General features: G+C 68.3%; 46 protein-coding genes and 2 pseudogenes (2 of these 48 only partly in view). 14 read left to right on the top strand and 34 right to left on the bottom strand.

Features of this window, described 5'->3' with window-relative positions:
- Positions 1–1,033 carry the 3' portion of a cation:proton antiporter family protein gene (locus tag OCT48_RS04265; protein ID WP_263591490.1) on the top strand. 566 nt of this gene lie to the left of the window's left edge, so only the last 1,033 of its 1,599 coding nucleotides appear in the window; its start codon lies off the left edge, out of view; its stop codon occupies positions 1,031–1,033.
- Positions 1,034–1,141: 108 nt separating this feature from the next.
- Positions 1,142–1,429, top strand: a complete 288-nt coding sequence (locus OCT48_RS04260) for a hypothetical protein (RefSeq protein WP_263591489.1) — start codon at positions 1,142–1,144, stop codon at positions 1,427–1,429.
- Between the two features lie 68 nt (positions 1,430–1,497).
- Here OCT48_RS04260 and pepN read toward each other — a convergent pair whose 3' ends face one another.
- The 5 genes from pepN to OCT48_RS04235 all read right to left on the bottom strand — a co-directional run bounded on the left by pepN (position 1,498) and on the right by OCT48_RS04235 (position 6,463).
- A complete protein-coding gene (gene pepN, locus OCT48_RS04255; protein WP_263591488.1) occupies positions 1,498–4,128 on the bottom strand; it encodes an aminopeptidase N in 2,631 nt (876 codons plus the stop codon).
- An 82-nt stretch (positions 4,129–4,210) separates the two neighbouring features.
- Positions 4,211–4,588 carry a YbaN family protein gene (locus OCT48_RS04250; protein WP_263591487.1) on the bottom strand — a complete coding sequence of 126 codons (378 nt, stop codon included), beginning with the start codon at positions 4,586–4,588 and terminating at the stop codon, positions 4,211–4,213.
- 153 nt (positions 4,589–4,741) lie between these two features.
- A complete protein-coding gene (locus tag OCT48_RS04245) occupies positions 4,742–5,269 on the bottom strand; it encodes an Hsp20/alpha crystallin family protein (protein ID WP_263591486.1) in 528 nt (175 codons plus the stop codon).
- Between the two features lie 133 nt (positions 5,270–5,402).
- The gene (locus tag OCT48_RS04240; RefSeq protein WP_263591485.1) at positions 5,403–5,888 is read right to left on the bottom strand and encodes a YajQ family cyclic di-GMP-binding protein; all 486 of its coding nucleotides are present in this window, start codon (positions 5,886–5,888) and stop codon (positions 5,403–5,405) included.
- 113 nt (positions 5,889–6,001) lie between these two features.
- Positions 6,002–6,463 carry a GNAT family N-acetyltransferase gene (locus tag OCT48_RS04235; RefSeq protein WP_263591484.1) on the bottom strand — a complete coding sequence of 154 codons (462 nt, stop codon included), beginning with the start codon at positions 6,461–6,463 and terminating at the stop codon, positions 6,002–6,004.
- Between the two features lie 160 nt (positions 6,464–6,623).
- Between OCT48_RS04235 and OCT48_RS04230 the strand changes: the two genes are divergently transcribed.
- Together OCT48_RS04230 and cobO are read left to right on the top strand one after the other, a co-directional pair.
- The gene (locus tag OCT48_RS04230) at positions 6,624–8,123 is read left to right on the top strand and encodes a RimK family protein (protein ID WP_263591483.1); all 1,500 of its coding nucleotides are present in this window, start codon (positions 6,624–6,626) and stop codon (positions 8,121–8,123) included.
- Between the two features lie 56 nt (positions 8,124–8,179).
- Positions 8,180–8,779 (top strand): cob(I)yrinic acid a,c-diamide adenosyltransferase, encoded by a 600-nt coding sequence (cobO, locus tag OCT48_RS04225; RefSeq protein WP_263591482.1) that lies wholly within the window; start codon positions 8,180–8,182, stop codon positions 8,777–8,779.
- On the opposite strand, the gene OCT48_RS04220 is transcribed toward cobO, so the two are convergent.
- Together OCT48_RS04220 and OCT48_RS04215 are read right to left on the bottom strand one after the other, a co-directional pair.
- Positions 8,780–9,499, bottom strand: coding sequence for a 3'-5' exonuclease (locus tag OCT48_RS04220; protein ID WP_263591481.1), 720 nt, complete (start codon positions 9,497–9,499; stop codon positions 8,780–8,782). It abuts the gene before it with no gap.
- 14 nt (positions 9,500–9,513) lie between these two features.
- Positions 9,514–11,418: a DUF294 nucleotidyltransferase-like domain-containing protein gene (locus OCT48_RS04215; RefSeq protein ID WP_263591480.1), complete on the bottom strand. Its 1,905-nt coding sequence runs from the start codon at positions 11,416–11,418 to the stop codon at positions 9,514–9,516.
- Positions 11,419–11,637: 219 nt separating this feature from the next.
- Between OCT48_RS04215 and OCT48_RS04210 the strand changes: the two genes are divergently transcribed.
- Both OCT48_RS04210 and OCT48_RS04205 read left to right on the top strand, forming a co-directional pair.
- Positions 11,638–12,204 carry a TetR/AcrR family transcriptional regulator gene (locus OCT48_RS04210; RefSeq protein WP_263591479.1) on the top strand — a complete coding sequence of 189 codons (567 nt, stop codon included), beginning with the start codon at positions 11,638–11,640 and terminating at the stop codon, positions 12,202–12,204.
- The gene (locus OCT48_RS04205; RefSeq protein ID WP_263591478.1) at positions 12,201–13,379 is read left to right on the top strand and encodes an MFS transporter; all 1,179 of its coding nucleotides are present in this window, start codon (positions 12,201–12,203) and stop codon (positions 13,377–13,379) included. Before OCT48_RS04210 ends, OCT48_RS04205 begins: the two co-directional genes overlap by 4 nt.
- 118 nt (positions 13,380–13,497) lie before the next feature.
- Here the strand turns inward: OCT48_RS04205 and OCT48_RS04200 are convergent, their stop codons facing one another.
- Positions 13,498–13,902, bottom strand: coding sequence for a DUF4168 domain-containing protein (locus OCT48_RS04200; RefSeq protein ID WP_263591477.1), 405 nt, complete (start codon positions 13,900–13,902; stop codon positions 13,498–13,500).
- A gap of 177 nt (positions 13,903–14,079) precedes the next feature.
- Here OCT48_RS04200 and OCT48_RS04195 point away from each other — a divergent pair, with 177 nt between their 5' ends.
- Complete coding sequence (locus OCT48_RS04195; protein WP_263591476.1) at positions 14,080–14,979, top strand: DMT family transporter; 900 nt, start codon at positions 14,080–14,082, stop codon at positions 14,977–14,979.
- Positions 14,980–15,235: 256 nt separating this feature from the next.
- Here OCT48_RS04195 and purU read toward each other — a convergent pair whose 3' ends face one another.
- From purU to OCT48_RS04160, 7 genes are all read right to left on the bottom strand, one after another.
- Positions 15,236–16,102: a formyltetrahydrofolate deformylase gene (gene purU / locus OCT48_RS04190; RefSeq protein ID WP_263591475.1), complete on the bottom strand. Its 867-nt coding sequence runs from the start codon at positions 16,100–16,102 to the stop codon at positions 15,236–15,238.
- Between the two features lie 71 nt (positions 16,103–16,173).
- A complete protein-coding gene (locus tag OCT48_RS04185; RefSeq protein WP_263591474.1) occupies positions 16,174–16,809 on the bottom strand; it encodes a sarcosine oxidase subunit gamma in 636 nt (211 codons plus the stop codon).
- Positions 16,802–19,840: a sarcosine oxidase subunit alpha gene (locus tag OCT48_RS04180; RefSeq protein WP_263591473.1), complete on the bottom strand. Its 3,039-nt coding sequence runs from the start codon at positions 19,838–19,840 to the stop codon at positions 16,802–16,804. Before OCT48_RS04180 ends, OCT48_RS04185 begins: the two co-directional genes overlap by 8 nt.
- Positions 19,837–20,187, bottom strand: coding sequence for a sarcosine oxidase subunit delta (locus OCT48_RS04175; protein WP_263591472.1), 351 nt, complete (start codon positions 20,185–20,187; stop codon positions 19,837–19,839). The genes OCT48_RS04180 and OCT48_RS04175 overlap by 4 nt, the downstream gene beginning before the upstream one ends.
- A 12-nt stretch (positions 20,188–20,199) precedes the next feature.
- Positions 20,200–21,450: a sarcosine oxidase subunit beta family protein gene (locus OCT48_RS04170; protein ID WP_263591471.1), complete on the bottom strand. Its 1,251-nt coding sequence runs from the start codon at positions 21,448–21,450 to the stop codon at positions 20,200–20,202.
- Positions 21,451–21,494: 44 nt separating this feature from the next.
- Positions 21,495–22,793, bottom strand: a complete 1,299-nt coding sequence (glyA, locus tag OCT48_RS04165; RefSeq protein ID WP_263591470.1) for a serine hydroxymethyltransferase — start codon at positions 22,791–22,793, stop codon at positions 21,495–21,497.
- Positions 22,794–23,116: 323 nt separating this feature from the next.
- Complete coding sequence (locus tag OCT48_RS04160) at positions 23,117–24,157, bottom strand: GlxA family transcriptional regulator (protein WP_263591469.1); 1,041 nt, start codon at positions 24,155–24,157, stop codon at positions 23,117–23,119.
- A gap of 176 nt (positions 24,158–24,333) precedes the next feature.
- Between OCT48_RS04160 and OCT48_RS04155 the strand changes: the two genes are divergently transcribed.
- Positions 24,334–25,515, top strand: a complete 1,182-nt coding sequence (locus OCT48_RS04155) for a PQQ-dependent sugar dehydrogenase (RefSeq protein ID WP_263591468.1) — start codon at positions 24,334–24,336, stop codon at positions 25,513–25,515.
- Between the two features lie 24 nt (positions 25,516–25,539).
- Here OCT48_RS04155 and OCT48_RS04150 read toward each other — a convergent pair whose 3' ends face one another.
- Positions 25,540–26,646 (bottom strand): hybrid-cluster NAD(P)-dependent oxidoreductase, encoded by a 1,107-nt coding sequence (locus tag OCT48_RS04150; RefSeq protein ID WP_263591467.1) that lies wholly within the window; start codon positions 26,644–26,646, stop codon positions 25,540–25,542.
- 329 nt (positions 26,647–26,975) lie between these two features.
- Here OCT48_RS04150 and OCT48_RS04145 point away from each other — a divergent pair, with 329 nt between their 5' ends.
- Positions 26,976–28,256, top strand: a complete 1,281-nt coding sequence (locus tag OCT48_RS04145; protein WP_263591466.1) for an aromatic ring-hydroxylating oxygenase subunit alpha — start codon at positions 26,976–26,978, stop codon at positions 28,254–28,256.
- 131 nt (positions 28,257–28,387) lie between these two features.
- On the opposite strand, the gene OCT48_RS04140 is transcribed toward OCT48_RS04145, so the two are convergent.
- The 4 genes from OCT48_RS04140 to fdhA form a co-directional block, all read right to left on the bottom strand.
- Positions 28,388–28,627, bottom strand: coding sequence for a hypothetical protein (locus OCT48_RS04140; RefSeq protein WP_263591465.1), 240 nt, complete (start codon positions 28,625–28,627; stop codon positions 28,388–28,390).
- A 29-nt stretch (positions 28,628–28,656) separates the two neighbouring features.
- Positions 28,657–31,488, bottom strand: coding sequence for a formate dehydrogenase subunit alpha (gene fdhF, locus OCT48_RS04135; RefSeq protein WP_263591464.1), 2,832 nt, complete (start codon positions 31,486–31,488; stop codon positions 28,657–28,659).
- An 11-nt stretch (positions 31,489–31,499) separates the two neighbouring features.
- Complete coding sequence (locus OCT48_RS04130) at positions 31,500–33,218, bottom strand: NADH-ubiquinone oxidoreductase-F iron-sulfur binding region domain-containing protein (RefSeq protein WP_263591463.1); 1,719 nt, start codon at positions 33,216–33,218, stop codon at positions 31,500–31,502.
- A 336-nt stretch (positions 33,219–33,554) separates the two neighbouring features.
- Positions 33,555–34,748 (bottom strand): formaldehyde dehydrogenase, glutathione-independent, encoded by a 1,194-nt coding sequence (gene fdhA / locus OCT48_RS04125; protein ID WP_263591462.1) that lies wholly within the window; start codon positions 34,746–34,748, stop codon positions 33,555–33,557.
- Between the two features lie 241 nt (positions 34,749–34,989).
- Between fdhA and OCT48_RS04120 the strand changes: the two genes are divergently transcribed.
- Together OCT48_RS04120 and OCT48_RS04115 are read left to right on the top strand one after the other, a co-directional pair.
- Complete coding sequence (locus OCT48_RS04120) at positions 34,990–36,564, top strand: BCCT family transporter (protein WP_263591461.1); 1,575 nt, start codon at positions 34,990–34,992, stop codon at positions 36,562–36,564.
- Positions 36,565–37,086: 522 nt separating this feature from the next.
- Positions 37,087–37,620, top strand: a complete 534-nt coding sequence (locus OCT48_RS04115) for an invasion associated locus B family protein (protein ID WP_263591460.1) — start codon at positions 37,087–37,089, stop codon at positions 37,618–37,620.
- 85 nt (positions 37,621–37,705) lie between these two features.
- Here the strand turns inward: OCT48_RS04115 and OCT48_RS04110 are convergent, their stop codons facing one another.
- The 10 genes from OCT48_RS04110 to OCT48_RS04065 form a co-directional block, all read right to left on the bottom strand.
- Positions 37,706–38,509 (bottom strand): electron transfer flavoprotein subunit beta, encoded by an 804-nt coding sequence (locus tag OCT48_RS04110; RefSeq protein WP_263591459.1) that lies wholly within the window; start codon positions 38,507–38,509, stop codon positions 37,706–37,708.
- Positions 38,499–39,767, bottom strand: coding sequence for an electron transfer flavoprotein subunit alpha/FixB family protein (locus OCT48_RS04105; protein WP_263591458.1), 1,269 nt, complete (start codon positions 39,765–39,767; stop codon positions 38,499–38,501). The genes OCT48_RS04110 and OCT48_RS04105 overlap by 11 nt, the downstream gene beginning before the upstream one ends.
- Entirely contained in the window at positions 39,767–41,743 is a 1,977-nt protein-coding gene (locus tag OCT48_RS04100) for a (Fe-S)-binding protein (RefSeq protein ID WP_263591457.1), read from the bottom strand. Before OCT48_RS04100 ends, OCT48_RS04105 begins: the two co-directional genes overlap by 1 nt.
- Before the next feature lie 100 nt (positions 41,744–41,843).
- Positions 41,844–43,916, bottom strand: a complete 2,073-nt coding sequence (dgcA, locus tag OCT48_RS04095) for a dimethylglycine demethylation protein DgcA (protein WP_263591456.1) — start codon at positions 43,914–43,916, stop codon at positions 41,844–41,846.
- 12 nt (positions 43,917–43,928) lie between these two features.
- Complete coding sequence (locus tag OCT48_RS04090) at positions 43,929–44,474, bottom strand: DUF5943 domain-containing protein (protein ID WP_263591455.1); 546 nt, start codon at positions 44,472–44,474, stop codon at positions 43,929–43,931.
- A 145-nt stretch (positions 44,475–44,619) separates the two neighbouring features.
- Positions 44,620–45,597 (bottom strand): dipeptidase, encoded by a 978-nt coding sequence (locus OCT48_RS04085; RefSeq protein WP_263591454.1) that lies wholly within the window; start codon positions 45,595–45,597, stop codon positions 44,620–44,622.
- 141 nt (positions 45,598–45,738) lie between these two features.
- On the bottom strand, positions 45,739–46,440 hold the full coding sequence (gene mtgA / locus OCT48_RS04080; protein ID WP_263591453.1) for a monofunctional biosynthetic peptidoglycan transglycosylase: 702 nt from the start codon (positions 46,438–46,440) through the stop codon (positions 45,739–45,741).
- A 10-nt stretch (positions 46,441–46,450) separates the two neighbouring features.
- On the bottom strand, positions 46,451–47,590 hold the full coding sequence (locus OCT48_RS04075; RefSeq protein ID WP_263591452.1) for a GlxA family transcriptional regulator: 1,140 nt from the start codon (positions 47,588–47,590) through the stop codon (positions 46,451–46,453).
- A gap of 283 nt (positions 47,591–47,873) precedes the next feature.
- Positions 47,874–48,731: an S-formylglutathione hydrolase gene (fghA, locus tag OCT48_RS04070; RefSeq protein ID WP_263591451.1), complete on the bottom strand. Its 858-nt coding sequence runs from the start codon at positions 48,729–48,731 to the stop codon at positions 47,874–47,876.
- A gap of 22 nt (positions 48,732–48,753) precedes the next feature.
- On the bottom strand, positions 48,754–49,863 hold the full coding sequence (locus OCT48_RS04065; RefSeq protein WP_263591450.1) for an S-(hydroxymethyl)glutathione dehydrogenase/class III alcohol dehydrogenase: 1,110 nt from the start codon (positions 49,861–49,863) through the stop codon (positions 48,754–48,756).
- A 129-nt stretch (positions 49,864–49,992) separates the two neighbouring features.
- Between OCT48_RS04065 and OCT48_RS04060 the strand changes: the two genes are divergently transcribed.
- Positions 49,993–50,907, top strand: coding sequence for a LysR family transcriptional regulator (locus OCT48_RS04060; protein ID WP_263591449.1), 915 nt, complete (start codon positions 49,993–49,995; stop codon positions 50,905–50,907).
- Positions 50,908–50,938: 31 nt separating this feature from the next.
- On the opposite strand, the pseudogene OCT48_RS04055 reads toward OCT48_RS04060, so the two are convergent.
- The 3 genes and pseudogenes from OCT48_RS04055 to OCT48_RS04045 form a co-directional block, all read right to left on the bottom strand.
- A pseudogene (locus OCT48_RS04055) lies at positions 50,939–51,337 on the bottom strand (branched-chain amino acid ABC transporter permease); the annotation flags it as partial.
- An 11-nt stretch (positions 51,338–51,348) separates the two neighbouring features.
- A pseudogene (locus tag OCT48_RS04050) lies at positions 51,349–51,982 on the bottom strand (ABC transporter ATP-binding protein); the annotation flags it as partial.
- A gap of 283 nt (positions 51,983–52,265) precedes the next feature.
- Positions 52,266–53,645: an L-serine ammonia-lyase gene (locus OCT48_RS04045; RefSeq protein WP_263591448.1), complete on the bottom strand. Its 1,380-nt coding sequence runs from the start codon at positions 53,643–53,645 to the stop codon at positions 52,266–52,268.
- Positions 53,646–53,819: 174 nt separating this feature from the next.
- On the opposite strand from OCT48_RS04045, the gene OCT48_RS04040 reads away from it, so the two are divergent.
- Positions 53,820–54,779: a LysR substrate-binding domain-containing protein gene (locus tag OCT48_RS04040; RefSeq protein WP_263591447.1), complete on the top strand. Its 960-nt coding sequence runs from the start codon at positions 53,820–53,822 to the stop codon at positions 54,777–54,779.
- A gap of 75 nt (positions 54,780–54,854) precedes the next feature.
- Positions 54,855–55,514, top strand: a complete 660-nt coding sequence (locus OCT48_RS04035) for a hypothetical protein (RefSeq protein WP_263591446.1) — start codon at positions 54,855–54,857, stop codon at positions 55,512–55,514.
- A gap of 60 nt (positions 55,515–55,574) precedes the next feature.
- On the opposite strand, the gene rpoD is transcribed toward OCT48_RS04035, so the two are convergent.
- Positions 55,575–56,979, bottom strand: the 3' portion of a protein-coding gene (rpoD, locus tag OCT48_RS04030; protein ID WP_263591445.1) for an RNA polymerase sigma factor RpoD. It continues 437 nt past the right edge of the window; the window shows 1,405 of its 1,842 coding nt (coding positions 438–1,842); its start codon lies off the right edge, out of view; the stop codon is at positions 55,575–55,577.

Genomic DNA, 56,979 nt, shown 5'->3' with positions numbered 1-56,979 from the left:
GCTCGACCGCCTGGGACACGGCGAGATGCAGATGCTGTTCGGCATGCTGCTGGCCCTGGTGCTGGGCTACGCGCTGTTCGAGTCGCTGGGCGTCAAGGGCGATCTTGGCGCCCTGATCATCGGCATGCTGCTGGCCCCCCACCCCGCCGCCCAGACCCTGGCCCGCTCGATGTTCAGCCTCAAGGAGCTGCTGCTGGTGGGCTTCTTCCTGAGCCTCGGCCTCACCGCGATGCCCGACTGGGAACTGCTCGGCATCGCCCTGCTGCTGATGCTCCTGCTGCCGCTCAAGAGCCTGCTCTATCAGTGGGTCTTCCTGCGCTTTCGCATGCGCCACCGGACCTCGGTGCTGTCGACGCTGAGCCTGACCAACTATTCGGAATTCGGCCTGATCGTGGGCGCCATCGCCGCCAGCAACGGCTGGCTGCCAGCCAGCTGGCTGGTGGTGCTGTCGCTGGCGGTGGCCCTGAGCTTCGGCGCCTCGGCGATCCTCAACGGCTTCAGCGAGCGGATCTACCGCTGGGTGGAACCGCGCCTGCCGCCCATCGACATCAGCGAACTCTCGCCCAGCGATCGGCCCATCGAGGTCGGCGATGCCGAGGCGGTGGTACTGGGCATGGGCCGCATCGGGCGCAGCGTCTATCGCCGCCTGCAGAAGGAATACGGGCTGCAGGTGCTGGGCATCGACAGCAACCCCAAGAGCGTCAAGCGCCTCACCGCCCGCGGCTTCAACGTGCTGGAGGGGGATGCCGTGGATTCCGACTTCTGGGACAAGCTGCTGATGTCGCCGGACGTGCGCATGGTGGTGTTGGCCATGCCCCACCATTCCGGCAACCTCTTCGCCCTCAAGCAGCTGCGCTCGCGCCGCTTCCAAGGGCGGATCACCGCGGTGGTGGAGTTCCCCGAGGAGATCGAGCCGATCCGCGAGCTCGGCGCCCACGCCGTCTTCCACGTCTACGACGAGGCGGGCCGGGCGCTCGCCGACAGCGCCGCGGAAGAGGCCGGCATCGCCTCGCGAACCAGCCAACTGGGCTGAGCCCCCGCCTTGCCTTGCGGGAAGCCTTGTCGCGATACTTGAACCTTGATCCCGGGACCGGCGGCCAGCCTGCCACCGCCCCCCTGCTGCCACAGGACCCCAGACGCCATGCAAGACGCCTTCGACTTCATCGGCCAGGCCTTCGGCCAGTTCATCCGCTACCTCGTCGACGCCCTGCTCGGCTTCTTCGACGGCCTCGACGATGCCGTGAGCGGCTTCATCCAGGGCACCTCCGACACCCTCGGCATCGCCCCTACGCTGCTCAGCCTGCTGGTGCTGGCCTTCGGCCTCTGGCTGCTGTGGAAGGCCCTGCGCGCGATCATGCGCCAGGCGATCATCGTCGCGTTGATCTGGGCCTTCCTGGGGGCGACCGTGCTGAGCTGGCTGATTCACTAGGCGGCCGGGCCGACACGACGACGCCGCCCCGTGGGGCGGCGTCGTCGTGTCCGGGGAGGGCCGACGGGTCAGGCCAGCGCCTTCTCGATCACTTCATAGACATTGGGCGAGAGCGCCTCGCCGCGGATACGCTCGAGCTCGGCCTTCATCAGGGCCTGGCGCGCCTCGTCGAAGCGCTGCCAGCGGGTCAGCGGCGTGACCAGCCGCGCGGCGATCTCCGGGTTCAGGCGGTTGAGTTCGATGACCACGTCGGCCAGCAGCTTGTAGCCCTCGCCGTCGAGGCGGTGGAAATTGACCCGGTTCTGGGCGAAGGCGCCGATCAAGGCCCGCACCTTGTTGGGGTTGGTCAGCGAGAACGCCGGGTGGTCCATCAGGAACTTGACCCGATCCAGGGCATCCGACTGCGGGCGCGTCACCTGGATGCTGAACCACTGGTCCATGACCAGCGGGTCGTGAGCCCACTTCTCGCCGAAGGCCCGCAGCGCCGGGTCCGCGAGGTCGCCGCGGCTGCTGTGGGTCAGCAGGGTCAGGGCCTGGCGCACGTCGGTCATGTTGTGGTCCGCCTCGAACTGGCGACGGGTCAGCTCGATGCCCTCCTCGTCCTCGATGCTCATCAGGTAGGACAGGGCGACGTTCTTCAGGCTGCGCGCGCCGATCTGCTCGGGCTCGGGCGCGTAGGGCACGTCGAGACGGTTTGCCTCGTAGACCCGCAGGAAGTCGTCGCGCAGCGCCAGCGCCAGGGACTGCTTGACGAAGTGACGGGCCGCGTGGATGGCATCGACGTCGACCAGCGGCTGCTGCTCGGCGATACAGGCCTCGGAGGGCAGGGTCAGCATCTCGGCGAGCACCGCCTTGTCGTCGGTGTCGGTATAGAGCAGGGCCCGGAAGGCCTCCACCACCCGCGGGTCCATGACCTTCTCCACGCCGTTGCGATGGGCGGCGATGAGGTCGTCGAGGGCCAGCAGCGCCAGGCGCTGGCCGGCGTCCCAGCGGTTGAAGCCATCGCTGTCGTTGGCCAGCAGGAAGGCCAGGTCCTCCCGGGAATAGGGGAAGTGCAGCTTGACCGGCGCCGAGAAGCCGCGCAGCAGCGACGGCACCGGGGCCTCCTCCACGTCGGTGAAGACGAACTCCTGCTCATCCTCGCGCAGGTGGATCACCGCATCGCGCCCCAGCGCCTCGCCGTCCAGGGTCAGCGCCAGGTCGCGCCCGGTCTTGGTACCGACCAGACCCAGGCGGACCGGGATGTGCAGCGCCTGCTTGTCGGGCTGGCCCGGCGTGGCCGGGGTGCGCTGGCGCAGCACCAGGCGATAGACCCCATTGGCGTAGTCATAGTCGCCGTGGGCATCGATCTCCGGGGTGCCGGCCTGGGAGTACCAGCGCATGAACTGGTCGAGGTCCTGGCCGGAGGCCTCCGCCATGCAGCCCACGAAGTCCTCGATGGTCACCGCCTGGCCGTCGAAGCGCGCGAAGTAGCGGTCGGCGCCGCGGCGGAAGGCCTCCCAGCCCACCAGGTTGCGCAGCATGCGCACGATCTCGGCGCCCTTCTCGTAGATGGTCAGGGTGTAGAAGTTGCCGATCTCGATGTAATGATCCGGCCGCACCGGATGGGCGGTGGGCCCGGCATCCTCGGCGAACTGGGCGGTGCGGAAGAAGGAGACCTCCTCGATGCGCTTGACCGGCGCCGAGTTGGTATCCGCCGAGAAACACTGGTCGCGGAAGACGGTGAAGCCTTCCTTGAGCGACAGCTGGAACCAGTCGCGGCAGGTCACCCGGTTGCCCGACCAGTTATGGAAGTACTCGTGGGCGACGATGCCCTCGACCCGCTGGAAGGCGGCATCGGTGGCGGTCCGGGGATGGGTCAGCACCGCCGCCGAGTTGAAGATGTTGAGCCCCTTGTTCTCCATGGCGCCCATGTTGAAGTCGTTGACCGCCACGATCATGAACAGGTCGAGGTCGTATTCCCGGCCGTAGGTCTCCTCGTCCCAGCGCATGGCGCGCTTGAGGGAGGCCATGGCATGGTCGGTCTTGCCTAGGTTCTCTTCCTCGACCCAGATCTGCAGGGTGACCTCACGGCCGCTCAGGGTGGTGAAGCGGTCCTCGACCTTCTTCAGGTCGCCGGCCACCAGGGCGAACAGATAGCTGGGCTTGGGGTGGGGATCCTCCCAGGTCACGAAGTGACGCTCGCCCGGCAGGCTGCCTCGTTCCACCGGGTTGCCGTTGGAGAGCAGCACCGGCAGGCTCGCGGCATCGCCGATCACCGTGGTCGAGAAGGTGGCCATGACGTCCGGGCGGTCGGGGTAGAAGGTGATGCGCCGGAAGCCCTCGGCCTCGCATTGAGTGCAGAACATGCCGCTCGACTGGTAGAGCCCCTCGAGGGCGGTGTTGTCCTCGGGGGCGACCTCCACCTCGGTATCCAGCAGGAAGCGCTCCGGCACGCGTTCCACCCGCAGGCCACGCTCGGTGAGCGCATACTCGTCCGCCCCCAGGGGCTGGCCGTCGATGGCGATGGCCTTGAGGTCGAGCTGCTCACCGTCGAGCTCCAGCGGCTCGCCGGCCTGCCGCTCGGGGTGACGCTCGAGGTGCAGGCGGGCCTTGACGCGGGTGGCGGCGGGGTCGAGGTCGAAGGTCAGCTCGGCGTGGCTGACCCGGTAGGCGGGAGCACGGTAGTCGCTCAGGTAGATCGGTTGCGGTTCGGACATCGAGGATGGCTCCTGTCGAGAATTGCCGGCCATTGTACGGCGCTCCCAGCCCGAACCTCAAAGTGGTGACGGCGGCAGCCCCTCAGGACTCGGCGACAGGCTCCGGCCGGGTGACGATCCACAGGCCCACCAGCGTGAGTCCGGCGATCAACCCCAGCTTCAGCCACAGCTGGCCGACGGTGAGGGCCAGCACCAGCATCGAGACGACCAGCATGGCGCCGGCCAGCCACTTGGCATGGCGAGGAATCGCCCGCTCCCCTTCCCAGGCCGTCACCGCCGGCCCGAAGCGCGGATGGCGACGGATCCAGCCGGCGAAGCGTGGCGAGCCCCTGGAGGCCGACCAGACCGCCAGCAGCATGAAGCAGGTGGTGGGCAGCAGGGGCAGGAAGGCGCCGATCACGCCCAGCAGGAAGCTGATTCCGGCCAGGGTCATGAAAGCGGCACGGCGTGCGTGGGACATCGGGCGCTCACTCCCTGTGGCGACGAAGGCGCGTCACCCTCATTGAAGCGCATCGCCCCACCGCCTGCCAATGACCTTCGTCAATGACCACGGCAAGTCGGGCCTATGGCGGGCGACGCCGCGGCGGGCGTCGAGGGGCGCCCGCCGCGGGCCTCAGCCGTTGATGGGGATCTCCCGGCGAGAGCCCCTGGCCTCGCCGCTGCGCGGGACGGTGACCTTGAGCACGCCCTTGTCGAAGGCGGCCTCGATGCCGTCGAGCCGGGCATCCGCGGGCAGGTCGAGCAGGCGACGGAAGCTGCCGTAGGAGCGCTCCACCCGCTGGTAACGATCCTCCTGGCTGGTGGTCTCCTGGCGCTTCTCGCCCTCGATGACCAGGCGATTGTCATCCAGGCTCAGCTTGATGTCCTTCTCCTCGACGCCGGGCACCTCGACGGTGATCAGGTAGTCCTGGTCGCGCTCGGCGATATCCAGTCGCGGGCGCAGCAGTTCCGGCATCTCGCCGAACCGCGTGGCCAGGGGGGGCATGCCGAACTGGCGCATCATGCCGTCCATCCAGCGGTCGAGTTCCTGGTGCATGTTGGTGAGCGGTGCCAGCTCACCGCCACGGGCCTCGCCGGCGGCCGGCGCATCATGGCCCTCGCTGCGGAACCAGTTCCAGGGAGAGAATTTCTGCAGGTCCATACGCCACCTCCTCGTTCAACGTGACGCAGAGCACAAGCGATGATTGCCTTGCGGCACTAACAGAATTGGTGGCGCCGGCGAGGTTTTCAAGGCCACCCGCCGCGGCCTTGACCGAGGTCAACTGCCGCCCGGGTCAGTCGCGGAAGTTGTTGAACTGCAGGGGCAGGTCGGGGCCTTCCTCGCCCTTGAGCAGGGCCATGACGCGCTGCAGGTCGTCGCGCTTCTTGCCGGTGACCCGCACCTGCTCGCCCTGGATCTGGGCCTGGACCTTGAGCTTGGTGTCCTTGATGCGCTTGACGATGTCCTTGGCTTCCTTCTGCTCCAGGCCCTGCTTGAGCACCACCGTCTGGCGGGCGCGGACCCCGGAGAGCTCCGGCTCCTGGACATCCATGCAGCGCGGGTCGATCCCCCGGGCGATCAACTTGTTGCGCAGCACGTCGAGCATCTGGCGCAGCTGGAAGTCCACCTCGGCCTCCAGGGAAACGCTCTCGCCGCTGAGTTCGAAGCTCGCGGTGACGCCCTTGAAGTCGAAGCGGCCCTGCAGCTCGCGGTTGGCCTGGTCGACGGCGTTGCTGGCTTCATGCTTGTCGAATTCGGAGACGATGTCGAAGGAGGGCATGGGGGCTTCCCGGTGGTAGAGTTGTCGCCATTCTAATGGCCCGGGACGCCGTCGCCTAGGAACCTGCCGGGCTGACGCTCGACCGCCCCTCCCCGGCGACCGGCGGGATCCCGCTAGCCCGCCTGGGCCAGGCCCAGCGGCTTGACCATGCGCCAGCCGGCACAGCCATCCTCGTAGTAGTCCCCCAGCCAGTCCGAGGGGGCGAAGCCCATGCCGTGGTACAGCGCCAGGGCGGGCGTGTTGTCGGCCCGTACCTCCAGTACCAGCCAGTCGCAGCCACGCCGGCCGGCGGCGTCCTCGAGCCACTGCAGCATGCGGCGCCCCAGGCCGCCGCCGCGGGCCTCGGGGTGCACGCAGAAGGAGTACAGCCGCGCCCGGCCGCTGCCGTGGCGGAACAGCAGGGTCCCGTAACCCAGCAGCCGGCCGTCGGCCGCCTCGGCCACCAGGGTCAGGGCATTGGCACGATTGAGCAGGTGCCAGAGCTGGCGCCGGCTGAAGCGGTCGCCGCTGAAGGCGACCTGCTCGAGACGGTAGAGCGCGGCGAGGTCGCGGGTCTTCGCGGGGCGCAGGATCATCAAGGGGTCGACTCGATTCGGTAGGCCTGTCCGGATTCTGGCGAGCCCATGGGCGCCTGTCAGTGGCTCTTTGCATGAAATATTTTCACTTATGTAGCGTCTTGCCTGCCAATTGCCTCAGGCGCATGCTGAGGCCGTTTCCCTGCCAGGTCACGTCCCCATGTGTTCTCTGCGTATCGTCGTCGACCGCCTCGACGACTGGCTGCCCTACCATCCCAGCGACGACCTGATGGCCGCCGACGCCTTCCTCGCCCTGGACGCCCGGCCAGGCCTGCCGGGGGAGGCCCTCCGCGACCGCGGCGGCCATGTCATCAACCTGTGCAGCGAGCTCGATTACCTGGGCACCGGCTATTACGTCTCGCTGCTGGCCCAGGCCCGGGGGCTGCGGGTCCGGCCCGGCGTCGACACCCTCAACGCCCTGTCACGCAAGGCCACGACCGACCTGCAGCTGGCGCCCCTGGCCCCCCTGCTGGACGAGCTGTCACGCCAGGATGCCCTGGCCGGCGATGTCCATACCCTGCGGGTGCTGTTCGGCGAATGCCGGGTCCCGGCGCTCGAGCGGCTCGCCCGGCGGCTCTTCGAGCGCCTGCCCTGCCCGCTGCTCGAGGTGCGCCTGGAGCGCCGCCGGGGGCACTGGCGGGTGGCGCGGGTCAAGCCGTGCCGGCTGCGCGACCTCGAGGGGGAGGAACAGGATCTCTTCGCCCGGGCCCTCAATCGTCACTCCCGCCAGGTCTGGCGCACGCCGCGAGCACGACGCCGCTATCGCTTCGACCTGGCGATCCTGGTCAACCCGGAGGAGGTGCTGCCGCCCAGCAATCGCGGCGCCCTCAAGGCCTTCATCCGGGCCGGTCGCCGCCAGGGCATCGACGTCTCCCTGATCACCCGCCGCGACGCGGGCCGGCTGGCCGAGTTCGATGGCCTGTTCATCCGCGAGACGACGGCCCTGGACCACCACACCTGGCGCCTGGCCCGCCAGGCCGAGCACGAGGGCCTGGTGGTCATCGATGCCTCGGAGGACATCCTGCGCTGTACCAACAAGGTCTACCTGCACGCCCTGCTTCGGGCCCGGGGCGTGCCCGCCCCGCAGGGCATCCTGCTGCGGCGCGGCGACCGCAACGGCCTGCCGGCACTGGCCGCGTCGCTGCGCTTCCCCCAGGTGCTCAAGGTGCCCGACGGCTCGTTCTCGCGGGGCGTGGTCAAGATCGCCTCCGGCGAGGCCCTCGTCCAGGAGGCCTCACGGCTGTTCGCCGACTCGGCGCTGCTGCTGCTCCAGGAATGGCTGCCTACCGAGTTCGACTGGCGCATCGGCGTGCTGGACGGGCAGGTGCTGTTCGCCAGCCGCTACTACATGGCTCGGGGCCACTGGCAGATCTACGATCATTCCGCGAAGGGGGTGAGGAGCGGCGGCTTCACCACTCATGCCCCCGAGGAGGTCCCCGCGGCGGTGGTCCGGACGGCGCTTCGCGCCACGCGGCTGATCGGCCGGGGCTTCTATGGCGTCGACCTCAAGCAGGTCGGTGACCGGGTGCTGGTGATCGAGGTCAACGACAACCCCAACGTGGACGCCGGCATCGAGGATGCGGTGCTGGGGCCCGCCCTCTACGAGCGCATCATGGCGGTCTTTCTGTCACGCATGGAGGCGCGGCGCCGGGGTGGCTGACGACGGGGGACAGCTGGCGTAAGCTGCCCCTTTCAGGTACCGCACCGGGAGTCGAGATGAGCGACCGCGAGACCCGCCACCGCCAGGCCATGCAGAAACTCAAGTCCCACGTCGACGACAGGGTGGCCCGGGCCACCGAGCAGCGCGGCCAGCTGCTGGTGTTCACCGGCAACGGCAAGGGCAAGACCACCGCCGCCTGGGGCACCGTGACCCGCGCCCTGGGCTACGGCTACCGGGTGGGGGTGGTGCAGTTCATCAAGGGCGTCTGGGAGTGCGGCGAGCGCGAGCGCCTGGCCGAGGACCCCCGCCTGGAGGTGGTGATCATGGCCACCGGCTTCACCTGGGAGACCCAGAACCGCGAGGCCGACACCCAGGCCTGCCGGGCGGTCTGGGCCGAGGCCGAACGCCTGCTCGCCGACCCCGAGGTCTACCTGGTGGTGCTCGACGAGATCACCTACATGCTCAAGTTCGGCTACCTGGATATCGCCACGGTCAAGCGCGCACTGGAGCAGCGGCCGGCCGAGCAGACGGTGATCGTCACCGGGCGCAACGCCCACCGGGACCTGCTGACCATGGCCGACACCGTCACCGAGATGCAGGAGCTGCGACACGGCTTCAATGCCGGCCTCGAGGCGCGCCGCGGCATCGATTACTGATCAGCTCCAGATCGTGCCCACCGGCGTCTCGGGACTGTACTGGTGGGCGATCTGGGCCTGCAGCAGTTCCGCGGTGGCCAGCGCATCGGTCAGCGCATGGTGTCCCTGGTAGGGCGGCAGGCCATAGCGGGCCCGGCTGTCGTAGAGACGGATGGAGGCCGGAGGGTGTCCGATCCAGCGCTTGAAGCGGGCCAGCAGCGACTGGCGATGGATGCGCGCCTCCAGGGACATGGTGTCGATCACCGGGAACTTCACCCCCTCGCCGAGCCGAGCCTTGATGGCCACGTTGAGGAAGGGCCGCTCGATATGCCGGTAATGCACCACCACGAGACGGCCGGCCAGGGCATCGAGCAGGTCCTCCAGGATATCGTCGAACTCCGGCGCCCCGGCGATATCGGCGTGGGTGATGTGATGAAAGGTCACGGACTTGGCATTCAAGGTTCGCCTCGGCCGCACGATCCAGTAGCGGCGCTCACGGAGGAAGCTACGTTCCAGCGTGAAGGGCACCAGCCCGATGCTGACGATGGAGTTGCGCCGGGGGTCGAGGCCCGTGGTCTCCATGTCCAGCGCCACCAGCGGTGCCTCGGCGATGGGCGTCTCCGGCGCCGGGGCGCCGGCGGCGAAGAACCGCGCCAGACGCCTGTCCCGGGCGACACCGGCCCGGCTCGCCAGATAGCTCGTCCAGTCAGGGATCTGCGTCCTGCGGGGGCGTATCAGCATCCAGAAGGCCTCGTTCACTTGGCCCGTGAGGGCATCGGGTAGCGGAACTTGAGGAACTTCTGGGCATGACTCAGGACCTGGAAGGCATCCTTGAGGTTGTGGCGCTCGGAGCTGGTGACGTTCTCGGGCTCGATATTGTTGTCCGGCGTCTGATCATGCTGGATGTCGAACACCTGATGGTGGATGCGCGACATCGACAGGAACTCCAGGGCATAGCGCAGCCGGTCGCTGACCCCGGGGGCGAGCAGCTGGGTGCGGTCGATGTCGTCGAGACGGTCGAAGCTGTTCTGGGCGCTGGAGCCACAGGCCAGCGCATGCACCCGGATCAGGTCGACCATGGGGGCGGTGCCACGACGCTTGAGGTTGATCGAGTTGTTGTGCTTGCCATCCTTCTCCATCACGAAGGTGCGGAAGAAGCCCAGCGGCGGCGTCCGATTGAGGGCATTGCGGGCCATGGCCGCCAGGAACAGCGGATGGGTCGCGGCCTTCTGCGCCACCAGGTCCTGCAGTTGCTCGACCAGGACGTTCTCGCCATGGACCGAGTCCAGGTCGAAGAAGATCGAGCTGTGCAGCAGCCGCTCGGGGCTGGGTTGCTCGATCCACTCGGTGAAGTAGCGCTTCCACACCGACAGCGGCTGACGCCATTGCTCGTTGGTGGCCATGATGTCGCCCTTGCAGTACGGGTAGCCACAGGCGTCGAGGCCATCGCTGACGATCTTCGCCATCTCGCGGAAGTAGCCATCGTGCTGCTCCGGGACGAAGTCATCGGATAGTACCAGGGCATTGTCCTGATCGGTAACGATGGACTGCTCGTTGCGCGCCATGGACCCCAGGGCCATGAAGCAGTAGGGCACCGGAGGGGGCCCCAGGCGGTCCTCGGCCAGCTCCAGCAGGCGGCGGGTGAAGCTGCGCCCGATGGTCGACAGGGCGCTGCCCACCATCCGCGAGTCGGCCCCCTCCTCGACCATCCGCACGAAGGCCCCGCTGACGTCCGGCGCCAGCCGGGCAAGCCCCTCCACGCTGGGTTGGTGGAAGATATTGCTGACCAGATAGAGGCTGCTCTGGGTCTCGTAGCGGATGATGTCGGAGAGGTGCACGATGCCCACCGGCCGGCGACGATACATGACCGGCAGGTGATGGATGTTGTTGCGCAGCATGCACAGCATGGCCTCGTGCACCGACTCGTCGGACTGGATGGCGATGACGCTGCCGCCGATCACCTCGCCGACCGGGGTGTCCGGCGAGCGCCCTTCGGCCACCACCCGTTTCCGGAAGTCGCTGTCGGTGAGGATGCCGCGCAGCTGCCAGGCGCGGTTCTCGCTGTCACGGAAGGTATAGCGGGGATTGTCGCCCGGGGCATCCAGCACCAGCACCGCCGAGGCCTGGTAGTCGGTGATCTGGCGGGCCGCCTCCTGCACCGTGGTGGAGGCTTCCACCATCACCGGGTAGCGCGTGACCAGCTTGCGTACCCGGGTGATCATCATGTCGTTGTTCTTCTTCTGCTGCTCCACCGCACTCTCGAGCCGGGGACGCAGCAGCTCGACGAATTCGGCGAAGTTCTCGTCCGCCTGGCAGAGATGATGGAAGACCGCCTCGGGAATGAAATAGATGAGGGTGTCTTCCATCGCCCGAACGGGATAATGGACCCGATGGTTCCGTAACAGACTGAACTGGCCGAAGATGTCGCCCTCGCCACGGCGGTTGTAGAGCTCGCCGCCGCGCCGGAAGACCTCCACGGCGCCGCTGCGGATATAGCACAGCTCGTGCAGCTCCTGCCCCAGGGTGAGGATATCCGTGCCCGCCTTGAAATAGGCCACCTCGACCTGGCTGGCCACCTCGTCCAGCAGCTCGTCGGAGAGCCCCTCGAAGGGCGGGAAGCGCCCCAGGTGTTGGCGGATCTCCAGCAGTTCCACGTCCATGCCCTTGCTCCCGCGCGTTGAGGATGTGCCCAGTCTGTAATGCCCCACCCCCGCTGTAAAGCCGGACGTGGGCCACGCCTGGACAACGCCGCTGGCCTTGACCACCCCATCGTCGACTTGGCCTCGCGTCACAGCGCCAACCCTGTCTGATTCATGAAAGCACTTGACGCGACCGAGCGAGGCGTATTTAGATAGAACGGTCTACATAGGAGCACGACGATGCCAGCATCCAAGCGCGACCAACTGCTCGCCACGGCCGAGCAACTCTTCTATGAGCATGGTTTCCATGCCACCGGCATCGACCGCATCGTGGCCGCGGCCGGAGTGGTGCGCATGACCCTCTACAACCACTTTGCCTCCAAGGAGGCCTTGGTGGCAGCCGTCCTTCAGGCGCGACATGCGCGCTTCATCGCCAGCCTCGAGGCGGCGACGGCGAAGGCTCCCCCGGGCAGCGCGACGGAGGCCCTGGTCGATGCCCATGGCCGCTGGCTCGAGCTTCACAGCCAGCATGGCTGCATCATGGCCAAGGCCATGGGCGAGTTCGCCGAGCACAATGCCGAGCTGCATGCCCTGGCGGCCGCCGCCAAGGCCGACCTGCTGGCCCACATCGAGGCGGCCGTGGCACGCGACGGGCTGGGCCATGAGGACGGACTGGCGCGACGGCTCTTCGTGGTGCTGGAGGGCAGCAACACGACGGTGGCCCTGCTGGGGCCGCAGACGGCCCTACCCGATACCCGGAGAGTGATCGATGCCCTGCTCGCCGTCGCCCGGAGCCACCACCCATGAGGCCCCTGACTCCGCTTGGCATGGCGACCCTCGGCAGCGGGCTCATCGCCATCACCTACGGGCTGGCCCGCTTCGTGTTCGGGCTCTTCCTGCCCGCGATTCGCGAGGAGCTGGTGATCTCGCCGAGCATGGCCGGGGTGATTGGCGCCCTGCCCTTCCTGAGCTTCGTCGTTGCGATCCTGGCCGCTCCCCGACTCACGCGTCACCTCGGCGTTCGGGCCACCGCGGTGACCGCCGCCGGCCTCGCCACGACCGGACTGCTGACCATCGCCTATGCGCCAGTGCCGCTGATCCTCGCCGCCGGCGTGCTGACGTGCGGGATCAGTACCGGACTGTCCTCGCCGGTCATGGCCGAGACGGTGCATCGGGTCGTCCCACCCGCTCTGCGCGGCCGGGTCAACGCCACCATCAATGCGGGCACCAGCCTGGGGATCGCGCTGGCCATGCCCGCCGTGCTGGTCTGGGCGGACGCCTGGCGAAGCGCCTATATCGGGTTCGCGGCCCTGGCGGCGCCGGGCGCCCTGGCCGCCCTGTTATATCTGCCTCGAGGCAACCGCCTTGCCACGGCCTCGCGGTCCCGATCAGAGGTCCCACAGGCGAGCCGGACGCAATGGCGGGGGGTCATCCGGCTGAGTGGCCTGGCCGGGCTCATGGGCTGCGTCAGCGCTGCCTACTGGGTGTTCGCCCCCGACGCGGTGATCACCGCCGGGGGACTGCTGCCACGCCAGACCGCCTGGATGTGGCTGGCGGTCGGCATCGGGGGGCTGACGGGCGCTGGCGCCGGCGACCTCATCTCGCGCCTTGGGCCGGCCCTCAGCCATGCCGCCGGCCTGATGGTCATGGCCGCCGCGATCGCGCTGCTGGCCGTCGCCCCCGGACACTTTCCCCTGGCCCTGGCCTCCGCGGCGCTGTTCGGCGCCGGCTACATGACGCTGACCGGCTTCTACCTGGTCCGGAGCATCCAGATCATGGTCGATGCTCCCTCATTGGGGCCGGTGTGGCCCCTGCTCGCCACCTCGGTCGGGCAGGTCGCCGGTTCCCCGCTGGCCGGCTGGTTGATCGGGAAAGGGGGCCATGGCACCACCTTCCTGCTCTTCGCCGGCCTGGGGCTTGCCGTCGCCCTGCTGTCGGGGTGGTTGCGCGAGGATCGGGAAGCGTCACCCCGCCTGACCTAAGGCCAGGCTTGAAAGGCATCGCCCCCAGCCAGTCGTCCGGCCCAGACACGAGAAGGCCACCCCGTGGGGTGGCCTTCTCGATGGTTACCGTCGGCCCGGGCATGGCCGGGCACTCGCCTCAGGAACCCTGGCCTTCGGCGCTACCCTGGGCCATCTTCTGCACGCGCTGCATCAGCTCGGGGTCCTGCTGGATCGCCTGTCCGATGGCATTGAAGGTATCCACCTCGAGACCGCTGTTTTCCACCGCCTCGACCATCTTCTCGTTGGCCTCCTGGCGCACCTCTTGCTGTGCCTCGTCGCCCTCGGCTTCCTGCAGTTGCGTGGTGTAGTCCTGGGAGATCACGGCGATTTCCTTGGAGGCATCGGCGAACTTCTGCAGCTGGGCATCGGAGAAGTTCTGCGCCTGGGCCTCGGCCGGCGCCTGCTCGGCGGTGCCGGCGGTGTCCTCCTGTGCATGGGCCAGGGAGCCCATCAGGCCGGCACTGAGCAGGGCCGCGGAGAACAGGGCGGTGAATCGTTGCATGAATACCTCCAAAATTACGTTGGGATGCGTCGGTGAATGCCTCCCTGTGACGGGCATTCCCCCCAAGGGTTCACCACGAAGATGTTACGGTTTGTAAGACTTGCACCATTGGTGGACTGGCCAGCTGTGCCCATTCCCGCGATGATGCCTCCTCGTCCCTCGCGCCAAGTGCCTCTCATGACAATGGAACGTCACCGGCGAGCCTGGCTGGCCGCCATGCCCCTGCTGTTCGTCGCCCTGTGGAGCACCGGCTTCATCGGGGCCAAGTTCGGCCTGCCCTACGCCGAACCCTTCACCTTCCTGTCCGTTCGCTTCGTCCTGACCCTGTTGCTGCTGGTGCCACTGGTGATCCTGCTGGGCGGCGACTGGCCGCGCAGTCCCGCGCTCTGGGGGCATGCCGCCGTCTCCGGCCTGCTGGTGCATGGCGCCTACCTGGGCGGGGTCTTCTACGGCATCGAGCTGGGCATGCCGGCCGGCCTGGCCTCGCTGCTGGTGGGGCTACAGCCCTTGCTCACGGCGGCCCTCTCGGGCCCGCTGCTGGGCGAGCGGCTGGTGCCTCGGCAGTGGCTGGGGCTAGTGGTCGGGCTGGTCGGGGTCGCCCTGGTGCTGGGCGGCAAGCGGGACCCGGGCACGGCCCTCTTCGCGGGGTTCGGCGTGGCGGCCCTGGGCGCCGTGGTGGTGGCACTGGTGGGGATCTCGCTGGGCACGCTCTACCAGAAGCACTTCTGCGCCGGCATGCCGCTGCTGGGCGGTACCGTGGCGCAGTATCTGGGCGCCGGCGCACTGCTGGGACTGGGTGCCCTGACCTTCGAGACCCGGGCGATCGACTGGACGCCGACCTTCCTGCTGACGCTGGGCTGGCTGGTGCTGGTGCTGTCGATCAGCGCCATCCTGCTGCTGATGACCCTGATCGAGCGCGGCGAGGCCTCCCGGGTGGCGAGCCTCTTCTACCTGGTGCCGCCGGCCACCGCCCTGGAGGCCTGGTGGCTGTTCGATGAGCGGCTCCCGGCACTCTCGCTGATCGGCATGGCCGTGGCCATCACCGGGGTGGTGATGGCGGTGCGGGGCCGCCCCTAATGGCGGACGGCCCGGCGGCCTGCCCGCCGCCCGACCGAGGAACATCGCCGTGCGGCGCTTGTGCAGGAAGGCCCGCCGCTCCACGTGGTGGGCCACCGCCCGGGCGACAGGGGCCAGCGGCACTCCCGCCGTCTCGCGACCGGCTAGCGGGTGAACACCACCGTGCGGCGCTTGTGCAGGAAGGCCCGCCGCTCCACGTGGTAGGCCACCGCCCGGGCGGCAGGGGCCAGCGGCACTCCCGCCGTCTCGCGACCGGCTAGCGGGTGAACACCACCGTGCGGCGCTTGTGCAGGAAGGCCCGCCGCTCCACGTGGTAGGCCACCGCCCGGGCCAGGGTCAGGCACTCCACGTCCCGCCCCTTGGCCACCAGGTCCTCCGGGTAGTCGGCATGGCTGACGGGTTCCACGCCCTGGGTGATGATCGGTCCCTCGTCGAGGTCGTCATTGATGTAGTGGGCGGTGGCCCCGACCAGCTTGACGCCCTTCTCGTAGGCCTGGTGATAGGGCTTGGCGCCCTTGAAGCCGGGCAGCAGCGAATGGTGGATATTGATGGCGCGGCCGGCGAGTTTCTCGCACATCCCGCTGGACAGCACCTGCATGTAGCGGGCCAGGATCACCAGCTCGGCGCCGGTCTCCTCGATCACGCTCCAGACCCGGGCCTCCTGCTCGGCCTTGGTGTCCGCGGTGATCGGGAAGTGGTAATAGGGCAGGCCATGCCAGCTGGCCAAGGCCTCGAGGTCCGGATGGTTGGAGACCACCGCGCGGATGTCGATGGGCAGCTGACCGGTGCGGTAGCGATACAGCAGGTCGTTCAGACAGTGATCCGCCTTGGAGACCATGATCACCACCGGCATCCGCGCGTCCGGGGCGGTCAGCTCGAAGACCATCTCGAACTCCCCGGCCCGGGCGGCGAAGGCAGCCTGGAAGGCCTCGGCGTCGAAGTCGGCGTCCTGGGGGTAAAACTCGGTGCGGATGAAGAAGCGCTCGGCGTGGCGGTCGTCGAAGGACTGCTGCTCGGTGATGTAGCAGCGGCGCTCCTTGAGGAAGCGGGTGACCACGTCCACGGTGCCCAACCGGCTGGGACACTGGGCCGTGAGGATCCAGGTATCGGCATTACGGCTCATGGGATGTCTCCTGACGAAGCAGGCCGGGGCGAGCCCCGGCCTGAAAACGCACGTGAGGGAAGAGGCCGGAATCAGCGCTCCACGCCGATACCGTACTCCTCACCGGCGTCGAGCAGCCAGCGATAGGTGTAGTCGGCGAAGCTGCGGCGCACCACCAGCTCCCAGCGGTCCTCGGCGGGCCGGCGCAGGATCACCGTGGTCTTGGCGAACACGGTGGTCACGCCCTTGCCCACCGGGAAGTGGCTGGGATGGACGTCGTAGATCACCGACTTCATCAACAGCTCGCGGGCGGCCTCGCCCTCGAGCTCGACCAGGGTCTGGCCGCCGCTGGCGTTGCTGATGGCGAAGTGGGCATCGCCCAGGGCCTCGCGCAGCCGGTTCTCGAGCGTGAACTCCTCGCCACCGGGCACGATGACCAGCCACTCGTCCGGCGACAGCCACTGGACGCTGCGCTCGCCGTCGGCGTCATGGACCAGGCCCTGGGGCTCGCCCGGCAGCGAGACACCGAGCACCTCGCGCACCGCCTCGTCGAGGACGATGGCGCCACCGCGCAGGATCAGGTGGCCGAGGAAGGGCCGCTCGCGCAGCACCACCCGGCTCTTGCCGGTGGGGGCCGGGGCCCCCGAGCGGCGGTAGGAATAGGCCAGCGGCGACTCCACCGGGATCTTGGCCTCGGTGCGGGTATCGAAGGTTGCGACGTTAGACATTCTGACGCTCTCCCTTGGGATCGAGGAAGATGGGGCTGACGATCTCGGCCTCATGGACCTGGCCGTCGGCCATGGGCAGATAGACGGTCTCGCCCATCTTCTGCTGACCGCCCTTGACCACCGCCAGGGCGAAGCCCGAGTCGAGGGTCGGGCTGTAGTAGCTCGAGGTCACGTGCCCCACCATGGGCATGGGGATGGCGTGTTTCGGGTCGAAGACGATCTGCGCACCCTCCTCCAGCACCACCTTGGCGTCCCTGGGCTTGAGGCCCACCAGCTGCTTGCGGTCGGTGCGCGCGGTATCCGGCCGGGTCAGTGCCCGCTGGCCGATCCAGGAGAACGGCTTGTCGTAGCCGACCGCCCAGTGCATGCCGAGGTCCTCCGGGGTCACCGAGCCGTCGGTGTCCTGACCGGCGATGATGAAACCCTTCTCGGCGCGCAGCACGTGCATGGTCTCGGTGCCGTAGGGCGTCAGGCCGTACTTCTCGCCATGCGCGAACAGCGTCTCCCAGACATGCAGGGCATAGTTGGCCTGGACGTTGATCTCGTAGGCCAGCTCGCCGGTGAAGGAGATGCGGAACACCCGCGCCGGCACGCCGGCCACGCTGCCCTCGCGCCAGTCCATGAACTTGAACGCTTCCTTGTCCAGGTCGATGTCGGTGAGTTCCGACATCAGCTTGCGTGCCTCCGGCCCGGTGACGGTCATGGTCGCCCAGTGATCGGTCACCGAGGTGAAGTAGACGTCGAGCTCCGGCCACTCGGTCTGGTGCCACAGTTCCAGCCACTCCAGCACGCCGGCGGCACCGCCGGTGGTGGTGGTCATCAGGAAGTGGTTCTCGCCCAGGCAGCTGGTGGTGCCGTCGTCGAACACCATGCCGTCGTCCTTGCACATCAGCCCGTAGCGCACGCGCCCCGGGGCCAGCTTGGCCCACTTGTTGGTGTAGACCCGACCCAGGAACTCGCGGGCATCCGGGCCCTGGATGTCGATCTTGCCCAGGGTGGAGGCATCCAGGATACCCACCGCCTCGCGCACCGCCCGGCACTCCCGGGCCACCGCCTCGTGCATGGTCTCGGTCTTGCCGTTGACCTTGCGCGGGAAGTACCAGGGACGCTTCCACTGACCCACCTCCTCGAACTCGGCGCCGTGCTCCACGTGCCACTGGTGCATCGCGGTGTAGCGCTCGGGATCGAACAGCTCGCGGCAGTGACGGCCGACGATGGCGCCGAAGGTCACCGGCGTGTAGTTGGGACGGAACACCGTGGTGCCGACCTCGGGGATCGAGCGACCCAACAGGCGGGCGGCGATGGCCATGCCATTGATGTTGCCGAGCTTGCCCTGGTCGGTACCGAAGCCCATGGCGGTGTAGCGCTTGACGTGCTCGATGGACTCGAAGCCCTCGCGAGTGGCCACCTCGATGCCCGCCGCGGTGACGTCGTTCTGCAGGTCGACGAACTGCTTGGGCCCGCGCAGGGTCGGCTTCTCGTGGGGCACCTGGTAGAGGCCCACGGCCGCGCCGTCGCGACGTACGGCAACCCGGGGCAGGCTCACCGAGGCCGCCGAGAAGCCGGTTTCCGTGGCTGCCTGGCGGCCCGCTTCGACGCCGTCGGCCAGCACCTCGCCGGTGGCATAGATACCCTGGGCACCGCCGGCCGCGCTCACGCCCTTCACCAGGGTGGGCACGAAGCCGAGGATGTCATCCCGCCAGGTCGGCCGGCCGCCGGTGTGGGAGGCCAGGTGGATGACCGGGCTGTAACCGCCGGAGCTGGCGATGGTGTCGCAGTCCAGGGTCTCGGCGGCGCCGGCGACCCGGAAGCCGTCCAGGTCGACCTTCGCCACCCGCGCCCCGTTGACCCGGCTCTCGCCCTTGGCCTCGATCACCGCGCTGCCGGTGATGATGCGGATCCCCAGGGCCCGGGCCTGCTCGACCAGCTCGCCGTCGGGGTTGGCGCGGGCGTCGGCGATGGCCACCACCTCGCAACCGCTCTCCAGCCAGTCCAGGGCGGCGCGATAGGCATGGTCGTTGCTGGTGGAGAGCACCAGCCGCTTGCCCGGCACGACGCCATAGCGACGGACATAGGTCGAGACCGCCCCGGCCAGCAGGTTGCCCGGCACGTCGTTGTTGCCATAGACCAGCGGGCGCTCGTGGGCGCCGGTGGCCAGCACGACGCGGCCGGCGCGCACGCGGTGCATGCGCGAGCGCACCTGGCGACGACCGTCCTTGAGCGGGGCGGTCTCGGCGAGATGCTCGGTACGCCGCTCGTGGAGGGTCACGAAGTGGTGGTCGTGATAGCCGTTGGCGGTGGTGCGCGGCAGCAGGGTGACGTTGTCCAGGCCGGCCAGTTCCTTCAGGGCCTCGGTGACCCACTGATCCGCCGGCTTGTCGTCGAGCAGCTCGCGGGTATCCAGCAGCGAGCCGCCCATCTCCTCCTGCTCATCGACCAGGATCACCCGCGCACCGCTGCGCGCCGCGGCCAGGGCCGCGGTGAGGCCCGCCGGACCGGCGCCGATCACCAGCACGTCGCAGTGCTGGTGCAGGTGGTCGTAGATGTCCGGGTCGTTCTCCATGGGGCTGCGCCCCAGGCCCGCGCTCTTGCGGATGTACTTCTCGTAGGTCATCCACAGGGAGGCCGGGGCCATGAAGGTCTTGTAGTAGAACCCCGGCGGCATGAACTGGCCGCCCAGCTTGCCGACCAGGCTCATCAGGTCGCGCTGGACGTTCGGCCAGCCGTTGGTGCTGCGCGCCTCCAGGCCGTCGAACAGCGCTTGCTGGGTGGCCCGCACGTTGGGCACCTGGCCCGCCTCGGTCTTGCCGAGCTGGACCACCGCATTGGGCTCCTCGGCGCCGGCGGCGACGATGCCGCGGGGGCGCGAGTACTTGAAGCTGCGGTTGACAATATCGACACCATTGGCGAGCAGCGCCGATGCCAGGGTATCGCCGGCATGGCCCTGATAGCGCTTGCCGTTGAAGGTGAAGTTCAGCTTGCGGGAGCGGTCGATGCGCCCGCCCCGGGCGAGACGATTGAGCTGACTCATGCGCGGACTCCTTCACGAAGCGATGCCGGTTCGATGCCGTCCTGGGACAGGCGCCCCTCGGGATCCTCGGCGGTGAACCTCGGCTGCTCGCCCATCTTGTAGGTCTCGAGGATCTCGTAGGTCACGGTGTGACGGGTGATATTGAAGAACTTGCGGCAGCCCACGGCGTGCACCCACAGCTCGTGATGGATGCCGCGGGGGTTGTCGCGGAAGAACAGGTAGTCGCCCCATTCCTCGTCGCTGCAGGCCGCGGGGTCCGCGGGGCGGGCGATATGCGCCTGGCCCTTGGGATGAAATTCCTCCTCCTCCCGGAGCTCGCCGCAATAGGGGCAATGGATATAGAACATGGCGGAATCTCCTTAGTGGGCCACGCCGGCGGCGCCGTGCTCGTCGACCAGCGCTCCGGTGTTGAAGCGATCGATGGAGAACGGCTCGGCGATCGGGTGCATCTCGCCCTTGGCGAGGCTGGCGGCGAACACATGGGCCGATCCCGGGGTGGCCTTGAAGCCGCCGGTGCCCCAGCCACAGTTGAAGTACAGCCCCTTGACCTTGGTCTTGGAGAGGATCGGGCAGGCGTCCGGGCAGGTGTCGACGATGCCGCCCCACTGGCGGTTCATGCGCACCCGGGAGAAGATCGGGAACATCTCCACGATGGCCTGCAGGGTGTGCTCCACGGTGGGGTAGCTGCCGCGCTGCCCGTAGCCGTTGTAGCCGTCGATGCCCGCGCCGATGACCAGGTCGCCCTTGTCGGACTGGCTGATGTAGCCGTGCACGTGGTTGGACATCACCACGGTGTCGAGCACCGGCTTGAGGGGCTCGGAGACCAGCGCCTGCAGCGGATGCGACTCCAGCGGCAGCTTGATGCCCGCCATGCCGGCCAGCACGCCGGAGTTGCCGGCGGTCACGCAGCCGACGGTCTTGGCCTCGATGTCGCCGCGGTTGGTGTGCACCCCGTAGACCTGGCCGTCACGGATCTTGAAGCCGGTGACCTCGGTCTGCTGCAGGATGTCCACGCCATGGGCGTCGGCGGCACGGGCGAAGCCCCAGGCCACGGCATCGTGGCGGGCCACGCCAGCCCGTGGCTGCCAGGAGGCGCCGAGCACCGGATAGCGGGCGTTCTTCGAGCAGTCCATGATCGGCACCAGCTCCTGGACGCCCTTGGCGTCGAGCACCTCGCCGTCGATGCCGTTCAGGCGGTTGGCGTTGACCCGGCGCTGGATGTCACGCATGTCCTGCAGGGTATGGCCCAGGTTGAGCACGCCGCGCTGGGAGAACATGACGTTGTAGTTGAGGTCCTGGGACAGCCCCTCCCACAGCTTCATGGAGTGCTCGTAGAGGGCCGCCGCCTCGTCCCACAGGTAGTTGGAACGGACGATGGTGGTGTTGCGGGCGGTATTGCCGCCGCCCAGCCAGCCCTTCTCGATCACGGCGACATTCTTGATGCCGAATTCCTTGGCCAGGTAATAGGCGGTCCCCAGGCCATGGCCGCCACCACCGATGATGATGACGTCGTACGCCTTCTTGGGCGTGGGGTTGCGCCACTGGCGCTGCCAGTTCTCGTGGTGGCTGAGTGCGTGCTTGACCAGCCCGAAGCCTGAATAACGTTGCATAGATATCTCCTCGAGGGTCCCGCCGGGGGCCGGCGGGAACGGGCTCACGCGGTGGCAGTACCGGTCTGCTCGGCGACGGCCTTGGCATAGACGGCGTGGCGGTCGCACAGCTCGGCGACCTTGCCACGCACCTCGGACTCGACCTCGGTGGTGTCGGTCTCGGCGGCCAGGGTGTCGAGGATGTCGCAGATCCAGCCGGCCAGGGCCTCGCAGTCGGCCTGGCCGAAGCCGCGGGTGGTCACCGCCGGGGTGCCGATGCGCAGGCCCGAGGTCACGAAGGGGCTCTGGGGGTCATTGGGCACGGCGTTCTTGTTGACGGTGATATGCGCCCGGCCCAGGGCGGCATCGGCGTCCTTGCCGGTCACGCCCTGCTTGATCAGCGAGACCAGGAAGAGGTGATCGTCGGTGCCGCCGGAGACCACGTCGAAGCCGCGCTCGACGAAGACCTGCGCCATGGCCCGGGCGTTGTCGATGACCTGGGCCTGGTAGCGCACGAAGTCCTGGCTCATGGCCTCGCGGAAGGCCACCGCCTTGGCGGCGATGACGTGCATCAGCGGGCCGCCCTGCTGGCCCGGGAAGACTGCGCCGTTGAGCTTCTTGTAGAGGGCCTCGTCGCCGCTGGCGGAGAGGATCAGGCCGCCGCGGGGACCGCGCAGGGTCTTGTGGGTGGTGGTGGTCACCACATGGGCGTGGGGCAGCGGGCTCGGGTAGTGGCCGGCCGCGACCAGGCCGGCGACATGCGCCATGTCGACCATCAGCCAGGCGCCCACGGCGTCGGCGATGTCGCGGAAACGCCGCCAGTTGATGACCCGGGAGTAGGCCGAGAAGCCGGCGATGATCAGCTTGGGCTGGTGCTCGTGAGCCAGGCGCTCGACCTCGTCATAGTCGATCTCGCCGGTGTCCGGGTTCAGGCCGTACTGCACGGCGTTGTAGTACTTGCCGGAGAAGTTCGGCGCGGCGCCGTGGGTCAGGTGGCCGCCGTGGGCCAGGCTCATGCCCAGCACGGTGTCGCCGGGCGAGACCAGGGCCATGAAGGCCGCGGCATTGGCCTGGGCGCCGGAATGCGGCTGGACGTTGGCGTAGTCGGCGCCGAACAGCGCGCAGGCGCGCTCGATGGCCAGTTGCTCGACCACGTCAACGTGCTCGCAACCGCCATAGTAGCGCTTGCCGGGATAGCCCTCGGCGTACTTGTTGGTCAGCTGGCTCCCCTGGGCTTCCATGACCTGGGGACTGGCGTAGTTCTCGGAGGCGATCAGCTCGATGTGGGCTTCCTGACGCGCCACCTCGTCGGCGATGGCGGCGGCGATCTGGGGATCGGCTGTTGTAAGGTTGTTGGCGTTCATGGCATCACCCTGGGGATTGGCTTCACAACGTTAAGAAAAAGTGGAACGCGCGGTATCCTGGAAACGACACCGACATCCTCGCGGAAGACAGCCGGCCGATCCTGGCCGCCGCGTTCTCACCCTGGCCGTCATTGATAGCCAATTCCGCCCCGGGAAGATTGAACGTTTGCGACATCTTTCCCATAACGTTCGCGACATACCGACCTAACAATCTGTTTATAAAGGACTTTCATTTTTACCGACTTTTGTATTTTTCCCGACTCTTGCGTAGAAAAGGGCCGATGCCCCGGCGCCGGCCCCCTGCCACGTCGATCGCCCGCCGTCTAGCCGCTCGCCGGCCGGGCCTCGATATGCAGGAAGAAGGGATCCACCGCGGCGCCATCGCCCTCCCCCGCCGACTTGCGCACCGCCGAGGGGGTGGCACCGAAGGCGTCACGGAAGTGCCGCGAGAAGTGCGCGGTATCGGCGAACCCGCAGCGCTCGCCGATCTCGGTGACGCTCTTGGCGGTGTAGTGCAGCAGCCACAGGCCATAGCGCAGGCGCAGGTCGCGGGCGAACTTGCGGGGCCCGACCCCCAGCGCCTCGCGGAAGCGCCGTTCCAGGTTGCGCCGCGAGGTGCCGAGTCGGTCGGCGAGGGCATCCACGCCGAGCGGCTCGCCGAGATGCTGCTCGAGGATGGCGATGGCGCGACGCACCAGCCGGTCCTCGACCTTGTCGAAGACCACCGGCTGGGGCTGGGGATGCTCGCCGCGACGGGCCTCGTCGATGAGCATGATATGCAGGCTCTTCATGGCCCAGGCCTTACCCAGGTGGCGCTCCACCAGGTGCGCGGCCAGGTCGGCGGAGGCGATGCCCCCCGCGCAGGTCAGCAGGTGGCCGTCATCGATGAACAGGCGGTCGGCCACCGGCTCGATCTCGGGAAAGCGGCGGGTGAGGTCGCCATGGTGGTACCAGCTGACGCAGCAGCGCCGGCCGTTCATCAACCCGGCCTGGATCAGCGCGAAGACACCGGTGCAGACCCCCACCAGCGGAACACCCGCGTCGGCCGTCCGGCGCAGGTAGGCGATCGCCGTCTCGTCGACGGCGTCATGCTCGTCCTGGACCCCGCCGATGACCACGATGTAGTCGAAGTCCGCCGGCTCGCGGAAGGCCGTGCAGGGGGTGACGGCCGCCCCGCAGCTGGAGATGGCGTCCTGGCCGGCGCTGGTCATGAACACCCAGTGGCAGCGCAGCTGGCGGCTGCGATCGCCCTCGTCCGCCGCCAGGCGCAAGCAGTCGACGAAGGCCGCGAAGGGCAGCATGGTGAACCGACGCAACAGGACGAAGCCGATGGACAACGGCTCGCCCTCGTGGGGATGACTCATGGGATCGGTGCTCTTCACTCCCGCTCGGTGACGTAGGGGACCAGTGTCCGGCAGCCCGGGCCGGAAAGCAAAGCCCCGGGCGGCGACGGGATCGACACCCGGCTCCCCGTCCACGTCGCGCCCGGACTGCTAGAGTGAACGAGACCGGTGACCAAGCCGCGACAGGGAGACGCCTCATGATGCCCGCCGCCCCGCTTCGCCCACGCCCCGACACCCTCGTGCCCCCTCGTCATCGCGGCGCCTGGTGGCTCGCCGCCCTGCTGCTGGTCGCCGGCGGCCATGCCCCGGCCGCCACGGTGATCGCCGAGCGGATCGACGGCGCGGCCCATGACGTCCGCCTGGTGCGCCTGGCCGAGGGCCTCGAGCACCCCTGGTCGGTCGCCTTCCTGCCCGACGGCCGCTTCCTGGTCAGCGAGCGACCCGGCCGGCTGGCGTTGATCGATGGCCAGGGCCATACCCGCCGCATCGACGGCGTGCCCCGGGTGGCAGCCCGGAGCCAGGGCGGGCTGCTCGACCTGGCGCTGCACCCCGAATACGGCGATGGCGAGCATGACTGGCTCTACGTCAGCTACGCGCGGCCCGGCCGCGGCGGCACGGGCACGGCGGTGAGCCGGGCGCGGCTGTCCGGCACCCGGCTCACCGAGGTCGAGGAGATCTTCGCCCAGGCGCACTTCTCGCCCCCCACCCATCATTACGGCGGGCGCCTCGTCTGGCGGCAGGACGGTACCCTGTTGCTGACCATCGGTGATCGTGGCGAAGGGCGTCGGGCCCAGGACGGTGGCGACCATGCCGGCAGCGTGATTCGCCTGACCGAGACCGGCGGCATCCCCGCCGACAACCCCTTCGTCGACGACCCGCAGATGGCCGATGCGGTCTACACCCTGGGCAACCGCAATATCCAGGGCCTGAGCGTGGCGACCGACGGCACCGTCTGGGCCAGCGAGCATGGGCCACGCACCGGCGACGAGATCAACCGCATCGAGGCGGGGGTCAACTATGGCTGGCCGGAGGTGACCCTCGGCAGGGACTACGCCACCAACCAGCCGATCGGCCGCGACAGCGCGCCGGGCATGCGCGATCCCCTGTTCGTGTTCGAGGGGCGTTATGCGCCATCGGGACTGGCCCATGTCGGCAGTCGGCACTTTCCCCGCTGGCGGGGCGACCTGCTGGCCGGCGGCCTGCGCAGCCAGCGGCTCGTCCGCTTGAGCGTGGACGGCGATACGGTGCGCCGGGCCGAGGTGCTGCTCGACGGCCAGATCGGGCGCATCCGCGACGTGCGCCAGGGCCCGGACGGATACGTCTACCTGCTTAACGACCGGCCCGACGGCGGGCTCTTCCGACTCGAGCCCGCCGACTAGCGGCGGGCTCGTCGAGAAGCGCGATCAGTAATCCACCACCAAGTCACCCTTGGGCTTGCTGCAGCAGGAGAGGATGTAGCCCTCGGCGACGTCCTCGTCGGTGATGCCACCGTTGTGGTCCATCTCCACCTCGCCGGAGGTCAGTTGCACCCGGCAGGTGCCGCAGATGCCCATGCCGCAGGCCTTGGGAATGTGCAGCCCCAGCTTGGCAGCGGCGGTGTGCACCGTCTCGTCGGGCTGGATGCGCACGCTCTTGCCGGTCGTGCTGAACTCGACGCTGATCAGGTCGGCGGCGTCGAGCTCCTCGGCCGCGGCCTCGGCCTGCTCGGCGTGCTCGAGCACCTCCTCCTGGACGTCCAGCGGCGTGGCACCGAAGGACTCCTCGTGGTAGCGGCTCATGTCGAAGCTGTTCTGCTCGAGTAGCTGCTTCACCGCCTTCATGTAGGGCGTCGGGCCACAGCAGAAGATCTCGCGATCCATGAAGTCCGGCGCCATCAGCTCCAGCATCGGCTGGGTCAGGTAGCCTCGGAACCCCGACCAGGCCTCCCCCAGCGCGTCGCTGTGCTCGCAGACGATATGCAGCTTGAACTCGGGAATCCGCGAGAAGATGTGCTCCAGCTCGCGATGGTAGATCACGTCCTTCGGCGTACGGGCGCTGTGGATGAACTCCACGTCCACGGCGGCATTGGTATCGAACAGCCAGCGCATCATCGACATCAGCGGCGTGATGCCGACGCCGCCGGAGAGCAGCAGTAGCTTCTCGGCGGGATAGTCCATGACGTTGAAGTTGCCCACCGGGCCGTGCACCGCCAGCTCGTCGTTGACCTTGAGGTTGTCGTGCAGCCAGTTGGAGACCTTGCCCCCCGGCATGCGCTTGACGGTGATCGAGAAGCTGTAGGGCACCGACGGCGAGCTGGAGATGGTGTAGGATCGCATGATCTGCTCGCCATCGATCTCCAGCTCCAGGGTCACGAACTGACCCGGCTTGAAGAAGAACATGACCGGCTGCTCGGCCATGAAGCAGAAGGTACGGGTATCCCAGGTCTCCTGGATCACCTTGACGCAACGCACCAGGTGACGACCGTTGGTCCAGGTCTGGGTAGTGACGGGGTTCAAGAAGCTCATTGTCATGATTAGTGTCGCCTGGGGTGCTGCATGAAGGTCTCCGACCGCGATGACTCCGCCTGCCGTTGAGCGAATTCTGCGCACCCCCGCCGAATGCCACTTGTCTGTCTGCGACATAGGCATGCCCATCGCGTCCACCCCCCCCACTTTTCGTTGTGGATGGGGTCGCTGACGCATCACGCTACGTCGCCAACAGACAACTTCTCTTCTGACCGCTGTTTCAAACTCACCTCACCGCCGCGGGGCCCACCGGGGCGTGGCCCGCTAGACCTTGGCTTGCCTGTCAACTATCCCGAGGCTGCCGCAACAGCCCAGTAATGAGGAAGCGTCCCACCATGGATTCACTGTCACCTGCCCGCCTGGATGACCCCCTGGCTCCGGCACGCGAGGCCACCGCCGAGATGCTGGCCAACCGCCGGCAGAACTACTCGCTGCCCCAGCCCTTCTACAACGACGAGCGGCTGTTCGCCCTCGACATGCAGGAGATCTTCGAGAAGGAGTGGCTATTCGTCGGCATGACTTCCGAGATTCCCGCCAAGGGCAACTTCATCACCCTCGAGGTCGGCGACAACCCGGTGGTGGTCGTGCGCGGCAACGACGGTGAAGTGCATGCCTTCCACAATGTCTGCCGTCACCGCGGCTCGCGCCTGTGCGTCACCGACAAGGGCAAGGTGGCTAAGCTGGTCTGCCCCTACCACCAGTGGACCTACGAACTGGACGGCCGCCTGCTGTTCGCCGGCACCGAGATGGGCAAGGACTTCGACCTCGCGTCCCACGGCCTCAAGCCGGTCCACGTGCGCACCGGCGGCGGCTTCATCTTCGTCAGCCTGGCCGACGAGGCCCCGGAAATCGACGGCTTCCTCGAGACACTGGATCACTACCTGTCGCCCTACGACATGGATAACCTCAAGGTCGCCGTGGAGTCCAGCATCGTCGAGCAGTGCAACTGGAAGCTGGTGCTGGAGAACAACCGCGAGTGCTACCACTGCAACGGCGCTCATCCGGAACTGCTCAACTCCCTGCAGGAGTTCGACGACACCGACGACCCCCGCGCCACCCCGGCCTACAAGGAACTGGTCGCGCGCAAGCAGGCCGACTGGGAAGCCCAGTGCGTGCCCTACAAGCTCACGCGCCTCGACCGTCGTAACCGCCTGACCCGCACCCCGCTGCTGGACGGCGCGGAGTCGATGACCATGGACGGCAAGCGAGCCTGCCAGAAGCTGATGGGCAACCTGCAGAGCGCCGACCTGGGGTCGCTGCGCATCCTGCACCTGCCCAACTCCTGGAACCACTTCATGGGCGACCACGCCATCGTGTTCCGGGTCATGCCGCTCGGCCCGCAGCAGACCGTGGTGACCACCAAGTGGCTGGTGCACAAGGACGCCGTGGAAGGGGTCGACTACGTCCCCGAGCAGATGCGCAAGGTGTGGGACGCCACCAACGACCAGGACCGGCGCCTGGCCGAGGAGAATCAGCGCGGCATCAACTCCAAGGCCTACCAGCCGGGCCCCTACTCCGAGACCTACGAGTTCGGGGTCATCGACTTCATCGACTGGTACAGCGAGCGCATGCTGGAGAACCTGGGCCACAGCGCGCCGGACCTCCAACTGGCCTAGAGCCGAGTCGCCGTCCTCCCACGCAAAGGCCCCGCCATCGGCGGGGCCTTTTTCGTGTCGGTACCGCCGCGACGCCCCATGGCAAGACGCCGCCCCCAGACGCCCCGCCGCGGCGGCGGCGGGGCGCGAGATCAGCGCAGGCCGGGCAGCAGGAAACGCTCGATCGCCGCGCGCACCGACGGCAGCATGACATCGGTGTGAACCATCAGCTCGCGCACCAGGTCCTGCAGGCCCGGCACCCCGACCTCCATGTGCTTGAGCAACGCCATGCGCGCACAGGTCTCGGGGCAGGCGCCCTCCGGAATGCGGATGCCCAGGGCGACCAGCCGGTCGCGGAAGTCATCCCCATCGATGAGGTCGACGATCATCATGGTGGTTTCCTCCATTGTCCGCGCCGCGTTCAGGACAGCGCCTCGACGGCCGCCGGCGCCAGCCGGCAGGCGGCATACTTGAACTCGGGAATCTTGCCGTCGGGGTCCAGCGCCGGGTTGGTCAGCACATTGGCCGCCGCCTCGGCATAGCAGAAGGGCACGAACACCATGCCCTCGGCCATCTCCGGATCGACTCGGGTCCTGAGCGTGATCTCGCCACGTCGGGTGATGATGGTCACCGGCTCGCCGGGAGCGAGGCGGAGACGACGCAACTCGCCCGGGGCCAGGCTGGCCACGGCCTCCGGCTCCAGGTCATCGAGGACCCGGGCACGACGCGTCATGGACCCGGTATGCCAGTGCTCGAGCTGGCGACCGGTAGTCAACACGGTGGGGTAGTCACCGTCGACGGGCTCGTCCGGCGGCAGCGGCAGGGTCGGCGTGAACTTCGCCTTGCCGGAGGCGGTGGGGAAGGCCTCACCGAACACCACGTCCTCGCCCGGCGAATCGTCCGACGGACAGGGATACATCACCGACTCTTCGCGCTCCAGGCGCTCCCAGGTGATGTGGTCGAGGGACGGCATGCCGCGCGTCATCTCGGCGAAGACCTCCCGGGGATGCCCGTAGTCCCAGGCCAGGCCGAAGCGCCGGGCGATCTCCTGGATGATCCACCAGTCGGGCCTGGCCTCGCCGGGCAGCGGCATGGCCTGGCGGCCCAGCTGCACCTGGCGATTGGTGTTGGTCACGGTGCCATCCTTCTCCGGCCAGGCCGAGGCGGGCAGGATGACGTCGGCGAACTGGGCGGTCTCGGTGACGAAGAGGTCCTGCACCACCAGGTGCTCGAGCTCGCCGAGCGCCTGGCGGGCGTGCTCCAGGTCCGGGTCGGACATGGCCGGGTTCTCGCCCTGGATGTACATGCCCTTGATGGTGCCGGCATGGATGGCGTCCATGATCTCCACCACGGTGAGGCCCGGCCGCTCCTCCAACGGGGTGGCCCACAGCTCCTCGAAGGCGGCGCGCACCTGGGCGTCGCCCACCGGCTGGTAGTCCGGCAGGACCATGGGGATCAGGCCCGCATCCGAGGCGCCTTGGACGTTGTTCTGGCCACGCAGCGGGTGAAGCCCGGTGCCGGGCCGGCCGGTATGGCCGCAGGCCAGGGCCAGGGAGATCAGGCAACGGGCGTTGTCGGTGCCGTGAACGTGCTGGGAGATGCCCATGCCCCAGAAGATCATGGCGCGCTCGGCGTTGGCGTACTCCCGTGCCACCTGGCGGATCTCCTCGGGGGACACGCCACAGCTCGGCGCCATGGCCTCCGGCGTCATGTCGCGGACGTGCTCGGCCAGGGCGGCGAAGCCCTCGGTATGCTCGGCGATGTAGTCGTGGTCGACCAGGTCCTCGGAGACGATGACGTTGAGCATGGCGTTGAACAGCGACACGTCCGCCCCAGGGGTGAAGCGCAGGGTCTTGTGGGCATAGGCGCTCATGGCCTGGCCCTTGGGATCGAGGATGAGGAACCTGGTGCCCCGCTTGGCGGCCTGCTTGAAGAAGGTCGCCGCCACCGGATGGTTCACCGCCGGGTTGCAGCCGGTGAGGATCACCACGTCGGCCTGGCTGGCCTGCATGAAGGAGGCCGTGACCGCCCCGGAGCCGATGCACTCCATCAGCGCCGCCACCGAGCTGGCGTGGCACAGCCGGGTGCAGTGGTCGACATGGTTGGAACCGAAGCCGGTGCGCACCAGCTTCTGGAACAGCCAGGCCTCCTCGTTGGAGCACTTGGCGCTGCCGAAGCCGGCGAGGGCGTCGGGGCCGTGGGCCGCCTTGAGGTCGGTCAGCCCCTTGGCCGCCAGGTCCAGGGCCTCGTCCCAGCTCGCCTCGCGGAAATGGGTGGTCGGGTCGGCCGGATCGAAGGACGGATCGATCCCCTTGGGCACCCCGGGCTTGCGGATCAGCGGGGTGGTGAGCCGCGAGGGATGCTTCGGATAGTCGAAGCCGAAGCGACCCTTGACGCACAGGCGGTTGTGGTTGGAGGGCCCGTCACGACCGGAGACGTGCAGGATCTCGTCGTCCTTGACGTGATAGGTGAGCTGACAGCCCACGCCGCAGTAGGGGCACACCGAGTCGACCTGGCGATCGGCGGCCAGCGAATCGCCGCGCCCCGCCTCGTCGACCAGGGTGGCCGGCATCAGGGCGCCGGTGGGACAGGCCTGGACGCACTCGCCACAGGCCACGCAGGTGCTGTCGCCCATGGGATCGTCGAAGTCGAAGACGATCTTGGCGGCACTGCCGCGGTTGGCGAGGCCGATGACGTCATTGACCTGCACCTCGCGGCAGGCCCTCACGCAGAGGTTGCACTCGATGCAGGCGTCGAGGTTGACGGCCATCGCCGAGTGGGAGCGATCATGCACCGGCGAGGCGTCCCGTTCGGGGACATGATGGACGGTGGGCGTCGCCCGCTCGTCGCGCGACGGCAGCCACTGGCGGACGGCGTCGGCGTCGATGGCCAGCTGGTCGGCCATGTCCCAGAAATGGCTCGAGCGGTCGGGGCCGTCCTCGCGGTCCGGCTGGTCGGCGACCAGCAGCTCCAGCACGCCCTCCCGGGAGGTGCGGGCCCGCTCCGAGGAGGCGCTCTTGACCACCATGCCGGGGCGCGCCTCGCGCAGGCAGCTGGCGGCCAGGGCGCGCTCGCCCTCGATCTCCACCATGCAGGCCCGGCAGTTGCCGTCGGCCCGGTAGCCGTAGGCGTCCTTGAAGCACAGGTGCGGGATGGTCTCCCCGGCCCGCTTGGCCACCTGCCAGAGGGTCTCCCCGGGCTGGGCGCTGACGTCCACGCCGTCCAGGGTCAGGGTAAAGGTCTCGGTCGTCATGGTATGTCTCCCTACCCTTTCACGATCACGTTCTGCGCGGCGAGTTCGTCGCGGAAGTCCCGGAGCAGTCCCAGCACCGGGTTGGGCGCGGCCTGGCCGAGGCCGCAGATGGAGGCGTCCACCATCACCCGGGAGAGCCGCTCAAGGTCCGCGGCCTGCCAGGTGTCACGCTCGAGCAGGGTCAGCATCTTCTCGGTGCCCACCCGGCAGGGCGTGCACTGGCCGCAGGACTCGTCGGCGAAGAAGGCCAGCAGGTTGGTGGCGGCGGCGCGCAGGTCGTCCTGGTCGGAGAGCACGATGATGGCCGCCGAGCCGATGAAGCAGCCATGCTCCTGGAGGGTGTCGAAGTCCAGCGGGATATCCGCCTTGGAGGCCGGCAGGATGCCGCCGGAGGCCCCGCCGGGCAGGTAGGCGGCCAGTCGGTGGCCCGCCGGCAGGCCGCCGCAGTATTCCTCGATCAGCTCGCCCAGGGTGATGCCCGCCGGCGCCAGGTGGACGCCGGGGCGATTGACCCGGCCGGAGACCGAGAAGCTGCGCAGCCCCTTGCGTCCGTGGCGTCCCTGGTCGGCGAACCAGGCCGCGCCGCGGGCCCAGATCGTCGGGATCCAGTAGACGGTCTCGACGTTGTTGACCAGGGTCGGACGGTCGAAGAGCCCGCGCTGGGCGACGAAGGGGGGGCGATGCCGGGGCTTGCCCGGCTTGCCCTCCAGCGACTCGATCATCGCCGACTCCTCGCCGCAGATGTAGGCCCCGGCGCCGCGGCGCATCACGATGTAGCCCGGTGCGGCCAGGCCGGCGGCCTCCAGCTCGGCGATCGCCTCGTGGAGCACCCGGTGCAGGCCGGGATATTCGTCGCGCAGGTAGATGTAGAGCGCCTCGGCCTCCACCGCCCAGGCGCTGACCAGCGCGCCCTCCAGGAAACGATGGGGCTCGCGCTCCAGGTAGTGGCGGTCCTTGAAGGTGCCGGGTTCGCCCTCGTCGGCATTGATCGCGCAGTAGCGCGGCCCCGCCTCGGCCCGCACGAAGTGCCACTTCTTGAAGGTCGGGAAGCCGGCGCCGCCCAGGCCGCGCAGGTTGGCGGTCTCCAGGGTCTCCATCAGGCATTCCACGCTCACCTTGCCGGCCCGGCAGTCGGCCAGCAGGCGATAGCCGCCGGCATCCCGGTAAGCCTCGAGCCGCTGCCAGAGGATCGCCTCGGGATGGAAGTGGCCGGTATCCACTACCGCCTCCACCGCCTCCAGGGTGGCATGGTTGACGTGGCGGTGGCCCACCTCGACCACCGGGGCCATGTCGCAGCGGCCCATGCAGGGCGCCCGCAGAACGCGGACCCGCGCCGGGTCGGCGCCGGCCTCGAGCTCGGCCTTGAGGGTGGCGGCGCCGGCCAGCTGGCAGGACAGCGAGTCGCAGACGCGCACCGTGACCGCCGGAGGCGGGGCCTGGTCGTCATGGACCACGTCGAAGTGGGCGTAGAAGGTGGCGGTCTCGTAGACCGCCGCCATCGGCAGGTTCATGTAGGCGGCCAGCGCGCGCAGATCGGCCAGGGCCAGATGGCCGCGGTCGTCCTGGATGACATGGAGATGCTCGATCAGCAGGTCGCGGTGGCGGCGTTCGGGCTCCTCTCGCTCGTCACCCAATAGCCGCCGCAGCGAGTCGAGCGCGGCGGGGTCGAGCTCACGGCCTCGGGGCTTGCCGCGAAAGCGGCGCTTGGGGGTCACGGTCTGGACGGTCATGGGACACTCGTTGTGATCTTTGTCGGCATGCTTATCGCATGTTGGCACCACCCCCGAGGGCTGACAACGCCGGGAGTGACTCCCGGCGTCGCCAATGGCATGCCGATGTCGCAATCGGCTAGGCGGGGGCTACAAAAAGGCGACGGCGCCCCCGGGAGGACGCCGTCGCTGGGCCGGGCGGCACGATCAGGCGGCGACGCTGCCATGATGGGGGTCAATCCCCCGAACTGGCTCGTCGCGCCGCCTGATTGGCGCGAATCGCCGGCCGAGCCGATCCTCTACGCCGCCACGCTGGCGTGGGGGTCGATATCCCGAATCGGCTCGCCGCGCCGCCCTTCAAGCGGCGACGCTGCCATGGGGGTCGATGACGAATTTCTTGGCCGCGCCGCCATCGAAGTCGGCGTAGCCCTTCGGCGCCTCGTCCAGGGTGATCATCTGGACATTGACCGCGTCGGCGATGTTGACCTTGCCGAACAGGATCGCCTGCATCAGCGGACGATGGTACTTCATCACCGGGCACTGGCCGGTGTGGAAGCTGTGCGACTTGGCCCAGCCGAGGCCGAAGCGCATGCTCAGCGCGCCGTGCTTGGCCGCCTCGTCGGTCGCGCCCGGATCCTCGGTCACGTACAGCCCCGGGATGCCGATCTGGCCGCCGGCGCGGGTCAGCGACATGGCGGAGTTCAGCACGGTGGCGGGCGCTTCCTTGCCATGGTTGCAGCCGCAGGCATGGGCCTCGAAGCCGACGCAGTCGACGAAGGCATCGACCTCGCGCTCGCCGAGGATCACCTCGATCTTGTCGGCCATGTCGCCGTCCTGGGTCAGGTCGATGGTCTCGCAGCCGAAGCTGCGGGCCTGGGCCAGGCGCTCCTCGATCATGTCGCCGACGATCACGCAGGCCGCACCCAGCAGCTGGGCGGAAACCGCGGCGGCCAGGCCCACCGGGCCGGCCCCGGCGATATAGACGGTGGAGCCCGGGCCGACGCCGGCGGTGACGCAGCCGTGGAAGCCGGTGGGGAAGATATCCGACAACAGCGTCAGGTCCTTGATCTTCTCCATGGCCTGGTCGGCATCCGGGAACTTCAGCAGATTGAAGTCGGCATAGGGGACCATGACGTACTCGGTCTGGCCGCCGACCCAGCCGCCCATGTCGACGTAGCCGTAGGCGGCGCCGGGACGCGACGGGTTGACGTTGAGACAGATGCCGGTCTGGCCGGACTTGCAGTTGCGGCAACGGCCGCAGGCGATGTTGAACGGCACCGAGACCAGGTCGCCCGGCTTGAGGAATTCGACATCGCGTCCGCACTCGACCACCACGCCGGTGATCTCGTGGCCCAGCACCAGGCCGGAGGGCGCGGTGGTGCGGCCCCGCACCATGTGCTGGTCGCTGCCGCAGATGTTGGTGGTGACGACCTTGAGGATCACGCCGTGTTCGCACTTGCGGTTGCCGAGGGCGAGTTCCGGATAGGCGATGGATTCGACGGCGACCTCTCCCGGGCCCTTGTAGACGACTCCGCGGTTGGCTGCACTCATGGCTGACTTCCTTCGAGGTTGTTGTAGGGGGCGGCGGAATCCGCCGCTTACCGACGATAGCCCCTTCTCCCAGCTGGAATGTTCCCAGCGAGTCACCGCCATGCCTATTCGAGACATCGCTCCCGACATGGTGGCGAGGCGTATCCCGAGGTCGCTCTCGCGACAGCCCCCCCTGTCAGTCACGCCAAGAATGTTCGCCGTCGCCTCCGGGCGATGCGACAACAACAACAGAGGACCTCGCATGACGCATGACGACGACCCCATCCTGACCCCCGGGCAGGACAACAAGCAGATCCTGGGGCTGGATTTCCACAACCCCGTCTTTCCCCTCTCCGCCCTGGCCATCGTGGCCTTCATCCTCTACGCCCTGGTCTACCCCGACCTTGCCAACACCCAGTTGACGGCGGCCCGCGGCTTCGCCATCGAGCACTTCGACTGGCTGTTCATGATCGCCGGCAACGTCTTCGTGATCCTGTGCCTGGCGCTGATCGTGATGCCCCTCGGGCGCATCCGTCTGGGCGGTCCGAGCGCCCGGCCCGAGCACTCCACGGTCTCCTGGTTCAGCATGCTGTTCGCCGCCGGTATGGGTATCGGCCTGATGTTCTGGAGCGTGGCCGAGCCGGTCGCCTACTATACCGACTGGTACGGCACGCCGCTGGATGCCGCGGCCGGGACGCCGGAAGGGGCCCGCGCCGCCATGGGCGCGACCATGTTCCACTGGGGCCTGCACCCCTGGGCCATCTACGCCGTGGTCGGGCTGTCGCTGGCCTTCTTCGCCTACAACCGCGGGCTGCCGCTGACCCTGCGCTCGGCCTTCACGCCACTGCTCGGCGAGCGGGTGCGCGGCTGGTTCGGCCACGTGATCGATATCGTCGCGGTGCTGTCCACCATCTTCGGCCTGGCCACCTCACTGGGCTTCGGCGCCTCCCAGGCCGCCGGCGGCCTCAACTACCTGTTCGACGTGCCCAACACCCTGGGCACCCAGATCGCCATCATCGTGGGCGTCACCGCCGTGGCGCTGTTCTCGGTGTGGCGCGGGATCGACGGTGGCGTGAAGCTGTTCTCGAACATCAACATGGTGATCGCCCTGCTGCTGTTGCTGTTCGTGGTGCTGACCGGCTCCACCCTGCTGTTCCTCAACGGCCTGTGGGACACCACCCTGGCCTACGCCAGCCATATCCTGCCGCTGTCCAACTGGATCGGCCGCGAGGATACGACCTGGTACCACGGCTGGACGGTGTTCTACTGGGCCTGGTGGATCTCCTGGTCGCCCTTCGTCGGCATGTTCATCGCCCGGGTCTCGCGGGGGCGCACCGTACGCGAGTTCCTGATGGCGGTGCTGCTGGTGCCCACCCTGGTCACCATCGTCTGGATGACGGCCTTCGGCGGCAACGCCCTGGCCCAGTCCGCGAGCGGCGTCGGCGCCCTGGCCGACGGCATCGGCGAGGTCTCGCTGGCGATGTTCCAGATGCTCGAGCACCTGCCGCTGACCACCCTCACCTCCAGCATGGCCATCATCCTGGTGCTGGTGTTCTTCATCACCTCGTCCGACTCCGGCTCCCTGGTGATCGACAACATCACCGCCGGGGGCAAGGTCGACGCCCCGCGCAGCCAGCGGGTCTTCTGGGCCACCCTGGAGGGCGTGATCGCCGGCATCCTGCTCTACGGCGGCGGTGACAAGGCCCTCGGCGCCCTCCAGGCGGGGGCCGTGGCCACCGGCCTGCCCTTCACCTTCATCCTGCTGGTGATGTGCGTAGGCCTGGTGAAGAGCCTGCGGGAGGAACATCGCAGCCTGGGACTGGCCCGGGCCGCCTGATCCTGCCCGGTGCATGACACGACGACCCCGGCCCGTGCCGGGGTCGTCGTCGTTTGCCGTCTACCCCGATCCCCCGGCGCCCGACACAATGCCTAGGGCTATCGCAGTTGGCCGTGTCGCTCGGGACTGATCCGGCGACAGGTCCCGGGGTGCCGGACCATCGAGGAGGCGCTGTAAACCCATCCCTGGGCGCTACCGACGCCCTGCTGTGCTCTCGCGTCCCGCTCCGCTTGCAGGTCCGGTGCTGGCCATCCATGGCCAGCCCGTTCGGAGGAATCCTCCTCACCCATGGCGTAGGACCTCCTCGCCGACCTGTCCCCGGCGCCCCTCGTCATATCCAAATGCGATAGCCCTGACAAAATGCCCTCGGGACTCGACCTCGAGGGGGTCGAGGGGGCATGGTAGGGCTTCCCGTCCGGGCCATCGCCCGGGAGGCGGCCTCGCCCCCCGTGCCGGGCGCCGGCCGCGGATGCATGACCCGACCGAACGTTCATGACCACCCACGCCGAGGAGATACTACCGATGTCGAACCCTGTCGCCCGCCGCCTGTGCCTGACCGGCCTGCTGTCGCTGCTGGCCCTGGCCCCCAACGCCTTCGCCCAGCAGGCCTCGTCGGAGCAGGCCCGTACCGATATCACCACCGAGCAGCTCGATGACTGGGAGGTGGTCTGCCCGAGCGACAGCAGCCAGGGCAACTGCACCATGAACCAGGTGGTCACCAACGCCGACAGCGACCAGCCCATGATGCGGGTGGTGGTCGCCTACCCGCCGCAACTCGAGGGTCGCCCGGCGATGACCTTCCTGCTGCCGCTGGGCGTGCGCCTCGCGCCCGGCCTGCAGCTGAGCGCGGGCAGTGCCCAACCGGCCCAGTTCCCCTACCAGGTCTGCCTGCAGCAGGGCTGCCGCGCCGACCTGCCGGTGGAACCGGCGCTGCTCCAGGCGCTGCGCTCCGGCAGCAGCGCGACCCTGAGCCTGGTAGGCCCGCAGGGCAACCGCATGGACCTGGACATCTCCCTGATGGGCTTCACCGATGCCAGCCAGCGGATCGCGCCCTGACGGCAACACCATGCCCCACACGCGAAAGCCCCGGCACAGGTGCCGGGGCTTTGCATGGTGAGACGTCGGTGGTGGGTTTACACGCCTAGCGTAAGACGCCCTCCTCCTTGAGCAGCTTGAAGATGGCCTCGGCGCCTTCCTCCGGAGTGACATCGGAGAGCACCTGCCCCCCGCCACCCTCGGCCTTGGCCGCGGCGGCCTTGAAGCGGTCTCGAGCCGAAGCGGCCTTGACGATCTTCAGGCGCTTGGGCCGCTTGCGCGCCGGCTGGGCCTGCCACTGGGCCATGTCGGCGTCCTCCATCACCGGTGCCGCCTCCACGTCCAGGCGACCACGCCGGGCCGGGCCATAAGCGCTCTGGCGCGGGGCCGGCGCCGCCGCATCGACGGTGACGATGGCCGGCAGGCGCACCTGGAGCCGGCGACGCTGGCCCCGGGGCAAGGCCTGCAGCAGCGTGGCGACGCCGTCCGCGACGTCTTCCACGGCCGCCAGGCCACTGACCAGCGGCCAGCCCAGGCGCTCGGCGAGCAGGTAGGGCAGCAGGCCCGATCCCTCGCCCTGCTCGGCCCGCTCGCCGGCGATTACCAGCTGCGACCCCGCCGCCTCGAGGGCCTCGGCCAGGGCGGGCAGCACGTCGCTCCCGGCAGGCTGCTCGAGCAACGAGAGCGCCTCGAAGCCCATGCCCAGGTAACCGCGCAAGGCCGCTTCGCTGCCCTCGTCGAGGCGGCCGGCGTGCAGCAGCTCGACCTCGGCGTCCGCCAGGGTGTGCGCCAGTTCCACCCCGCGAGCATCCTGGTCGGCACGCCGGCCGCGCCCCGTCAGCGGATGACGCCCCACGGAGACCAGTACGGTCACTGCGAGAGATCCGTTGTGATGAGTATCAGGCCGCATTGCGCTTCTCCTCCCTTGACTGCTCCACCAGGGCGACCAGGGCCTCGAGCACCTTGGCCGAGTCACCGATCACCGCCAGGTCGGCGCGCTTGATCATGTCGCAGCCGGGATCCATGTTGATGGCCACCACCTTGTCGCAGGTCTGGATGCCCTGGAGGTGCTGGATGGCCCCGCTGATGCCCACCGCCACATAGACCCGGGCGGTGACCCAGGTGCCGGTGGCCCCGACCTGCCGGTCGCGGGCCATGAAGCCGTCGTCCACGGCCACCCGGGACGCCCCCTCCGTCGCCCCCAGCACCTCGGCGGCATGATGAAAGGCGTCCCAGTCACGCACGCCGTTACCGGCGGAGAGGATGAACTCGGCCTCGGACAGCGCCACCCCGGCAGGGTCGACCGCCACCTGGCCGAGGTCCTGGATGCGTGACAGCTGCGAGGGCAGGGCCTCGGGCAGCTCCAGGGGCTCGGCGGCATGGCGCGTTTCGCTGACCGGTTCGGCACACTCGGCCAGGGCCAGCACCAGGCGGGGCACGGCCCGCTGGAAATCCAGGGTCCCCGCCGCCCCACGGGCGGTACAGCGCCAGCCCAGGGGAGCCTCGCCGTCGGCCTCGAGTTGCCAGACGCCGGTGGCCGGACGCTCGCCGAGCCGGGCCGCCAGGCGCCGCCCGAGGTCGGCCCCGCCCAGCTTGGAATCCGGCAGCAGCCAGTGCCGCGGGGTCCAGGCCTGCTCCACGGCCGCCAGCGCGCCGAGACGGGCCTCGGGGGAAAAGCCGTCGACCTCGGGCCCGGTGAGGTGCAGCAGACGGTCGACACCGGCTCCCTCGAAGTCGTCCTCCTTATGCTCACCGAAGACCACGGCCAGCACCGCCCCGCGGGCCGCCGGGTCGGCATCGGCCAGTTGGCGGGCCAGTCCCAGCAGGTCGCGGTCGTGACCGGTCAGGCGACCGCCGGCCATGTCCGGCACCACGGCCACCAGGAAGGCCGGCGCCTCGATCTCGACCAGCGGCTTGCGGGGGGCGGCCGAGGCCTGGGCCCCACCCGCGCCCTGGCCCTGCTGGACACCACTGCGGTCGATGCGCTTCACGCCATTGGGCCCGATGAAGCCGACGGCATGGGGGTTCCTGCGGATCAGGCCATGGGGCCCCATCCATTCGCTGGCCGCCCCCCGGCCGAGCTCCGCCAGCACCTCGAGGTGCTGGGGATGCAGGCGGTTGCGGGCGATCCACTCCTTGCGGGGATCGCGACGTCGGATGTCGCTCATCACACTACCTCCTCGGCCTGCGGACGGGCCGTCCGCGCCTGACCCTTGCCGTGCGCGGCCGAGCCGGCCGGCACCTCGACCAGGGCGTCGGCCACCAGCTCGGCGATATCGCGGACCTCGGCGCCGCTGTCGACCACGCCCTCCAGCATGGCGGTGCACTGGGGACAGCCCACGGCCACCAGCTCGGCACCGGTCTCGCGCACGTCATTCATGCGCATGTCCGGGATCCGCTGCTTGCCGGGGATGTCGGTGATCGGCGCGCCGCCGCCGCCGCCACAGCAGCGCGAACGGAAGCCGGAACGCTCCATCTCGGCGACCTGGATGCCCAGGGCGCGCAGGACATTGCGCGGTGCCTCGAATTCACCGTTGTAGCGGCCCAGGTAGCAGGGATCGTGATAGGTCACGCTGCCGCCCTTCCAGGGCCGGAAGGCCAGCCGACCTGCCTCGTAGAGCTCGGCGATGAAGGTGCTGTGGTGATAGACGCGATAGTGGCCGCCCAACTCGCCGTACTCGTTGCCCAGCACGTGGAAGCTGTGCGGGTCACAGGTAACGATCTGCTGGAAGCGGTACTTGGCCAGGGTGGCGATGTTGCGCTTGGCCAGACTCTGGAAGGTCGCCTCGTCGCCCAGGCGGCGCGCCACGTCGCCACTGTCGCGCTCCTCGTTGCCGAGCACGGCGAAGTCGACGCCGGCGGCGCGCAGCACCTTGACCAGCGACCGCAGCGTACGCTGGTTGCGCATGTCGTAGGCCCCGTCACCCAGCCACAGCAGCACGTCGACCTGCTGCAGGTCCGCCATCAGCGGCAGCTCCAGGTCGGCGGCCCAGTGCATCCGCGCACCGGGGTCGAAACCGCCGGGGTTGTCGGTGGCGATCAGGTTGTCGAGGACCTCGGCGCCCTTGTTGGGCGTATTGCCGTGTTCCAGGGTCAGGAAACGACGCATGTCGACGATGGCATCGACGTGCTCGATCATCATCGGGCACTCCTCGACGCAGGCCCGGCAGGTGGTGCAGGACCACAGGGTCTCGGCATCCACCAGGGCCTTGCCCTCCCGCGCCACGATGGGACCATGGGCACTGCCCTGGTGCTCGCCCACCGGCTTGCCGGGATAGGGGCTGCCGGCGTAATGGGCATCGCTGCCCCCGGCCATGCCCACCACCATGTCCTGGATCAGCTTCTTGGGGTTGAGCGGCTGGCCGGCGGCGAAGGCCGGGCAGGCTGCCTCGCAGCGACCGCACTGCACGCAGGCATCGAAGCCCAGCAGCTGGTTCCAGGTGAAGTCGCTGGGCGTCTCGACGCCCAGCGGCGCCTCGGGATCGTCCAGGTCCAGGGCCTTGAGGCCGGTCGAGCGCCCGCCCCCGAAACGCTCGGCGCGACGATGGAAGGCCAGGTGCAGGGCGCCGGCGAAGGCGTGCTTCATGGGCCCGCCCCAGGTCATGCCGAAGAACATCTCGCCCAGGCCCCAGACCAGCACGGCGCTCAGGACCAGCGCCAGTATCCAGCTGCCGAAGTCCTCGGGCAGCAGGCCCACGGCGGGCAGGGTAATGGCGAAGACGCTCAGCGAGAAAGCCATCAGGCTCTTCGGCAGCCGCATCCACGGGCCCTTGGAGAGCCGTGACGGCGGGTTGCGACGCCGCCGGGCCACGAAGCAGCTGCCGACGAACATGGTCGCGCTGGCCGCCAGCAGCAGCCAGCCGAGCACGCCCTCGGCCAGGCCCAGGCCATGCACCAGGATCATCAGTGCCGCCGCGGCGACGAAGCCGCCGGCGGTGGCCACGTGGGTGTTGGACATCACCTTGTCGCGGGCCACCACATGGTGGAGGTCCACCAGGTAGCGCCGCGGCATGGCGGCGAGCCCCTTGAGCAGGGGGACCCGGGCGGGACGCCCCTGGCGCCACAGGCGGACACGCCGCCCGGCGCCGATCACCGCCAGCGCCAGGGCGGCGGCGATCAGGATCGGCAGGAGGGTATCGAGCATCTCGGCTCACCTCGCAATCTTGGAATTGTTGAACGACCCGGTCATGGCCGACCGGGCCGCTGTGGCCGCTGACGGCGTCAGGCGCCGCATCCGCGCTCGACTAGAAGTCCTTGCAGATCCGCAGGGCGTCGTAGATGGCCGCGTGGGTGTTACGCGGGGCCGAGCAGTCGCCCAGGCGGAACAGCAGGAAGCCGTCGCCCTCCTCGCTCAGGCTGGGCTGCGGCTGGATGGCGTAGAGAGCCTCCAGGTCCACCTGGCCCTTGTTGCGGGACTGGGACTTCAGGGCGTAGTAGAGGGCCTCGTCGGGACGCACGCCGTTCTCCACGACCACCTGGTCGACCACGCGCTCCTCCTGGGTGCCGGTGTACTCGTTCTCGAGCACCGCGACCAGGGAGTCGCCTTCCCGGTAGACCTTGTGCAGCATCAGGTCGGAGGTCATGATCACCTCCTTCTGGTAGAGGCTGCGATAGTAGGTCGGGAAGGTGGTGCCGCCCACCGCCGCGCCGGGCTTGATGTCGTCGGTGACGATCTCGACCTTGGCCCCCTTGTCGGCCAGGTAGTCCGCCGCGGACATGCCGGCGAACTCGCAGATGGCGTCGTAGATCAGCACGTTCTTGCCCGGCTCGACCCGGCCGTCGAGGATGTCCCAGGTGCTGACCACCAGGCTCTCCTCGGGATTCTCGGCATAGCCCCACTCCTCGTGCTGCTCGAGGTAGGGGTGACCACCGGTGGCCAGCACCACGATGTCCGGGCGCAGGTCCAGGATGGTGGCCTCGTCGGCACGCGTGCCCAGGCGCTGGTCGACGCCGAGACGCGCCAGCTCGAGCTGGTACCAGCGGGTGATGCCGGCGATCTGGTCACGCTGGGGCGCCTTGGCGGCCGTGGTGATCTGCCCGCCTAAGCTCTCTGCGGCCTCGAACAGGGTGACCTCGTGGCCCCGCTCGGCCGCGACCCGTGCCGCCTCCATGCCGCCGGGGCCACCGCCGACCACCACGACCTTGCGCTTCTTGCCCTCGGTGGGCTCGATGATGTGCGGCAGGCCCATGTACTCCCGGGAGGTGGCGGCATTCTGGATGCACAGCACGTCCAGCCCCTGGTACTGGCGGTCGATGCAGTAGTTGGCACCGACGCACTGCTTGATCTGGTCGACCTGGTCCATCTTGATCTTGGCGATCAGGTGCGGGTCGGCGATGTGCGCCCGGGTCATGCCCACCAGGTCGACGTAGCCGCCCTCGAGGATGCGCTCGGCCTGGTTGGGGTCCTTGATGTTCTGGGCGTGGATCACCGGCGCCTTGACCACTTCCTTGATGCCGGCGGCCAGGTGCAGGAAGGGCTCCGGCGGATAGGCCATGTTGGGGATGACGTTGGCCAGGGTGTCATGGGTATCACAGCCCGAGCCGACCACGCCGAAGAAGTCCAGCTGGCCGGTGGCGTCGTAATAGGCGGCGATCTGCTTCATGTCGTCGTGAGACAGACCGTCCGGATGGAACTCGTCGCCGCAGATGCGCATGCCGACCACGAAGTCGTCGCCGACCTCGGCGCGCACGGCCTTGAGCACTTCCATGCCGAAGCGCATGCGGTTCTCGAAGCTGCCGCCCCACTGGTCGGTCCGCTTGTTGACGCGCGGGCTCCAGAACTGGTCGATCAGGTGCTGGTGCACGGCGGACAGCTCGACGCCGTCCAGGCCGCCTTCCTTCGCCCGGCGCGCGGCCTGGGCGAAGTCACCGATGATGCGCCAGATCTCCTCCTCCTCGATGGTCTTGCAGGTGGAGCGGTGCACCGGCTCGCGGATGCCGGAGGGCGACAGCAGGGTCGACCAGTCGAAGCCGTCCCAGCGCGAACGGCGACCCATGTGGGTGATCTGGATCATGATCTTGCCGCCATGCTTGTGCACGGCATCGGCCAGGTTCTGGAAGTGCGGGATGATGCGGTCGGTGGCCAGGTTCACCGAGCTCCACCAGGCCTGCGGGCTGTCGATAGAGACCACCGAGGAGCCGCCGCAGATGGCCAGACCCACGCCGCCCTTGGCCTTCTCTTCGTAGTACTTGACGTAGCGGTCGGTGGTCATGCCGCCGTCGGTCGCGTAGACCTCGGCGTGGGCGGTGCTGACCACGCGGTTGCGGATGGTGAGGTTGCCGATCTGGATCGGCTGGAAGATCGCGTCGAATGCCATGGTGATGCCTCCTCAGCCCTGCTGGGTGTCGAGCGGACGGGTGACGAAGATGCCGACGTCGCAGCCTTCTTCTGCGCCGCTCTGCGTCTGCTCGGCGACGGTGCGCAGCTCGCTGCCGCGCGCGGCGAGGATCTGGTCCATGGCGCCGGCGAACCAGCCGGTGAACATGTACTCGACCTTGCGGCCCACCTTGCCCAGCTGATAGACGAAGGCGCTGTGCTCGAGCCGCACCCGGCAGGTACCCGCCTCAAGGTCGATGGCCTCGGTCACGAACTTGCCCCAGCCGCGCTGGGAGAGGCGCTTCATGTAGTGTTCGAAGACGTCCACGCCCTCGAGGCCGTGGCATTCGGCCTCCTTCTCGCACCAGTGCCAGGCGCTCTTGTAGCCGGCATCGTAGAGGATCTCGGCATACTTCTCGGCGCCCAGCGCCTCTTCCACGGCCACGTGGTTGTTGATGAAGAAGTGACGCGGCACGTACAGCATCGGCAGGGCGTCGGTGGTCCAGATACCGGTCTCGGCATCCACTTCGATCGGCAGTTCAGGGGCCATCTTGGTCACGATCTTATTCCTCGAATCTTGCTGATTATTATCGGGCTTCAATGGGCTCGTAAGAGCGGCTTCGGGCGTTGTTGGCTTCGTAAGCGGCATCGAGCGGCGGTGACGTGGTCGGGATGGCGACGGGCCGCGGCCCGTCGCATCGGGCTCACTCGCCCCAGACGTCCTTCAGGACATTGACCCAGTTCTCACCCATGATCTTGCGCACCTGACGCTCGCTCAGGCCGCGCTTCAGCAGCGCCTCGGTGAGGTTGGGGAATTCGCCGATGGTGCGAATGCCCTCGGGGTTGATGATCTTGCCGAAGTTGGTCAGGCGACGGGCATAGCCCTTGTCGTGGGTCAGCCACTCGAAGAACTGCTTGTCGTGGCCCTGGGTGAAGTCGGTGCCGATGCCGATGGCATCCTCGCCGACGATGTTCATCACGTACTCGATGGCCTCGACGTAGTCCTCGACGGTGGCGTCGACGCCGGCGCGCAGGAAGGGCGTGAACATGGTCACGCCGACGAAGCCGCCGTTGTCGGCGATGAACTTGAGTTCCTCGTCGGACTTGTTGCGCGGGTGTTCCTTGAGGCCGGACGGCAGGCAGTGTGAATAGCACACCGGCTTCTCGGAGGCCTCGATGACCTCGCGGGAGGTGTGCTCGCCGACGTGGGAGAGGTCGCACATGATGCCCACGCGGTTCATCTCGGCGACGATCTCGCGACCGAAGCCGGACAGGCCGCCGTCACGCTCGTAGCAGCCGGTGCCGACCAGGTTCTGGGTGTTGTAGCACATCTGCACGACGCCGACGCCGAGCTTCTTGAAGATCTCGACGTAGCCGATCTGGTCCTCGAAGGCGTGGGCGTTCTGGAAACCGTAGATGATCCCGGTCTTGCCCTCTTCCTTGGCCCGGATGATGTCCGCGGTGGTGCGCACCGGACGCACCAGATCGCTGGATTCGGCCATCAGGGCGTCGGTCTTGACGATGTTGTCGACGGTGGCCTGGAAACCCTCCCAGACGGACACGGTGCAGTTGGCGGCAGTGAGGCCGCCCTTGCGCATGTCCTCGAACAGCTCGCGATTCCACTTGGCGATAACGAGACCATCGATGACGATGGCGTCCTGGTGCAGCTCGGCTGGGGTCATGACGGGCCTCCGGAATAGTGCATGAACTTGCCGGCAGCATATCCCCCGGCCCCCGGGCCCCGGCGCCTGGAAGCGACCGGGAGAGTTCCAAAAACGTCATGGCCGTCGCGATCGCGACATGGCGGGAAGGCGGAACCGGCTCTAGAGCCGGTCGAGGTAGGCGGGACCACCCAGGTTGCGCATCTGGCGGCGGATCCAGGCGCTGCGACCCAGCACATGGGCCCCGGGACGGGAGGCGCTCCAGCCACGGGGATTGGGCAGGATGGCGGCCAGGCGACTGGCCTGGACGGCGCTGAGCTGCGACGCGGAGACGCCGAAGTAGTGGCGGGCCGCGGCCTCCAGGCCGAAGACGCCGTCATCCCACTCGGCGATGTTGAGGTAGACCTCGAGGATCCGCTCCTTGGGCCACAGCATCTCGATGAGCAGGGTGAACCAGGCCTCCAGGCCCTTGCGCACCCAGCTGCGGCCGGTCCACAGGAAGAGGTTCTTGGCGGTCTGCTGGCTGAGGGTACTGGCGCCGCGCAGGTCGCCGCCGTTGAGGCTGGCGGTGACGGCGCGGCGCAACTCGACCAGATCGAAGCCGTGATGCACGGGGAAGCGCTGGTCCTCGGCGGCGATCACCGCAAGCTTGGCCTGGGGGGACAGCGCGTCCCAGGGGCGCCAGTCCTGGCGGATGTCCAGCGAGACGCCGTCCCGCCAGGCCTCCACCTGGCGCTCGAGCATCACCATGGAGCCGCCCACCGGCACCACCCGGAACATCAGCACCAGCAGGACCGACATCCCCACCCAGCCCAGCAGGGCGAGCCCCAGGACCCGCGCCGCCCGACGCCCCCACTCCCGCATCAGGCCTCGCTCATGTTCTGAGCCGCACGCTGGCGTAGGTGGGCTCGCCCTTGGCCTGGGCCAGGGCGCTCATGGCCGCGGACTCCGGCTCGCTGGCGACCGGCTGGTAGGAGGCGGACTGCAAGATAGCCGCCGCCCCCTTGTCCAGGGTCACCGGCACCAGGTCCACGGCACTGCTGCCCAGCCGTTCGTCCCGGGGCGGGATGCCGAAGTACTCCCGGTAGCACTTGGAGAAGTGCGGCGTGGAGACGAAGCCGCAGGCCGACGCCACCTCGATGATCGACATCGCGGTCTGCTTGAGCAGCTGTCGGGCACGGGTCAGGCGCAGCTTGAGGTAGTAGCGCGACGGCGAGCAGTGCAGGTTCTTCTGGAACAGACGCTCGAGCTGGCGGCGCGAGACGTTCACGTAGTCGGCCAGCTCGTCGAGGCTGATGGGCTCCTCGAGGTTGGCCTCCATCAGGGCGACGATCTCCAGCAGGCGTGGCTGGGTGGTGCCCAGCACGTGCTTGAGCGGCACCCGCTGCTGGTCCTGCTCATTGCGCACCCGGTCGTAGATGAACATCTCGGAGATGCCCGCCGCGAGCTCGCGGCCGTGGTCGCGGCCGATCAGGGTCAACATCATGTCCAGCGGGGCGGTGCCCCCGGAACAGGTGGCGCGGTCACGGTCGATGGAGAACAGTCGGGTGGAGAGCGCGACCTTGGGGAAGGCCTCCTGCATGGCGGCCAAGCACTCCCAGTGCACGCTGGCCTCGAAGCCATCGAGCAGCCCCGCCCGGGCCAGGGCCCAGGTCCCGGTGCACACCGCCCCCAGACGACGCAACTGCCGCGCCTGGGACTGCAGCCAGGCGACATGCTCGCGCTGGACGCTGCGCTGGGGCCCCACCCCGCCGCAGACGATCACCGTGTCCAGCGCCAGGGGCACGGTGGTGGCGGCGTCCGGCGTGACCTGCAGGCCGTCGCTGGCCTTCACCGGGGCGCCGTCGAGGCTCAGGGTGAACCAGCGATAGAGCTCGCGGCCGGCCAGCTGGTTGGCCATGCGCAAGGGTTCGATGGCCGAGGCCAGGGAGATCAGGGTGAAGTTGTCCAGCAGCAGGAAGCCGATGGTCTGGGGGGTAGCGACAGCACGTGAGGCCTGGGGAGCGGTTGTCATTTGGGTACTCCAGCGCAAGTATCTTGAGCCCCTATTCGTTTGTCTTTGCTCTTCGGAATCAGGGCGTTGGGCATGCCGGCCGCGTCAGGTGTCGCTGTCAGGCATGCTCACTGCGAAATGTACCCCGCGTGTCGTTTTTCGGCATGTCAAATTTGCCTATCGGATGGTCACTCCCGGTGGACTGAGACAATCACGCCGCTCATGACTACCCGCATGTCGCTTCTGGATACGTTCCGTCAGGGTAACATGCCGCCCCGCAGGACGGCATGCCCCCTCGGCGCCCTCAGCGGGTCGCGTGCAGGTGCTTGGCGTGGTAGCGCAGGTGGTCGTCGATGAAAGTGGCAATGAAGAAGTAGCTGTGATCGTAGCCCGGCTGGCGACGCAGCGTCAGCGGATGGTCCCGCTCGGCGCACACCGCCTCGAGGCGCTCCGGGCACAGCTGCTCCTCGAGGAAGTCGTCGGCCTCGCCCTGGTCGATGAACAGCGGCTGGCGGGAGGCCCCACGGGCGACCAGCTCACAGGCGTCGTACTGGGTCCAGTTGCCGACATCCTCGCCCAGATAGCCGCCGAAGGCCTTGCGGCCCCAGGGGCATTGGGTGGGATTGACCACCGGCGCGAAGGCCGACACCGAGCGATAGTGCCCTGGCCGACGCAGCGCCAGGATCAGGGCGCCGTGCCCCCCCATGGAGTGACCGCTGATCGCCTCGCGGCCGTTGACCGGGAAGTGCTGGCGGACCACCGACGGCAGCTCTTCGGCCACATAGTCGTACATTCGGTAGTGGTCCTTCCAGGGCGCCTGGGTGGCATTGACGTAGAAGCCCGCCCCGGAGCCGAAGTCATAGCTGTCGTGCTCGCCGGGCAAGTCCAGCCCGCGAGGGCTGGTGTCCGGGCAGACGATGGCGATGCCGAGCTCGGCGGCCAGCCGCTGGGCGCCGGCCTTCTGCATGAAGTTCTCGTCGGTGCAGGTCAGCCCCGACAACCACCACAGCAGCGGTACCCGCTCGGTCTCGGCTTGGGGCGGCAGGTAGATGGCGAAGGTCATCTCGCAGTCCAGCGCCCGGGAGCGATGGCGATAGCGCTTGTGCCAGCCGCCGAAACAGCGGTTGGCCGAGACCAGTTCGAGGTGTTCGGTCATGGTCATGCGTCAATCTCCTGCGGGCAGCTCAGTAATGGAGGACGGTACGGATGCTCTCGCCCTTGTGCAGCAGCTCGAAGGCCTCGTTGATCTTCTCGAAGGGCATGTCGTGGGTGATGAAGTCGTCGATGTTGATCTCGCCCTTCATATAGCGATCCACGTAGCCGGGCAGCTCGGTGCGGCCCTTGACCCCGCCGAAGGCCGAGCCCTTCCAGACGCGGCCGGTGACCAGCTGGAACGGGCGGGTGGAGATCTCCTCGCCGGCCCCGGCCACGCCGATGATCACCGACTCGCCCCAGCCCTTGTGGCAGCACTCCAGCGCCGAGCGCATGACGTTGACGTTGCCGATGCACTCGAAGGAGTAGTCGACGCCGCCGTCGGTCATGTCGACGATCACCTGCTGGATGGGGTCGTTGTACTCCTTGGGATTGACGAAATCGGTGGCGCCGAACTGGCGGGCCAGCTCGAACTTGTCGGGATTGACGTCGATGGCAATGATGCGGCTGGCCTTGGCCATCTGTGCACCCTGGATCACCGCCAGGCCGATGGCGCCCAGGCCGAACACCGCCACGGTGGCGCCCGGCTCGACCTTGGCGGTGTTGAGCACCGCACCGATGCCGGTGGTGACGCCACAGCCCAGCAGGCAGATCTTGTCCATCGGCGCCTCCTTGGAGACCACCGCCAGGGACACTTCCGGCACCACGGTGTACTCGCTGAAGGTCGAGCAGCCCATGTAGTGATGCAGCGGCTTGCCGTCCAGGGAGAAGCGGCTGGTGCCATCGGGCATCAGGCCCTTGCCCTGGGTGGCGCGCACCGCCTGGCAGAGATTGGTCTTGCCCGAGAGGCAGAACTTGCACTGGCCGCACTCGGCGGTGTACAGCGGGATGACATGGTCGCCCGGACGCAGGCCGGTGACGCCCTCGCCCACTTCCTCGACGACCCCGGCGCCCTCGTGACCCAGCACCGAGGGGAAGAGCCCTTCCGGGTCGGCGCCGGAGAGGGTGAAGGCGTCGGTGTGGCAGACGCTGGTGGCGGCCATGCGCACCAGCACCTCGCCGGCCTTGGGGCCCTCGACGTCGATCTCGGCCAGCTCCAGGGGCTTGCCCGCTTCCAGGGCGACGGCGGCGCGTGATTTCATGGTGCGGTCCTCTTCATTCAGGGGGTGGATGATGTCCTTGCAGTCTAGGCAAGAGCGCGCACTCCGATAAACTGCATCAAACTCATCACATTATTGCCATACAGCAACAATCCACGAAGAGGACGCCACATGCAACGCTGGGACCGCGTCGAGGCCTTCGTCGAGGTGGTGCGCCTGGGCGCCTTCAAGGCCGCCGCCGAGCGGCTCAAGGTGTCGAGTTCCCATGTCAGCCGACTGGTCAGCCAGCTGGAGAACCAGCTGGGCACCACCCTGCTCTACCGCACCACTCGGCGGATCCGCCTGACCGAGGCCGGCCGCCTCTACTACCAGCACTGCCAGCACCTGGTCGAGGGCTTCCGCGAGGCCGAGGCCGCGGTCAAGGACCTGCAGGACAAGCCCACCGGGCTACTCGGTCTGACCTGCGCGACGACCTTCGGCGAGCGCTACCTGGCGCCGCTGGTCCACGACTTCATGTGCCGCCACCCGCGGCTCGAGGTGCGCATGCATTTCACCAACCGCCAGGTGGACATCATCGACGAGGGCTTCGACATCGCCATCCGCATGGGCACCCTCAAGGACTCCTCGCTGATCGCCCGACGGCTGTGCGAACGCCGTGAGTACGTGGTGGGCTCGCCGGCCTACTTCACCCGGGTGGCCCAGCCCCACAGCCTCTCCGAGCTGGCCCGGCACCGCTGCCTGGTGGGCTCGCGGGACCACTGGCGCTTCGATGTCGAGGGCGTGCGCCGCGAGGTCCGCGTCGACGGCCCCTGGCACGGCAACTCCGGGCCGGCGCTGCTCGATGCCGCCCTCAAGGGGCTGGGGCTGGCCCAGCTGCCGGACTACTACGTCGAGGACCACCTGGCCCGGGGCGAGCTGATCAGCGTGCTCGATGCCTATCGCCACAGCGACACCGCGGTGTGGGCCGTCTATCCCCGCCACCGCCATCGCTCCCCCAAGGTGCGCCAGTTCCTCGATTTCCTGGTCGCGCATATCGACACCGTGCTGCCCGGCCGCCAGGCCGAAACGACGCGGGGCGCCCCTTGAGGCGCCCCAGTCGTGGCTCGGCCATTGGCCGTCACTTGAAGTTCTTGCGGATGATCTTCTGGATCTCGCCGACGATGCCGCTGCGGAAGCTCAGCACGCAGATCACGAAGATCGCCCCGAGAATCACGCTGACCCAGTTACCCAGCGGCGACTGGGCGAGCTGGGTCTGCAGGCTGACCACCAGTCCCGCGCCCACCAAAGGCCCGAAGAGGGTGCCCACTCCGCCCAGCAGGGTCATCAGGATGACCTCGCCGGACATGTGCCAGTGGGCATCGGTGAGCGAGGCCAGCTGGAAGACCGCCGTCTTGGTGGACCCCGCCAGGCCGGCCAGGCCGGCCGAGATCACGAAGGCCATCAGCTTGTAGGCGTCGACGTTGTAGCTCAGCGACACCGCCCGGGGCTCGTTCTCGCGGATCGCCTTGAGCACCTGGCGCACAGCCGGCTGACCACGCTGAGGTTGTGCTCCACCATCAGCACGGTGCGCCCCTTCGAGACCCGCCGGATCAGCTCGACGATGCGGTCGACGTCCTCGGCCCCATGCCCTGGGTCGGCTCGTCGAGCAGCATCACCGTGGGCTCCAGCGCCAGGGTGGTGGCCACCTCCAGGGCGCGCTTGCGCCCGTAAGGCATCTCCACGGTGAGCACGTCGGCATAGTCCTGGAGGCCGACCTCCTCGAGCAGCGCCAGGGCCCGCTCGTTGAGGGGCTCGAGGGAGCGCTCGGACTTCCAGAAGTGGAAGGAGGTACCGAGGTAGCGCTGCAGGGCCACCCGCACGTTCTCCAGCGCCGTCATGTGGGCGAAGACCGCCGAGATCTGGAAGGAGCGCACCAGCCCGAGGCGGGCGATCTCGTTGGCCCGCATGGCGGTGATGGGCTTGCCGCGATAGAGGATCTCGCCGCGGGTCGGCGGCAGGAACTTGGTGAGCAGGTTGAAGATGGTGGTCTTGCCTGCGCCGTTGGTCCGATCAGGGCATGGATATGCCCTTCCCGAACCTGCAGGTTGACGTCATCCACGGCGGTGAAGCCGCGGAATTCCTTGGTCAACCCGAGAGCCTCGAGCACGAACTCCTGGGTCATGGGACGTCCTCTCGGGACCGCCGAGGCGATCCGCCGTTGCATTGCTGTTGTCGTTGTTGTGGTGCCGAGGTGGCGGTGGTGTCACTGGCGCCGCGGCCAGTATTACCTTTACGTCAACGTAAGCCAGAGGGTCAGGCGCACGGCGGCAACCGCAGAATCGCCGAACTCGACCAATGGCGTAGACGCCCGAAATGCAGCTGCTTGAAAACAAGAAGGCGCGCCACCCGCTCCGGGTCGCGCGCCAGGCAGGACGGCCTTCGCCGCCCGACAGAGATGTGGGATGTCAGCACTCGATGGCGTTGACCGCCAGGCCGCCCTTGGAGGTTTCCTTGTACTTATCCTGCATGTCGGCGCCGGTGTCGCGCATGGTACGGATCGCCTTGTCCAGGGAGATAAAGTGCTCGCCGTCGCCGCGCAGGGCCATCTGGGTGGCGTTGATGGCCTTGACCGAGGCGATGGCGTTGCGCTCGATGCAGGGCACCTGCACCAGGCCGCCCACCGGGTCACAGGTGAGTCCCAGGTTGTGCTCCAGGCCGATCTCGGCGGCGTTCTCCACCTGGCCCGGGGTGCCGCCCAGCACCTCGGTCAGCCCCGCCGCCGCCATGGCGCAGGCCGAGCCGACCTCACCCTGGCAGCCCACCTCGGCCCCGGAGATGGAGGCATTCTTCTTGCACAGGATGCCCACCGCGGCCGCGGTCAGCAGGAAGTCGACCACGCAGCGCTCGTCGGCGCCCTCCTGGAACTTCATGTAGTAGTGCAGCACCGCGGGGATGATGCCCGCCGCCCCGTTGGTCGGCGCGGTGACCATGCGGCCACCGGCGGCGTTCTCCTCGTTGACCGCCAGGGCGTAGGCGTTGACCCAGTCCATCGCCGAGAAGGTCGTGGAGATCAGGTTGGTATCGCTCTCCAGCGCCTCCAGGCGACGATGCAGGGCCCCGGCGCGGCGCTTGACGTTGAGCCCACCGGGCAGCACGCCCTCGCCCTGGAAGCCCTGGTTCACGCACTCCTGCATGGCCTCCCAGATTCGCCACAGCCCGGCACGGATCTCGGCCTCGCTGCGCCAGGCCTTCTCGTTTTCCATCATCAGCTCGCTGATGCGCAGGTTATGCAGGCGGCACAGCGCCAGCAGCTCGGCGCCGCTGTTGAAGTCATAGGGCAGCGCCGTATGGTCGGAATCGAGCTCGCCACGGGCGGCCTGATCCTCGTCGATCACGAAGCCGCCGCCCACCGAGTAGAAGACGTTGCGGTAGAGCTCGCCGGCATGGCCGTGGGCCACCAGGGTCATGGCGTTGGGGTGGTAGGGCAGGCTCTCGTCGTGCCACTGCAGGTCCCGGGCCCACAGGAAGGGGATCGCCAGGTGGCCGTCGAGCAGCAGGGTCTGAGACTCGAGCAGCTCCTCGATGCACGGCGAGACGATGGCCGGGTCGATGGTCTCGGGCAGCTCGCCCATCAGCCCCATGATGGCGGCCTGGTCGGTGCCATGGCCCTTGCCGGTCGACGACAGCGAGCCATGCAGGTGCACCTCGACCCGGGCCACCCGCTCCAGCAGGTCCTGGCCTCGCAGGGCCTGGACGAAGTCGTAGGCCGCGCGCATGGGACCGACCGTGTGCGAGCTGGAGGGGCCGATGCCGATCTTGAAGAGGTCGAAGACGCTGATTGCCATGATGATGCCTCGTGTCTGGGGCCGGATCGCTCCGGTGGCTGGGGCCGGTGGCCATCTTGTTGTCAGTCAGGCTAAAGCCATGTGGCTTTCTGCCTCGATTGGCCTTTATGGTGGAGGCAGGATTGCGCCCCGGCAATCGAGAAAATCTCGTCGATCGTATAGAATGACTAAACCATGAGTCGCCTCCTGAATTCCCAGACCCACGCCTGGCTGAAGGTCTTCGTCGTCAGCGCCCGCCACCTGTCCTTCACCCGGGCGGCGGAGGAGCTGCACGTGACCACCGGCGCCGTCAGCCAGCAGATCAAGCAGCTCGAGGACCGCCTCGGCTTCAAGCTGTTCCGCCGCCTGCCGCGGCGCCTGGCCCTCACCGAGGAGGGCCGGCGCCTGGCCACGGTGGTGGACGAGGCCTACCAGTCGGTGGGGCTCGAGGTGAAGCGGCTGCGCAGCGGCGTGATGAGCGGCATCATCCGGATACGGGCGGTGCCCTCCTTCCTCAACAAGTGGCTGATGCCCCGCCTGCCCCGCCTGCAGGCCCGCTTCCCGGACATCGAACTGCACGTCACCGCCGAGGACAGCAGCATCTCCCTGCGGGAGGGCGACTTCGACCTGGCCCTGGACCTCAACGACGGCCACTACCCCGGCCTGGCCATCACCCCGCTGATGGAGGAGACCATCTTCCCGGTCTGCGCCCCGGCACTGCTCCGCGGGCGACCACCGCTGCGGCGCCCCGAGGACCTGGCCTGGTACCCGCTGCTCCACGACGTCACCGCCTGGCGCGGCAGCCACGACTACGGCGAGTGGGAGCACTACCTGGAGGCCATCGAGGCGCCCCTGGTCAACGTGCGCCGCGGCTACACCTTCAACCGCAACCACCTGACCATGGAGGCGGCCATCGCCGGGATGGGCGTGGCCATCGCCCGCCAGACGCTGATCACCGGCGAGCTGGACAACGGCGCGCTGATCGCCCCCTTCGACCAGCGGGTCGCCACCGGGATGCACTACGGCATCGTCTACGCCAGCGGCGCCCTGGACGATCGCCGCGTCCGAGCCGTGCATGACTGGCTCATCGAGGAGGCCGGGCGCCCCAGTGGAAGCCGTCGACTGGCGCGCGACGGCCGGGCAAGACAGGTATAATTCGCCCTAAATCTCATGGCTTGCACTGCAAGCCATGAGATCTAAACGCTTTACCCTGTTACCACGAGAACATGGATGCCCTCGACAACGCCCCCCGACCGAATCGGTTTTCCCGCCCTCTGCTTGCGCGGCCTGGCCTACATCCTGCTGGTGGGCGCCCTGATGCAGGGCGTGCTGCACGAAGCCCTCGGCCTCACCAGCGAGCAGTTCACTGAGATCGGCTTCACCGAGCTGACCCAGTCCCTGCTGCTGGCCATCGCCACGGCACTGGCGCTGGCGGTGCGCCTGCTCGACCATCGGCTGCCCCATGTGGCGCTGCTGCTGGTCGGCCTGCTCGGCGCCTCGTTGATCCGCGAGCAGGATGCCCTGCTGGACGCCCACGTCTTCGACGGCGCCTGGCAGACCCTGGTCAGCCTGCTGGTGCTGCCGGTGCTGTTCGCGGTGATCCGCCAGCGCCGCGCCTTCGTCGCCGAAGTCGAACGCTGCGCCGGAACCTTCGCCTTCGGCCTGTTCGCCGCCGGCTTCCTGACCACCTACGTGTTCTCGCGGCTCTACGGGCGCAGCGAGCTGTGGCAGGCGATCCTCGGCGAGCACTACCTGCGCACCTTCAAGGACGCCGCCGAGGAAGTCACCGAACTGTTCGGCTACACCCTGCTGGTGCTGGCGATGTTCGAACTGCTGCTGCTGATCCGTCGCTGGCGGCGCGCCGACCGGGACGACACCTCCGCGCCCTGACAAACGACGACGCCCGCAGGCAGGCCTGCGGGCGTCGTCGTCTCGGGGCGGTGACGGGCGTCACTCGTCGAGGAAGGAACGCAGCGGCTCCGAGCGCGACGGGTGGCGGAGCTTGCGCAGCGCCTTGGCCTCGATCTGGCGGATCCGCTCGCGGGTCACGTCGAACTGCTTGCCGACCTCCTCCAGGGTATGGTCGGTGTTCATGTCGATACCGAAGCGCATGCGCAGCACCTTGGCCTCACGGGCGGTGAGCCCGCCGAGCACGTTGCGGGTCGCCTCGATCAGGCCCTCGCCGGTGGCCGAGTCGATGGGCAGCAGCATGGTGCCGTCCTCGATGAAGTCGCCCAGGTGCGAATCGTCGTCGTCGCCGATCGGGGTCTCCATGGAGATCGGCTCCTTGGCGATCTTGAGCACCTTGCGCACCTTGTCCTCGGGCATCTCGAGGCGCTCGCCCAGCTCCTCCGGCGTCGGTTCGCGGCCCATCTCCTGGAGCATCTGCCGGGACACCCGGTTGAGCTTGTTGATGGTCTCGATCATGTGCACCGGAATGCGGATGGTGCGCGCCTGGTCGGCGATGGAGCGGGTGATCGCCTGACGGATCCACCAGGTGGCATAGGTCGAGAACTTGTAGCCACGCCGGTACTCGAACTTGTCCACCGCCTTCATCAGGCCGATGTTGCCCTCCTGGATCAGGTCGAGGAACTGCAGGCCACGGTTGGTGTACTTCTTGGCGATGGAGATCACCAGCCGCAGGTTGGCCTCGACCATCTCCTTCTTGGCTCGCCGGGCCTTGGCCTCGCCGATGGACAGCCGACGGTTGACCTCCTTGATCTCGGTCACCGGCAGCAGCACCATCTCCTCCTCGAAGGCGATCTTGCGCTGGGCGCGCTGGACATCGGCCTTGAGGGGCGCCAGGCGATCGGCGTATTTGGCATTGTCGGCCATGAAATCGTCGAGCCAGTCCTGGCGAGACTCGTTGCCGGGGAAGGCCTTGATGAAGGTCTTGCGCGGCACCTTGGCCTTCTTGACGCACAGCTGCATCACCGCCTTTTCCTGGGCACGCACCTGCTCGACGCTGATGCGCACCTGGCCGACCAGGCGCTCGAAGTGCTTGGGCACCAGCTTGATCGGCGAGAACAGCTCGGCCAGCCGCGCGAGTTCGGCCTGGGCCTCGGCGGAACCGCGGCCATGGGCGTCGATGGCCTGGCGCGCCGCCTCGTTCTGCTCGCGGATCTGCTCGAAACGCGCCTTCGCCTCCTCGGGATCCGGGCCGCCGCCGCTGTCGTCCTCCTCGTCGGCGCTGTCGTCGGCCTCGTCGGCCTCGCCGACCGTGGCCTCGGGCTCCTCGGGAACCTCCGCCTCGGCCACGCCCGGAATCCCCTCGTCGGGATCGATGAACCCCGAGAACAGGTCGGACAGGCGACCCGGCGCCTCCTCGTCCTGGGTGGCATCATAGGCCTGGAGG

Source organism: Halomonas sp. M4R1S46 (assembly GCF_025725685.1).
In the GTDB taxonomy this organism is placed as follows: Bacteria; Pseudomonadota; Gammaproteobacteria; order Pseudomonadales; family Halomonadaceae; genus Halomonas.
Note: the sequence above shows the minus strand (reverse complement) of the source record. Positions and strands in the feature narration are given on the sequence as shown.

Coding starts and splice junctions, on each gene's coding strand:
- OCT48_RS04260 (WP_263591489.1), top strand. CDS start 1,142: ATGCAAGACGCCTTCGACTTCATCGGCCAGGCCTTCGGCCAGTTCATC.
- pepN (WP_263591488.1), bottom strand. CDS start 4,128: ATGTCCGAACCGCAACCGATCTACCTGAGCGACTACCGTGCTCCCGCC.
- OCT48_RS04250 (WP_263591487.1), bottom strand. CDS start 4,588: ATGTCCCACGCACGCCGTGCCGCTTTCATGACCCTGGCCGGAATCAGC.
- OCT48_RS04245 (WP_263591486.1), bottom strand. CDS start 5,269: ATGGACCTGCAGAAATTCTCTCCCTGGAACTGGTTCCGCAGCGAGGGC.
- OCT48_RS04240 (WP_263591485.1), bottom strand. CDS start 5,888: ATGCCCTCCTTCGACATCGTCTCCGAATTCGACAAGCATGAAGCCAGC.
- OCT48_RS04235 (WP_263591484.1), bottom strand. CDS start 6,463: ATGATCCTGCGCCCCGCGAAGACCCGCGACCTCGCCGCGCTCTACCGT.
- OCT48_RS04230 (WP_263591483.1), top strand. CDS start 6,624: ATGTGTTCTCTGCGTATCGTCGTCGACCGCCTCGACGACTGGCTGCCC.
- cobO (WP_263591482.1), top strand. CDS start 8,180: ATGAGCGACCGCGAGACCCGCCACCGCCAGGCCATGCAGAAACTCAAG.
- OCT48_RS04220 (WP_263591481.1), bottom strand. CDS start 9,499: ATGCTGATACGCCCCCGCAGGACGCAGATCCCTGACTGGACGAGCTAT.
- OCT48_RS04215 (WP_263591480.1), bottom strand. CDS start 11,418: ATGGACGTGGAACTGCTGGAGATCCGCCAACACCTGGGGCGCTTCCCG.
- OCT48_RS04210 (WP_263591479.1), top strand. CDS start 11,638: ATGCCAGCATCCAAGCGCGACCAACTGCTCGCCACGGCCGAGCAACTC.
- OCT48_RS04205 (WP_263591478.1), top strand. CDS start 12,201: ATGAGGCCCCTGACTCCGCTTGGCATGGCGACCCTCGGCAGCGGGCTC.
- OCT48_RS04200 (WP_263591477.1), bottom strand. CDS start 13,902: ATGCAACGATTCACCGCCCTGTTCTCCGCGGCCCTGCTCAGTGCCGGC.
- OCT48_RS04195 (WP_263591476.1), top strand. CDS start 14,080: ATGACAATGGAACGTCACCGGCGAGCCTGGCTGGCCGCCATGCCCCTG.
- purU (WP_263591475.1), bottom strand. CDS start 16,102: ATGAGCCGTAATGCCGATACCTGGATCCTCACGGCCCAGTGTCCCAGC.
- OCT48_RS04185 (WP_263591474.1), bottom strand. CDS start 16,809: ATGTCTAACGTCGCAACCTTCGATACCCGCACCGAGGCCAAGATCCCG.
- OCT48_RS04180 (WP_263591473.1), bottom strand. CDS start 19,840: ATGAGTCAGCTCAATCGTCTCGCCCGGGGCGGGCGCATCGACCGCTCC.
- OCT48_RS04175 (WP_263591472.1), bottom strand. CDS start 20,187: ATGTTCTATATCCATTGCCCCTATTGCGGCGAGCTCCGGGAGGAGGAG.
- OCT48_RS04170 (WP_263591471.1), bottom strand. CDS start 21,450: ATGCAACGTTATTCAGGCTTCGGGCTGGTCAAGCACGCACTCAGCCAC.
- glyA (WP_263591470.1), bottom strand. CDS start 22,793: ATGAACGCCAACAACCTTACAACAGCCGATCCCCAGATCGCCGCCGCC.
- OCT48_RS04160 (WP_263591469.1), bottom strand. CDS start 24,157: ATGAGTCATCCCCACGAGGGCGAGCCGTTGTCCATCGGCTTCGTCCTG.
- OCT48_RS04155 (WP_263591468.1), top strand. CDS start 24,334: ATGATGCCCGCCGCCCCGCTTCGCCCACGCCCCGACACCCTCGTGCCC.
- OCT48_RS04150 (WP_263591467.1), bottom strand. CDS start 26,646: ATGACAATGAGCTTCTTGAACCCCGTCACTACCCAGACCTGGACCAAC.
- OCT48_RS04145 (WP_263591466.1), top strand. CDS start 26,976: ATGGATTCACTGTCACCTGCCCGCCTGGATGACCCCCTGGCTCCGGCA.
- OCT48_RS04140 (WP_263591465.1), bottom strand. CDS start 28,627: ATGATGATCGTCGACCTCATCGATGGGGATGACTTCCGCGACCGGCTG.
- fdhF (WP_263591464.1), bottom strand. CDS start 31,488: ATGACGACCGAGACCTTTACCCTGACCCTGGACGGCGTGGACGTCAGC.
- OCT48_RS04130 (WP_263591463.1), bottom strand. CDS start 33,218: ATGACCGTCCAGACCGTGACCCCCAAGCGCCGCTTTCGCGGCAAGCCC.
- fdhA (WP_263591462.1), bottom strand. CDS start 34,748: ATGAGTGCAGCCAACCGCGGAGTCGTCTACAAGGGCCCGGGAGAGGTC.
- OCT48_RS04120 (WP_263591461.1), top strand. CDS start 34,990: ATGACGCATGACGACGACCCCATCCTGACCCCCGGGCAGGACAACAAG.
- OCT48_RS04115 (WP_263591460.1), top strand. CDS start 37,087: ATGTCGAACCCTGTCGCCCGCCGCCTGTGCCTGACCGGCCTGCTGTCG.
- OCT48_RS04110 (WP_263591459.1), bottom strand. CDS start 38,509: ATGCGGCCTGATACTCATCACAACGGATCTCTCGCAGTGACCGTACTG.
- OCT48_RS04105 (WP_263591458.1), bottom strand. CDS start 39,767: ATGAGCGACATCCGACGTCGCGATCCCCGCAAGGAGTGGATCGCCCGC.
- OCT48_RS04100 (WP_263591457.1), bottom strand. CDS start 41,743: ATGCTCGATACCCTCCTGCCGATCCTGATCGCCGCCGCCCTGGCGCTG.
- dgcA (WP_263591456.1), bottom strand. CDS start 43,916: ATGGCATTCGACGCGATCTTCCAGCCGATCCAGATCGGCAACCTCACC.
- OCT48_RS04085 (WP_263591454.1), bottom strand. CDS start 45,597: ATGACCCCAGCCGAGCTGCACCAGGACGCCATCGTCATCGATGGTCTC.
- mtgA (WP_263591453.1), bottom strand. CDS start 46,440: ATGCGGGAGTGGGGGCGTCGGGCGGCGCGGGTCCTGGGGCTCGCCCTG.
- OCT48_RS04075 (WP_263591452.1), bottom strand. CDS start 47,590: ATGACAACCGCTCCCCAGGCCTCACGTGCTGTCGCTACCCCCCAGACC.
- fghA (WP_263591451.1), bottom strand. CDS start 48,731: ATGACCATGACCGAACACCTCGAACTGGTCTCGGCCAACCGCTGTTTC.
- OCT48_RS04065 (WP_263591450.1), bottom strand. CDS start 49,863: ATGAAATCACGCGCCGCCGTCGCCCTGGAAGCGGGCAAGCCCCTGGAG.
- OCT48_RS04060 (WP_263591449.1), top strand. CDS start 49,993: ATGCAACGCTGGGACCGCGTCGAGGCCTTCGTCGAGGTGGTGCGCCTG.
- OCT48_RS04045 (WP_263591448.1), bottom strand. CDS start 53,645: ATGGCAATCAGCGTCTTCGACCTCTTCAAGATCGGCATCGGCCCCTCC.
- OCT48_RS04040 (WP_263591447.1), top strand. CDS start 53,820: ATGAGTCGCCTCCTGAATTCCCAGACCCACGCCTGGCTGAAGGTCTTC.
- OCT48_RS04035 (WP_263591446.1), top strand. CDS start 54,855: ATGCCCTCGACAACGCCCCCCGACCGAATCGGTTTTCCCGCCCTCTGC.